General features: G+C 58.0%; 51 protein-coding genes, 1 tRNA gene and 1 riboswitch (1 of these 53 running past the window's edge). Of the genes, 29 read left to right on the forward strand and 23 right to left on the reverse strand.

What is annotated here, in order from left to right:
• The first annotated feature begins 6 nt into the window (after positions 1-6).
• Positions 7-82 (forward strand) — tRNA-Trp (locus tag N5J69_RS17330).
• A gap of 122 nt (positions 83-204) precedes the next feature.
• On the opposite strand, the gene hdfR is transcribed toward N5J69_RS17330, so the two are convergent.
• Positions 205-1038, reverse strand: coding sequence for an HTH-type transcriptional regulator HdfR (gene hdfR, locus N5J69_RS17335; RefSeq protein ID WP_010253571.1), 834 nt, complete (start codon positions 1036-1038; stop codon positions 205-207).
• Positions 1039-1158: 120 nt separating this feature from the next.
• Here hdfR and N5J69_RS17340 point away from each other — a divergent pair, with 120 nt between their 5' ends.
• Complete coding sequence (locus N5J69_RS17340) at positions 1159-1497, forward strand: DUF413 domain-containing protein (RefSeq protein WP_098052058.1); 339 nt, start codon at positions 1159-1161, stop codon at positions 1495-1497.
• A 25-nt stretch (positions 1498-1522) separates the two neighbouring features.
• On the opposite strand, the gene N5J69_RS17345 is transcribed toward N5J69_RS17340, so the two are convergent.
• Entirely contained in the window at positions 1523-3046 is a 1524-nt protein-coding gene (locus tag N5J69_RS17345; protein WP_279771824.1) for a YifB family Mg chelatase-like AAA ATPase, read from the reverse strand.
• A 330-nt stretch (positions 3047-3376) separates the two neighbouring features.
• Between N5J69_RS17345 and ilvL the strand changes: the two genes are divergently transcribed.
• The 6 genes from ilvL (at position 3377) to ilvA (ending at position 9937) form a co-directional block, all read left to right on the forward strand.
• Positions 3377-3475: an ilv operon leader peptide gene (gene ilvL / locus N5J69_RS17350; RefSeq protein WP_072101316.1), complete on the forward strand. Its 99-nt coding sequence runs from the start codon at positions 3377-3379 to the stop codon at positions 3473-3475.
• A 150-nt stretch (positions 3476-3625) separates the two neighbouring features.
• Entirely contained in the window at positions 3626-5272 is a 1647-nt protein-coding gene (gene ilvG, locus N5J69_RS17355) for an acetolactate synthase 2 catalytic subunit (protein ID WP_279771825.1), read from the forward strand.
• A complete protein-coding gene (ilvM, locus tag N5J69_RS17360) occupies positions 5269-5526 on the forward strand; it encodes an acetolactate synthase 2 small subunit (RefSeq protein WP_008926359.1) in 258 nt (85 codons plus the stop codon). Before ilvG ends, ilvM begins: the two co-directional genes overlap by 4 nt.
• Before the next feature lie 18 nt (positions 5527-5544).
• A complete protein-coding gene (locus N5J69_RS17365) occupies positions 5545-6474 on the forward strand; it encodes a branched-chain amino acid transaminase (protein ID WP_150015862.1) in 930 nt (309 codons plus the stop codon).
• Between the two features lie 62 nt (positions 6475-6536).
• Complete coding sequence (ilvD, locus tag N5J69_RS17370; protein ID WP_279771826.1) at positions 6537-8387, forward strand: dihydroxy-acid dehydratase; 1851 nt, start codon at positions 6537-6539, stop codon at positions 8385-8387.
• A gap of 2 nt (positions 8388-8389) precedes the next feature.
• Entirely contained in the window at positions 8390-9937 is a 1548-nt protein-coding gene (ilvA, locus tag N5J69_RS17375; protein ID WP_279771827.1) for a threonine ammonia-lyase, biosynthetic, read from the forward strand.
• Here ilvA and ilvY read toward each other — a convergent pair whose 3' ends face one another.
• Positions 9938-10819 (reverse strand): HTH-type transcriptional activator IlvY, encoded by an 882-nt coding sequence (gene ilvY, locus N5J69_RS17380; protein ID WP_279771828.1) that lies wholly within the window; start codon positions 10817-10819, stop codon positions 9938-9940. It lies immediately after the preceding gene.
• A 162-nt stretch (positions 10820-10981) separates the two neighbouring features.
• Between ilvY and ilvC the strand changes: the two genes are divergently transcribed.
• The gene (ilvC, locus tag N5J69_RS17385) at positions 10982-12457 is read left to right on the forward strand and encodes a ketol-acid reductoisomerase (protein WP_090967030.1); all 1476 of its coding nucleotides are present in this window, start codon (positions 10982-10984) and stop codon (positions 12455-12457) included.
• 647 nt (positions 12458-13104) lie between these two features.
• On the opposite strand, the gene N5J69_RS17390 is transcribed toward ilvC, so the two are convergent.
• The 3 genes from N5J69_RS17390 to N5J69_RS17400 form a co-directional block, all read right to left on the reverse strand.
• Positions 13105-14436, reverse strand: coding sequence for an MFS transporter (locus N5J69_RS17390; protein WP_279771829.1), 1332 nt, complete (start codon positions 14434-14436; stop codon positions 13105-13107).
• A gap of 272 nt (positions 14437-14708) precedes the next feature.
• Complete coding sequence (gene yhjD / locus N5J69_RS17395; RefSeq protein WP_279771830.1) at positions 14709-15728, reverse strand: inner membrane protein YhjD; 1020 nt, start codon at positions 15726-15728, stop codon at positions 14709-14711.
• A 45-nt stretch (positions 15729-15773) separates the two neighbouring features.
• Entirely contained in the window at positions 15774-16673 is a 900-nt protein-coding gene (locus N5J69_RS17400; protein ID WP_279771831.1) for a LysR family transcriptional regulator, read from the reverse strand.
• Between the two features lie 115 nt (positions 16674-16788).
• Here N5J69_RS17400 and N5J69_RS17405 point away from each other — a divergent pair, with 115 nt between their 5' ends.
• Positions 16789-17547: an SDR family oxidoreductase gene (locus tag N5J69_RS17405; protein WP_279771832.1), complete on the forward strand. Its 759-nt coding sequence runs from the start codon at positions 16789-16791 to the stop codon at positions 17545-17547.
• A gap of 45 nt (positions 17548-17592) precedes the next feature.
• Here N5J69_RS17405 and N5J69_RS17410 read toward each other — a convergent pair whose 3' ends face one another.
• Positions 17593-18441, reverse strand: a complete 849-nt coding sequence (locus tag N5J69_RS17410; RefSeq protein ID WP_279771833.1) for a PhzF family phenazine biosynthesis protein — start codon at positions 18439-18441, stop codon at positions 17593-17595.
• Positions 18442-18549: 108 nt separating this feature from the next.
• Between N5J69_RS17410 and N5J69_RS17415 the strand changes: the two genes are divergently transcribed.
• Positions 18550-19173 (forward strand): glutathione S-transferase, encoded by a 624-nt coding sequence (locus N5J69_RS17415; protein WP_279771834.1) that lies wholly within the window; start codon positions 18550-18552, stop codon positions 19171-19173.
• Here N5J69_RS17415 and N5J69_RS17420 read toward each other — a convergent pair.
• Complete coding sequence (locus tag N5J69_RS17420) at positions 19140-20627, reverse strand: PLP-dependent aminotransferase family protein (RefSeq protein ID WP_279771835.1); 1488 nt, start codon at positions 20625-20627, stop codon at positions 19140-19142. The genes N5J69_RS17415 and N5J69_RS17420 overlap by 34 nt on opposite strands.
• 134 nt (positions 20628-20761) lie before the next feature.
• Here N5J69_RS17420 and N5J69_RS17425 point away from each other — a divergent pair, with 134 nt between their 5' ends.
• Positions 20762-21349, forward strand: coding sequence for a LysE family translocator (locus N5J69_RS17425; RefSeq protein ID WP_279771836.1), 588 nt, complete (start codon positions 20762-20764; stop codon positions 21347-21349).
• Here the strand turns inward: N5J69_RS17425 and N5J69_RS17430 are convergent.
• From N5J69_RS17430 to N5J69_RS17440, 3 genes are all read right to left on the reverse strand, one after another.
• The gene (locus N5J69_RS17430) at positions 21346-23730 is read right to left on the reverse strand and encodes a phosphoketolase family protein (protein WP_279771837.1); all 2385 of its coding nucleotides are present in this window, start codon (positions 23728-23730) and stop codon (positions 21346-21348) included. The genes N5J69_RS17425 and N5J69_RS17430 overlap by 4 nt on opposite strands.
• A gap of 126 nt (positions 23731-23856) precedes the next feature.
• Positions 23857-25473 (reverse strand): malate dehydrogenase (quinone), encoded by a 1617-nt coding sequence (mqo, locus tag N5J69_RS17435; protein ID WP_279771838.1) that lies wholly within the window; start codon positions 25471-25473, stop codon positions 23857-23859.
• Between the two features lie 511 nt (positions 25474-25984).
• The gene (locus tag N5J69_RS17440) at positions 25985-26440 is read right to left on the reverse strand and encodes a carboxymuconolactone decarboxylase family protein (RefSeq protein ID WP_279771839.1); all 456 of its coding nucleotides are present in this window, start codon (positions 26438-26440) and stop codon (positions 25985-25987) included.
• A gap of 57 nt (positions 26441-26497) precedes the next feature.
• Between N5J69_RS17440 and N5J69_RS17445 the strand changes: the two genes are divergently transcribed.
• Entirely contained in the window at positions 26498-27934 is a 1437-nt protein-coding gene (locus tag N5J69_RS17445) for a PLP-dependent aminotransferase family protein (RefSeq protein ID WP_279771840.1), read from the forward strand.
• On the opposite strand, the gene N5J69_RS17450 is transcribed toward N5J69_RS17445, so the two are convergent.
• Positions 27924-28166, reverse strand: a complete 243-nt coding sequence (locus N5J69_RS17450; RefSeq protein ID WP_279771841.1) for a DUF1158 domain-containing protein — start codon at positions 28164-28166, stop codon at positions 27924-27926. The two genes, N5J69_RS17445 and N5J69_RS17450, sit on opposite strands and share 11 nt — an antisense overlap.
• A 315-nt stretch (positions 28167-28481) precedes the next feature.
• On the opposite strand from N5J69_RS17450, the gene mntP reads away from it, so the two are divergent.
• Complete coding sequence (gene mntP, locus N5J69_RS17455; RefSeq protein WP_279771842.1) at positions 28482-29057, forward strand: manganese efflux pump MntP; 576 nt, start codon at positions 28482-28484, stop codon at positions 29055-29057.
• Positions 29058-29450: 393 nt separating this feature from the next.
• Here mntP and N5J69_RS17460 read toward each other — a convergent pair whose 3' ends face one another.
• The 3 genes from N5J69_RS17460 to N5J69_RS17470 all read right to left on the reverse strand — a co-directional run bounded on the left by N5J69_RS17460 (position 29451) and on the right by N5J69_RS17470 (position 30643).
• Positions 29451-29741, reverse strand: a complete 291-nt coding sequence (locus N5J69_RS17460) for a hypothetical protein (protein ID WP_279771843.1) — start codon at positions 29739-29741, stop codon at positions 29451-29453.
• Between the two features lie 90 nt (positions 29742-29831).
• Entirely contained in the window at positions 29832-30113 is a 282-nt protein-coding gene (locus N5J69_RS17465; protein ID WP_279771844.1) for a hypothetical protein, read from the reverse strand.
• Between the two features lie 104 nt (positions 30114-30217).
• Positions 30218-30643, reverse strand: a complete 426-nt coding sequence (locus N5J69_RS17470; protein WP_279771845.1) for a hypothetical protein — start codon at positions 30641-30643, stop codon at positions 30218-30220.
• Between the two features lie 1172 nt (positions 30644-31815).
• On the opposite strand from N5J69_RS17470, the gene N5J69_RS17475 reads away from it, so the two are divergent.
• Positions 31816-32727 (forward strand): alpha/beta fold hydrolase, encoded by a 912-nt coding sequence (locus N5J69_RS17475; RefSeq protein ID WP_279771846.1) that lies wholly within the window; start codon positions 31816-31818, stop codon positions 32725-32727.
• Positions 32720-34111, forward strand: a complete 1392-nt coding sequence (locus N5J69_RS17480) for a hypothetical protein (RefSeq protein ID WP_279771847.1) — start codon at positions 32720-32722, stop codon at positions 34109-34111. Before N5J69_RS17475 ends, N5J69_RS17480 begins: the two co-directional genes overlap by 8 nt.
• Before the next feature lie 21 nt (positions 34112-34132).
• On the opposite strand, the gene N5J69_RS17485 is transcribed toward N5J69_RS17480, so the two are convergent.
• Together N5J69_RS17485 and N5J69_RS17490 are read right to left on the reverse strand one after the other, a co-directional pair.
• Positions 34133-35485, reverse strand: coding sequence for an MFS transporter (locus N5J69_RS17485; protein WP_279771848.1), 1353 nt, complete (start codon positions 35483-35485; stop codon positions 34133-34135).
• Between the two features lie 170 nt (positions 35486-35655).
• Entirely contained in the window at positions 35656-36558 is a 903-nt protein-coding gene (locus N5J69_RS17490; protein ID WP_279771849.1) for a GntR family transcriptional regulator, read from the reverse strand.
• A gap of 137 nt (positions 36559-36695) precedes the next feature.
• Between N5J69_RS17490 and N5J69_RS17495 the strand changes: the two genes are divergently transcribed.
• Entirely contained in the window at positions 36696-37724 is a 1029-nt protein-coding gene (locus N5J69_RS17495; protein ID WP_279771850.1) for a zinc-binding alcohol dehydrogenase family protein, read from the forward strand.
• 17 nt (positions 37725-37741) lie between these two features.
• On the opposite strand, the gene N5J69_RS17500 is transcribed toward N5J69_RS17495, so the two are convergent.
• On the reverse strand, positions 37742-38662 hold the full coding sequence (locus tag N5J69_RS17500) for a nucleoside hydrolase (protein ID WP_279771851.1): 921 nt from the start codon (positions 38660-38662) through the stop codon (positions 37742-37744).
• Between the two features lie 117 nt (positions 38663-38779).
• Positions 38780-38855: riboswitch (Fluoride riboswitch) on the forward strand.
• An 89-nt stretch (positions 38856-38944) separates the two neighbouring features.
• Between N5J69_RS17500 and crcB the strand changes: the two genes are divergently transcribed.
• Together crcB and N5J69_RS17510 are read left to right on the forward strand one after the other, a co-directional pair.
• On the forward strand, positions 38945-39322 hold the full coding sequence (crcB, locus tag N5J69_RS17505) for a fluoride efflux transporter CrcB (protein ID WP_279771852.1): 378 nt from the start codon (positions 38945-38947) through the stop codon (positions 39320-39322).
• Positions 39323-39438: 116 nt separating this feature from the next.
• On the forward strand, positions 39439-40254 hold the full coding sequence (locus N5J69_RS17510) for a sugar phosphate isomerase/epimerase family protein (protein ID WP_279771853.1): 816 nt from the start codon (positions 39439-39441) through the stop codon (positions 40252-40254).
• Here the strand turns inward: N5J69_RS17510 and N5J69_RS17515 are convergent.
• From N5J69_RS17515 to N5J69_RS17525, 3 genes are all read right to left on the reverse strand, one after another.
• Positions 40251-40856 carry a prolyl oligopeptidase family serine peptidase gene (locus N5J69_RS17515; RefSeq protein WP_279771854.1) on the reverse strand — a complete coding sequence of 202 codons (606 nt, stop codon included), beginning with the start codon at positions 40854-40856 and terminating at the stop codon, positions 40251-40253. The two genes, N5J69_RS17510 and N5J69_RS17515, sit on opposite strands and share 4 nt — an antisense overlap.
• A gap of 11 nt (positions 40857-40867) precedes the next feature.
• Entirely contained in the window at positions 40868-41809 is a 942-nt protein-coding gene (locus tag N5J69_RS17520) for a glutathione S-transferase family protein (protein ID WP_279771856.1), read from the reverse strand.
• A gap of 99 nt (positions 41810-41908) precedes the next feature.
• On the reverse strand, positions 41909-42808 hold the full coding sequence (locus tag N5J69_RS17525) for a LysR family transcriptional regulator (RefSeq protein WP_279771857.1): 900 nt from the start codon (positions 42806-42808) through the stop codon (positions 41909-41911).
• A gap of 141 nt (positions 42809-42949) precedes the next feature.
• On the opposite strand from N5J69_RS17525, the gene N5J69_RS17530 reads away from it, so the two are divergent.
• Positions 42950-44074, forward strand: a complete 1125-nt coding sequence (locus N5J69_RS17530) for a GNAT family N-acetyltransferase (RefSeq protein WP_279771858.1) — start codon at positions 42950-42952, stop codon at positions 44072-44074.
• Here the strand turns inward: N5J69_RS17530 and N5J69_RS17535 are convergent.
• The gene (locus N5J69_RS17535) at positions 44071-45903 is read right to left on the reverse strand and encodes an ABC transporter ATP-binding protein (protein ID WP_279771859.1); all 1833 of its coding nucleotides are present in this window, start codon (positions 45901-45903) and stop codon (positions 44071-44073) included. The genes N5J69_RS17530 and N5J69_RS17535 overlap by 4 nt on opposite strands.
• Positions 45904-45973: 70 nt before the next feature.
• On the opposite strand from N5J69_RS17535, the gene N5J69_RS17540 reads away from it, so the two are divergent.
• Positions 45974-46474 (forward strand): GNAT family N-acetyltransferase, encoded by a 501-nt coding sequence (locus N5J69_RS17540; protein ID WP_279771861.1) that lies wholly within the window; start codon positions 45974-45976, stop codon positions 46472-46474.
• Between the two features lie 35 nt (positions 46475-46509).
• Here the strand turns inward: N5J69_RS17540 and N5J69_RS17545 are convergent, their stop codons facing one another.
• A complete protein-coding gene (locus N5J69_RS17545) occupies positions 46510-47427 on the reverse strand; it encodes a sugar ABC transporter substrate-binding protein (RefSeq protein ID WP_279771862.1) in 918 nt (305 codons plus the stop codon).
• Positions 47428-47847: 420 nt separating this feature from the next.
• Here N5J69_RS17545 and N5J69_RS17550 point away from each other — a divergent pair, with 420 nt between their 5' ends.
• The 8 genes from N5J69_RS17550 to kdpD all read left to right on the forward strand — a co-directional run.
• Complete coding sequence (locus N5J69_RS17550; protein WP_279771863.1) at positions 47848-49239, forward strand: MFS transporter; 1392 nt, start codon at positions 47848-47850, stop codon at positions 49237-49239.
• Complete coding sequence (locus tag N5J69_RS17555) at positions 49220-50176, forward strand: 2-hydroxyacid dehydrogenase (RefSeq protein WP_279771864.1); 957 nt, start codon at positions 49220-49222, stop codon at positions 50174-50176. The genes N5J69_RS17550 and N5J69_RS17555 overlap by 20 nt, the downstream gene beginning before the upstream one ends.
• 156 nt (positions 50177-50332) lie before the next feature.
• Entirely contained in the window at positions 50333-51499 is a 1167-nt protein-coding gene (locus N5J69_RS17560) for an HD-GYP domain-containing protein (RefSeq protein WP_279771865.1), read from the forward strand.
• A 108-nt stretch (positions 51500-51607) separates the two neighbouring features.
• The gene (gene kdpF / locus N5J69_RS17565) at positions 51608-51697 is read left to right on the forward strand and encodes a K(+)-transporting ATPase subunit F (RefSeq protein ID WP_010253443.1); all 90 of its coding nucleotides are present in this window, start codon (positions 51608-51610) and stop codon (positions 51695-51697) included.
• A complete protein-coding gene (gene kdpA / locus N5J69_RS17570; protein WP_279771866.1) occupies positions 51697-53385 on the forward strand; it encodes a potassium-transporting ATPase subunit KdpA in 1689 nt (562 codons plus the stop codon). Before kdpF ends, kdpA begins: the two co-directional genes overlap by 1 nt.
• The gene (kdpB, locus tag N5J69_RS17575; RefSeq protein WP_279771867.1) at positions 53382-55430 is read left to right on the forward strand and encodes a potassium-transporting ATPase subunit KdpB; all 2049 of its coding nucleotides are present in this window, start codon (positions 53382-53384) and stop codon (positions 55428-55430) included. The genes kdpA and kdpB overlap by 4 nt, the downstream gene beginning before the upstream one ends.
• A gap of 10 nt (positions 55431-55440) precedes the next feature.
• The gene (gene kdpC, locus N5J69_RS17580) at positions 55441-56007 is read left to right on the forward strand and encodes a potassium-transporting ATPase subunit KdpC (protein ID WP_279771869.1); all 567 of its coding nucleotides are present in this window, start codon (positions 55441-55443) and stop codon (positions 56005-56007) included.
• 15 nt (positions 56008-56022) lie between these two features.
• Positions 56023-57671: the 5' portion of a two-component system sensor histidine kinase KdpD gene (kdpD, locus tag N5J69_RS17585; RefSeq protein WP_279771870.1), read on the forward strand. The gene runs 1027 nt beyond the window's last position; only the first 1649 of its 2676 coding nucleotides appear in the window; the start codon lies at positions 56023-56025; its stop codon lies off the right edge, out of view.

The raw sequence follows: 57671 nt of genomic DNA on the forward strand, positions 1-57671 counted from the left end.
CCTATTAGGGGCGTAGTTCAATTGGTAGAGCACCGGTCTCCAAAACCGGGTGTTGGGGGTTCGAGTCCCTCCGCCCCTGCCAGAAAACGATCCTTTGCTTCGGCAAAGGATTTTTTTTTGCCTTAAAAAAGGCAAAAAAGAAGAACCAGCTAAATCTAACTGGCCTCATATCTTCCCTGTTTGTTTCCCTGCCTGCCAATCTCTCTAGCTGTTTTGCCTGACCAGAATCGGGAATTTAAGCAACTGACGGATATGCGCCTGCTGATCGCTGTTCTGCAACCAGACAGCATAGAGCGGACGAACGGCGACGGGCGTATCCGGTATCACCATCAACTCACTGTAAACACTCTGCCAGAAGTCGGGCAGGAACGCGCACGCTCCGGTGGTATGCAGCAGCTCACGGGTGACGTGTGCCGACGTGGTGGTCAGTACTGGCACATCATCAGCCCCGGAAAGGTAGCTCTGATGCTGATGAAAATCTGCTCCCCACTCCAGCTTAATGTAATCATATTTTTCGCGCTTCTCGCTTTGCCGGGCGCAGAACAGCGCCAGTGAGATATGACCAATCTGCTGGCTGGTCAACTCATCCATCTTGGGCGCTTCGGTGGTAATCAACAGATCCAGCTGGCGCTCATGGAGCTGCTTAACCAGCAGATGTCGCTGTGCCACGCGCGCTTCTAAATGCAGGCTCTCCCGATTCTCATACAGCGTCTGTAGCCACGGTGTCAGATAAGCCTCCCATAGCGATGCACTGGCACCGATTGAAAGCTCATGATGCTGCTGCGTGTGAGAAACCTCCTTTTTCGCCATCATCCAGGTGCTCATCAGGCTCTCAGCATAGGGAAGCAGGCGCTCTCCGGCCGCCGTCAGACGTATGTTGTTGCGATGCCGTGTAAAAAGGTTAACGCCAAGCTGATTTTCTAACTGGCGGATGCGAAAACTGACAGCAGATTGCGTGAGGTAAAGTGCTTCTGCAGCACGCCCGAAATGGCGTGTTCTGCTCACTTCCAGGAAAGTTTTCAGTAATTCCGTATCCACAGCGTTCTCCCAAAAAATGTTTGTCGTATAGATTTAAATGTTTTGTTTTACACTCTGTCAAGCCTATCTAATACTCCGCGCCATTAACAGCACGGCATTAGAAAATCAGGAGCGTGTAACATGGCGGAAAGCTTCTCAACAGAGAATCGTTTCTTTGATAACAAACATTACCCGCGTGGTTTCTCACGCCACGGTGACTTTACTATTAAAGAAGCTCAGCTTCTTGAACGCCACGGTTTCGCCTTTAATGAGCTGGATTTATCAAAGCGTGAGCCTGCAACCGAAGAAGAACGTTTGTTTATTGAAGTGTGTCGTGGCGTGCGTGAGCCGCAAACGGAAGCCGAACGTGTATGGTCTAAATATATGACCCGCATCAAGCGTCCTAAGCGTTTTCATACGCTGTCTGGCGGTAAACCGCAGATGGATACCGTTGAAGACTTTTCCGACAGCGACGATTAACAGAGAAGGGGCGAAAGCCCCTTTTTTACTGCAGGCTGTTATGCAGATGAATCATTAATCGATCAATCGTGCGATAACTGACTGCTTCCTGAAGATGATATCGGCGAATCTCTTCATCCCCCGCCAGATCGGCCACGGTGCGCGCCACTTTCAAAATACGCTGCCAGGCACGTACAGATAAACCCAGTTTATCCAGTACTGACTCCAGCCACTCCGCATCTTTTTTAACGGGCTGACACCAGCGCATAATCTCTGCATTGCTTAAATGCGCATTTATTTTACCTGCGCGGGCGAGCTGAATCTCACGCGCCGCGACCACCCGATGACGAACCCGCTCAGACGTTTCTGCTGCAGGGCGTTGACCACTAAGCATTCCACCCGGCAACAGCGGCACCTCCAGCGAAAGATCAAAACGATCAAGAAAAGGGCCGGATAGCTTGCTGAGATAACGCAGCACCTGCTGAGGTGAGCAGCGGTTATGCTGTCCCTGATAATGTCCGGTTGGGCTTGGGTTCATCGCAGCAATCAGCTGAAATCGCGCAGGATAGGTGACTTTTGCGCGGGCACGGGAAATAGCGATGATGCCCGACTCTAAAGGTTCACGCAGAGAGTCCAGCACCTTGCGATCAAATTCCGGTAACTCATCCAGAAACAGCACGCCGTTGTGCGCGAGTGAGATCTCACCAGGCCGTGGCAGCGATCCGCCCCCAATCAACGCATAGAGAGACGCGCTGTGATGAGGTGACCTGAAAGGCCGGGTACGCCACTGTCGGTGCAGGGTACTGCTATTGTTCACCAGGCTGGCGATTGCCGCGCATTCCAGTGCTTCCTGATCGCTTAAAGAAGGCATGATGCCGGGCAGCCGGGTGGCGAGCATAGTTTTGCCCGTGCCAGGCGGCCCAATCAGCAACAGGTTATGCCCGCCAGCCGCCGTAATCTCCAGTGCTCTGCGTCCCTGTTCCTGACCAATGATATCCGCGAGATCATCTGTAGGCGCGTCGCCCTGATGATCGGGGGATTGGGCTGTCCGTAATGTGAGTTCATTGCGCAGAAAGGCGCACACGTCGCTGAGATGAGAAGCAACCAGTGACGATCCCTGACGGATGAGTCCGGCATCCGCCTGATTCTCCGCAGAGAGAACCAGCTGTCGTCCAGCCTGAATGGCTACCATGGCCGCCGGAATCGCGCCCTGTACACCGCACAGTGCGCCGTCGAGAGCCAGTTCACCCAGAAACTCATAATGGGTCAGCTTGTCGGCAGGAAGCTGCTCAGAGGCGACCAGAATGGCAATCGCCATAGGCAAGTCATACCGCCCGCCTTCCTTGGGGAGATCTGCTGGTGCCAGATTGATGGTAACGCGCTTTGCCGGGAAGGTGAAACCGCTGTTGATGATGGCGCTGCGTACCCGTTCACGTGCCTCTTTCACCGTCGTTTCCGGCAGACCGACCAGCGTTAATGCAGGCAGGCCGTTACTGATATGCGCCTCAATAGTCACCAGTGGGGCTTCTACGCCCAATGCTGCCCGGGTCAGAACTTTTGACAATGACATACTCGCTCCTTGTTGCCGTCAGTCTGGTGACAGCGTTCAGGAAAAGCGAGGGCATTATCAGCACGATTCGGGCCATCGCACACACCATCAAATCTTTTTTCATGGCTTTTTAAAACGCTGCGCGACAGCACGCAAATTCATCAAAATATCATTACGTCACTAAAGTGATGAATAATTATCATCATGTAATTATTTCTTGTATTACAAATTGATAGGTTGAGATTTATCGTCACGCGCTCAAAAAAATCTGCAAAAAAAGTTGTGTCATACCCCCTGACTATGATAACTCTGTAGGCATTACTTCGAACACGAAAAAGAATTGAACAACCTATGAAAGCCCTTCTACAAGTGATTAGCCTGGTCGTGATTAGCGTGGTGGTGGTTATTAACCTACCGTGCGGGGCAACGCTTGGAGAAAGAAAGGCTTAAAAATCAAGCCTCGAATCCGAAAAAACCTCCGCACCGAAAGGTCCGGGGGTTTTTTTTCGACCAGAGGAAATATCAGTAAATCCACAAGGAACAAACAATGAACAGTAGCATAAAATTCTGTTGTTCCGGTCAGGACACAGGAGAATAGCGATGACAGGTGCACAGTGGGTAGTTCAGGCTTTACGCGCGCAGGGTGTTGATACCGTATTTGGTTACCCAGGCGGCGCAATCATGCCGGTATACGACGCGCTATACGATGGCGGCGTGGAACACCTACTGTGTCGTCACGAGCAGGGCGCTGTGATGGCGGCTATCGGATATGCACGCTCAACCGGTAAAACCGGCGTCTGCATCGCCACCTCGGGTCCTGGCGCGACGAACCTGATCACGGGTCTGGCAGATGCCATGATGGATTCGGTGCCGGTCGTGGCAGTGACTGGTCAGGTTACCTCTGCCTTCATCGGCACCGATGCATTTCAGGAGATCGACGTACTGGGACTTTCGCTGGCCTGCACCAAGCACAGCTTCCTGGTGACATCGCTGGATGAGCTGCCGGCCATCATGGCGGAGGCTTTTGCGCTGGCGCAGTCAGGCCGTCCGGGTCCGGTCCTGGTTGATATCCCCAAAGACATTCAGATTGCACAAGGTGAACCCACCCCGCATCTGGTCCCGGTAGAAGAGACCCATGCGCTGCCGCATCAGGCGATTCACGCAGCACGAGCACTGATGGCGCAGGCCAGAAAACCGATGCTCTATGTTGGCGGCGGTGTTGGTCTGGCGCAGGCGGTTCCGGCACTGTGGGCGCTGGCAGAAGAAACCGGCATTCCGGCTGTTGCCACCCTGAAGGGGCTGGGCAGTGTGGATCCACACAGCAACGTCTATCTGGGCATGCTGGGGATGCACGGCACCAAAGCTGCTAACCTGGCCGTGCAGGCGTGTGACCTGCTGATCGCAGTGGGAGCCCGTTTTGACGACCGTGTCACCGGCAAGCTGGATACCTTTGCACCGAACGCCAGCGTGATCCATCTTGATATCGATCCTGCTGAGCTGAATAAATTACGCCGCGCTCATGTTTCTCTGCAGGGCGATCTCAACGAACTGCTGCCCGCTCTGAGCCAGCCTTTGTCTATCAGCGCCTGGCGCGATGAGGTGCAGGCACTTAAAGCCAGCCACTCATGGCGCTATGATCACCCGGGCGAGGCGATTTATGCGCCGCTGTTGCTGAAGCAGCTTTCCGATCGCAAACCGGCCAATGCTGTTGTCACCACTGACGTTGGTCAGCACCAGATGTGGGCGGCGCAACACATGGCATTCAGCGCGCCGGAGAACTTCATCACCTCCAGCGGGTTAGGCACCATGGGGTTTGGTTTACCTGCTGCCATTGGCGCACAGGTTGCGCGCCCGGATGATACGGTTATCTGTGTCTCCGGCGATGGCTCCATCATGATGAACATTCAGGAGCTGGGTACCATCAAGCGCGGCAAGCTGCCGGTCAAAATTGTACTGATGGATAACCAGCGTCTGGGCATGGTGCGCCAGTGGCAGCAGCTCTTTTTTGAGGGGCGCTACAGTGAAACCAACCTGTCCGACAATCCCGACTTCCTCACGCTGGCCAGCGCGTTCAACATTCCCGGCCAGCGCATTACCCGAAAAGATCAGGTCGACGCCGCCCTTGATGCTCTGCTGAACAGCGAAGGTCCTTACTTCCTGCATGTTGCAATTGCTGAGCATGAAAACGTCTGGCCACTGGTACCGCCGGGTGCCAGCAATGCAAACATGATGGAGAAAACCGTATGAACCAGCATCAATTGTCTATCGAAGCCCGTTTCCGCCCTGAAATATTAGAGCGCATTTTACGCGTCGTGCGTCATCGCGGTTTTCAGGTCTGTTCTATGAACATGGCCTCAGTCGCCAACGCAGAAAACATTAATATTGAAATGACCGTTGCCAGCCAACGCTCCGTCGATTTACTGTCTTCGCAGTTAAGCAAATTGATCGACGTTGCATGCGTTCAGATTCAACAACAGACAACACAACAAATCCGCGCGTAGCCGCGAGAGGGAATAACAATGAGCACGAAGAAAGCAGACTTTATTTGGTTCAATGGCGAGATGGTTAAGTGGGAAGAGGCGAAGGTCAGCGTCATGTCCCACGCGTTGCACTACGGCACGTCGGTATTTGAAGGCGTCCGCTGCTACGACTCTCACAAAGGACCGGTTGTGTTCCGCCATCGTGAACACATGCAACGTCTGCATGACTCCGCCAAAATCTACCGCTTCCCGATTAAAAGCAGCGTTGATGAGCTGATGGAAGCGTGCCGCGAAGTCATCCGCGTGAATAAACTGAAAAGTGCTTATATCCGTCCGCTGGCCTTTGTTGGCGATGTGGGCCTGGGCGTGAACCCGCCAGACGGCTTCACGACTGACGTGATCATTGCAGCGTTCCCGTGGGGCGCGTACCTGGGCGCTGAAGCGCTGGAAAACGGCATCGATGCGATGGTCTCTTCATGGAACCGCGTTGCGCCAAACACCCTGCCAACCGCTGCTAAAGCTGGTGGTAACTACCTTTCCTCTCTGCTGGTGGGCAGCGAAGCTCGTCGTCATGGCTATCAGGAAGGCATTGCGCTGGACACCAATGGCCTGATCTCTGAAGGTGCGGGCGAAAACCTGTTTGAAGTCAAAGATGGCGTGCTCTTTACTCCGCCATTCACCTCTTCGGCACTGCCGGGCATCACCCGCGATGCCATCATCACGCTGGCGCGTGACATGGGCATTGAAGTGCGTGAGCAGACCCTGTCGCGTGAATCTCTCTATCTGGCCGACGAAGTCTTTATGTCTGGCACCGCCGCAGAAATTACACCGGTGCGCAGCGTTGACCGCATTCAGGTGGGCGAAGGCAAATGTGGCCCGGTCACCAAACGCATCCAGCAGGCCTTCTTTGGTCTGTTCACGGGTGAAACCGAAGACAAATGGGGCTGGTTAGATCCGGTCAACCCATAATCAGATACAGCGCGGGCGTCATCTGACGTCCGCGAGCGAATTCTTACTGGAGTAAATAGAGCATGCCTAAGTACCGTTCCGCCACTACCACCCACGGCCGCAACATGGCGGGTGCCCGTGCCTTATGGCGCGCGACAGGAATGACCGACGACGATTTCGGCAAGCCGATTATCGCTGTGGTTAACTCATTCACCCAATTTGTACCGGGCCACGTTCACCTGCGCGACCTCGGTAAGCTGGTCGCTGAGCAGATCGAAGCGGCTGGTGGTGTGGCTAAAGAGTTCAACACCATTGCGGTGGATGACGGTATTGCCATGGGGCATGGCGGCATGCTCTATTCACTGCCTTCGCGTGAGCTGATTGCTGACTCAGTCGAGTACATGGTTAACGCGCACTGCGCCGACGCCATGGTCTGTATCTCCAACTGCGACAAAATCACCCCGGGGATGCTGATGGCGTCTCTGCGCCTCAATATCCCGGTGATCTTCGTTTCAGGCGGCCCGATGGAAGCCGGTAAAACCAAGCTTTCTGACCAGATCATCAAGCTGGATCTGGTGGATGCGATGATTCAGGGTGCCAACCCGAACGTCAGCGACGCCGACAGCGAGCAGATCGAACGCTCTGCCTGCCCGACCTGCGGCTCCTGCTCCGGTATGTTCACCGCTAACTCGATGAACTGCCTGACTGAAGCTCTCGGTCTGTCGCAGCCTGGCAACGGTTCACTGCTGGCTACCCACGCCGACCGCAAAGAGCTGTTCATCAATGCCGGTAAGCGCATCGTCAGCCTGACCAAACGTTACTACGAGCAGGACGACGTCAACATGCTGCCGCGTAATATCGCGACCAAGGCTGCTTTTGAGAACGCCATGACGCTGGATATTGCGATGGGCGGCTCGACCAACACCGTACTGCACCTGCTGGCGGCAGCCCAGGAAGGCGATATCGACTTTAATATTTCTGATATCGACCGCCTGTCACGCAAAGTCCCTCAGCTCTGTAAAGTCGCGCCAAGTACGCCGAAATACCACATGGAAGATGTGCATCGTGCGGGTGGCGTCTACGCGATTCTCGGCGAGCTGGACCGCGCCGGTCTGTTCGACAGCAGCGCCCGTAACATCCTGCAGCAGACAATGCGTGAAACGCTGGATCAGTACGACATCATGCTGACCAACGATCAGGCGGTAAAAGATATGTTCCGCGCTGGCCCGGCGGGTATCCGCACCACCCAGGCGTTCTCACAGAGTTGCCGCTGGGACACGCTGGATGATGACCGTGCTGAAGGCTGCATCCGCACCCGTGAAAACGCCTACTCGCAGGATGGTGGTCTGGCCGTGCTTTACGGCAATATCGCCGAAGATGGCTGTATCGTTAAAACCGCAGGCGTCGACAAAGAAATCCTGACCTTCACCGGTCCGGCCAAAGTTTATGAAAGCCAGGATGATGCGGTAGAAGCGATTCTGGGCGGCAAAGTGGTGGCAGGCGATGTGGTGGTCATCCGCTACGAAGGGCCAAAAGGCGGGCCGGGCATGCAGGAAATGCTCTATCCGACCACCTATCTGAAATCGATGGGTCTGGGAAAAAGTTGCGCCCTGATCACCGACGGTCGTTTCTCTGGCGGCACCTCCGGCCTCTCTATCGGCCATGCTTCGCCTGAAGCGGCAAACGGCGGCACCATTGCGCTGGTGAAAGATGGCGACACCATTGAGATCGACATCCCTAACCGCGGCATCAGACTCGCTGTGCCGGATAACGAACTGCACGCCCGCCGTGAAGAGCAGCAGGCACGTGGCGATGCGGCATATACGCCGGTCAATCGTCAGCGTGAAGTCTCCTTTGCGCTGCGTGCTTACGCCTCACTCGCGACCAGTGCTGACAAAGGTGCCGTCCGCGATAAGAGCAAGCTGGGAGGCTAAAGATGGCCGAGTCTCAACCGCTACCTGACGCGCCTTGTGGCGCGGAATATCTGCGCGCAGTGTTGCGTTCACCGGTGTATGAAGTCGCACAGGTGACGCCGTTGCAGGTTATGGAAAAAATTTCATCGCGTCTCGGCAACACCATTCTGGTGAAGCGGGAAGATCGCCAGCCGGTGCACAGTTTCAAGCTGCGCGGTGCCTACGCGATGATTGCCGGTCTGAACGAAGAGCAGAAAGCGCGCGGCGTGGTGACGGCGTCAGCCGGTAACCATGCGCAGGGCGTGGCGCTCTCGGCCACGAAGCTGGGCATCAAATCCCTGATTGTGATGCCGCTGGCAACAGCAGACATCAAGGTTGATGCGGTGCGCGCATTTGGCGGTGAGGCGTTTCTGTTTGGTGCCAACTTTGATGAGGCGAAAGCTAAAGCGATAGAGCTCGCTGAACAGCGCGGTTATACCTTCGTGCCACCGTTTGACCATCCTGCCGTGATTGCCGGACAGGGTACGCTGGCGATGGAGCTGCTGCAGCAGGATGCGCATCTCGATCGGGTCTTTGTGCCGGTTGGCGGCGGCGGTCTGGCAGCCGGTGTTGCCGTGCTGATCAAACAGCTGATGCCACAAATCAAAGTGATTGCGGTGGAGTCAGAAGACTCCGCCTGCCTGAAAGCGGCGCTGGACGCCGGTCATCCGGTCGATCTGCCGCGTGTCGGGCTGTTTGCCGAAGGGGTGGCGGTCAAACGGATTGGCAGCGAAACCTTCCGGCTCTGTCAGGCCTACATTGATGACATCATCACCGTTGACAGCGATGCGATTTGCGCTGCGATGAAGGACCTGTTTGAAGATGTCCGTGCGGTGGCGGAGCCCTCTGGCGCACTGGCGCTGGCGGGCATGAAAAAGTATATCCAGCAGCACGAGATCAAAGGTGAGCGGCTGGCGCATGTGTTATCCGGGGCCAACGTCAATTTCCACGGCCTGCGTTACGTCTCTGAACGCTGCGAGCTGGGCGAACAGCGTGAAGCGCTGCTGGCCGTGACGATCCCCGAACAGCAGGGCAGTTTCCTGCGTTTCTGCCAGACGCTGGGCGGACGTTCCATCACCGAGTTCAACTACCGCTACGCCGATGCGGACAAAGCCTGCATCTTTGTCGGCGTCCGTCTGACCCGTGGTGTGGAAGAGCGCAGCGAAATCATCAGCGAGCTCACGCATGGTGGTTATCAGGTGGTGGATCTTTCCGATGATGAGATGGCGAAACTGCACGTGCGTTATATGGTGGGCGGACGCCCCTCTAAGCCGCTGCGTGAACGCCTCTTCAGCTTTGAGTTTCCGGAGGCACCCGGCGCGTTGCTGAAGTTTCTGCAAACGCTGGGCACCCACTGGAATATCTCGCTGTTTCACTACCGCAGTCACGGCACCGATTACGGGCGGGTGCTGGCGGCTTTTGAACTCGGCAGCGATGAACCACGTTTCGAGGAGCATCTCACCGATCTGGGTTACGACTTTCATGACGAAAGCCAGAACCCGGCGTTCCGCTTCTTCCTGTCAGGCCACTGATTACAGCTGGCTCCAGAAAGCACTGATCAGCGGCTCTCCGAGCCGCTTTTTTTGCACGCAGATGCCGAGTTCGAACGGCGCGACCGATTCCACATTCTCCAGCATCAGCACGCGGTTACGCACCGGATCCGGGCTGTTCTCCAGCACGACATCCGGCAACAGGGCAATACCGCATCCCAGCGCCACCATTGAGACAATCGCCTCATGACCCGATACCGTAGCGTAAATCACCGGATTCGGGATGCGCTGGCGGCGGAACCAGAGATCGATACGTCGCCGTGCCGGTCCCTGCACCGGCAGGATAAACGGAATGTTTGACCAGTCGGGCTGTGGCTGTGTGGCCTGGGTGCGAACGGCACAGGGCAGTGCGGGCGCAATCAGCACCAGCGGGATCAGCCCCAGTGGCATAAAATCAATGCTGGCGGGCAGGGTTTCAGGACGTCCGGCAATCGCCAGATCGGCATCACCGGAGTGCACTTTTTCCACCGCATCCGCGGCATCGCCGGTATCCAGTTTGATTTCTACCTGCGGATGTTCAGCGCGAAAGCGGTCGAGAATGGGGGGCAGATGGCTGTACGCCGCCGTCACCGAACAGAACAGGCGCAGCTCGCCGCTGAGCGACGGGCCGTTAAGATCCATGACATGACGCAGTTGCTGGTACTGTAACAGCGTCTGCTGAGCAAACTGGCGCAGCCGTTCGCCCGCTTCCGTCAGCGTCACGGTGCGGTTATCACGCAGAAACAGCGCATGGCCGACATCTTCTTCAAGCCGCTGGATCTGGCGTGACAGCGTGGAAGGGCTGACGTGCATCGCACGCGCAGTGCGCCCGAAATGGCAGCTTTCTGCCAGATGAAGAAACAGTTTCAGATCCCGTAAATCCATGTTCGCGTCGCCTCTGAGTGGTGTTGCATTTATTGCAATGTGACGTTGTTAATATATCAATTTAAGCAACAGAATTCCTGTCATATGATGGGGTCATTCGCGGCGCTGCATGATACGCCGTTCCTGAACAAAAAAAGCAAACACAACCTTACCGGAGTACCCATGGCTAACTATTTCAACACATTGAATCTGCGCAACCAGCTGGCGCAATTAGGCAAATGTCGTTTCATGGCACGTGATGAATTCGCAGAGGGTGCCAGTTTCCTGAAAGGCAAAAAAGTCGTTATCGTTGGCTGTGGCGCACAGGGCCTGAATCAGGGTCTGAACATGCGTGATTCGGGTCTGGATGTCGCCTATGCACTGCGTGCCGAAGCGATTGCGGAAAAACGCCCTTCATGGCGCAAAGCGACCGATAACGGTTTCAAAGTAGGCACCTACGAAGATCTGATCCCTCAGGCTGACCTGGTGGTTAACCTGACGCCAGACAAGCAGCACTCCGCTGTGGTTCAGGCTGTTCAGCCGCTGATGAAAGATGGCGCTGCGCTGGGCTACTCGCACGGTTTCAACATCGTTGAAGTGGGCGAAAGCATCCGTAAAGATATCACCGTAGTGATGGTGGCACCGAAGTGCCCGGGGACTGAAGTGCGTGAAGAGTACAAGCGTGGCTTTGGTGTGCCAACGCTGATCGCGGTTCACCCGGAAAACGATCCAAAAGGCGAAGGCATGGCGATTGCTAAAGCCTGGGCAGCCGCAACCGGCGGCGATCGTGCTGGCGTACTGGAGTCCTCTTTCGTTGCAGAAGTGAAATCTGACCTGATGGGTGAGCAGACCATTCTGTGCGGTATGCTGCAGGCCGGTTCACTGCTGTGCTTCGACAAGCTGGTGGCGGAAGGTACTGACCCGGCTTACGCAGAAAAACTGATCCAGTTCGGCTGGGAAACCATCACTGAATCACTGAAGTTTGGTGGTATCACTCTGATGATGGATCGCCTCTCTAACCCGGCGAAACTGCGTGCTTATGCGCTGTCTGAGCAACTGAAAACCATCATGGCACCGCTGTTCCAGAAGCACATGGATGACATCATCTCCGGCGAATTCTCTTCCGGCATGATGGCTGACTGGGCCAACGATGATAAAAATCTGCTGACCTGGCGTGAAGAGACCGGCCAGACTGCGTTCGAAACTGCCTCTCAGTATGAAGGCAAGATCGAAGAGCAGGAATACTACGACAAAGGCGTGGTGATGGTTGCGATGGTTAAAGCGGGCGTTGAGCTGGCGTTTGAAACCATGGTTGACGCTGGCATCATCGAAGAGTCTGCTTACTACGAATCACTGCATGAGCTGCCGCTGATTGCGAACACCATCGCCCGTAAGCGTCTGTATGAAATGAACGTGGTTATCTCTGATACCGCCGAATACGGTAACTACCTGTTCTCCTTCGCGGCGGTGCCGCTGCTGAAAGAGTTCATGACCACGCTGCAGCCAGGCGATCTGGGTAAAGCGGTTGAGGGCACGCAGGTCGACAACGCGCAGCTGCGTGACGTCAACGAAGCGGTTCGTCAGCACCCGATTGAAACCGTTGGCCGCAAGCTGCGTGGCTACATGACCGACATGAAGCGTATCGCTGTCGCGGGCTAATAACCGGCAACACAGTTTTCAGCAAAACAAACCCCGGCTTGCCGGGGTTTTTTGTCTGTGAACACTGCCTGCACTGCCTGCCTGTATCGCTGTGAGACAGAGCCTGCACAGGCAACACGGTCAGATCGGAAAGGCGCTTAAGCCAATCCCTGGCCGCTCGTCCCGCGCGATTACGCACCTCATCCCTGAGGTGCGCCCGTAAACGGGCCAACGCTTTGCGTTGTTCAAAAACGCTCCCGGCGTTTTTGTCCCAGACGCGGAACGCTTTCCTCTTCTGACCGTGTTCCTTGTGTCCTTAAGCTTCTTCATTGCTGCGAATATCACTAGCCTTTAAACGCGATTCAGCTTTTTTCGAACAGACAACTAATCCACTTAAAGCGATGGGAGCATACGCCTGTAGCAAAGCATCGCGGGCCATGGATGGCCCGCGCTGAGCCCGCCATGGATGGCGTCTTTCGCGTCTTTGCGGAGGGCGTATGCTCCCTGAGCATGCTGGCTAATCTCAAGGCGATTGTTTTTGCCCTTTGGGCAGCACTTCTTCGCCGTTAGGGGCGATGTATATTTCCTGAATAGCCTTAGATTGACTAAACCCAACCCATAAAAAAACCCGGCATCTGCCGGGTTTCACTGACCATCATCCAACTGGATTAAACGTCATACAGCGTCTGGTGACGCGTCTCTTTACAGGCCAGCAACGCAATCAGCGTCAGCACCGCCATCGACGCCAGATACAGCCCCACCGCCTGCAGACCATAATTAGCATTCAGCCAGGTCGCGATGTAAGGCGCAACCGAGGCACCCAGAATCGAGGAGAGATTGTACGAGAACGATGCGCCGGTATAACGCACTTCCGTCGGGAACAGCTCCGGTAATAGCGCGCCCATCGGGCCAAACGTCAGCCCCATAATGCTCAGGCCCAGCAGCAGAAACGCCATGACCAGCGCCTGCGAGCCGGAACCGAGCATTGTCGGGAACAGGAACGAAAACGCGATAATCATCAGCGTAATGGTAATCATCGTCTTGCGACGACCAAAGCGGTCGGCCAGCAAACCGGCAATCGGCACCATCACGCCAAAGCCAATCACCGCCAGCATCAGCATCCACAACATGCTGTTACGCGGAATACCCAGACCCGCTGGCGCTGGCGTGGTGCCGTAGCTCATTGAATAGACGGTCATGATGTAGAACAGCGTATAGGTCGCCAGCATGATAAAGGTGCCGAGAATGGTGGCGGTAAGATGCTTGCCCAGCAGCGCCGCAATCGGCACGCGAACCTGCTTCTTCTCTTTCTGCACTTTGGCAAACACCGGGCTCTCATGCAGCGACACGCGCACATACAGACCAATCAGCACCAGCACGGCAGAGAGAATAAACGGCACGCGCCAGCCCCACTGCATAAACTGCTCGTCGGTCAGCAGCCAGGAGAGCAGCAGAAAAGTCCCGTTCGCGAAGAAAAAGCCAATCGGTGCACCCAACTGAGGGAAGGAGCCGTAAAGTGCACGCTTCTTCGCTGGCGCATTTTCCGTCGCCAGTAGCGCCGCACCACCCCATTCACCACCGAGCCCCAGCCCCTGGCCGAAACGCGCCAGCGCCAGCAGCAGCGGTGCCAGCACGCCGATTGTCTCATAGCCTGGCAGCAGGCCGATCACCACGGTGGAGATCCCCATGGTCAGCAGCGAGGCAACCAGCGTGGCTTTACGGCCCACGCGGTCGCCAAAGTGACCAAACACCGCAGAGCCAATCGGACGCGCAATAAAGGCGATAGCGAAAGTCGCCAGCGACTGAAGTGTGGCGACGGTAGCATCACCCTGCGGGAAGAAAATGTGCGGGAAAACAATCACCGCAGCCGTGGCATAAATATAAAAGTCGAAGAACTCGATGGCCGTGCCGACCAGCGAGGCAATCACCACTTTACTGCGTGAGTTAACCGGCGTGGGATCCTGCTGTTTGTCGAGTGTGTCTGTGAGGGAGGCTTGCATAACTGTTTCTTATTTGTAAATACAGACAAAGAATCTTACGCATCTGCCAGAGCGCATTCAATGATGAAAACCCGCGCCGCGTCTGGCTTCGGCGGGCAAAAAGAGGATAATTTCTGTGGTGCGACGAATGCCGGGTGATACCGGGGTAAAGCGGGCGATATGTGGCGGGATACTCTAAGAAAGGGCTAAATAAAAGTGACCCCTCAGCTATTCATCCTGTTATCTGGTGAAAAAATAGACGAGGGGTGACATTTTCCGCTGTTGTTAACGGATTACGAGGCTTTGTGGCGGGACGCGCTGCCCGCTTCGGGCATCTGTGGGTCATCTTTATATTTAGCCGTGGCAATCCACGCTGCACAGAACAGCGTCAGACGGGCGAAGAAATAGAAAAATGCCATCAGGCCGAGCACGGAACCAAAGGCCGCACCGGAAGGCGAGGTCGCCAGCTTCGGCAGCGTCAGCGTCATCACAAACTTGATCACCTCAAAGCCGATTGCCGCCAGCAGCGTGCCGCGGAACAACGCTTTCTTGCGCGGCTTATGGCGCGGCAGAATCCAGAAAATCCAGAGAAACAGCAGGTAGTTCGCCATAACAGAAATCGAGGTTGCGATAATGGTCAGGGCAGGCCGTAACCAGTCGATGCCATCCAGTCCCAGCGCACTCACGATGGTCGCCTGCGCAGAACCGGCCACTGAGGTCAGCGACAGCGTAATGACCAGCGCCAGCATCAGGCCCGTCAGCGACAGGAAATCGCGGATATAGCGCTTCCAGATCTTCTCTTCGTCATCCGGTTTGCGTTCCCACACGTCGCGTGACTGAGCGCGAATCGCTTCACGCAGGTTACCCATCCAGTTAAGACCGGAATAGAGCGCCAGAAGTAAACCCGTAATACCCACGGTGGCACGCTGCTGGATGGCGGTATTCACCGTATTCTTCAGCGTGGTTGCCAGCGTCGGGTCACTGATGCTGCTGACGATTTTGTTAATGATGTTGGTCAGCAGATCCGGATTCGATGCCAGCACAAAACCCACGGCGGCAAACGACACCATCAGAATGGGGATCAGCGATAAAAATGAGAAATAGGTAATCGCCGCACCAAACTGACTGCCGAGCCGGTCATTAAAGCGGTCCAGAGCGCGAATAAAATGCGCCACCGCCGGAATAGACTGAAACCAGGTGGCGAAGCGCGACACGCGAACAATCGACTCATCCACGGTGTGATTGCCGGTTTTAATATCGATAAGCGGCTTTTGTGGCTGCGTATCCTGCGGATTTTCCTGCTTGTCTGTCATAGACCTTCACTGTCCTGTTTATCATTAAAATCAAAGTATAGCCGCTCAGGTGACGTACTCCTGCAACACCTGACTCAGCCACTCCATAAACACCCTTACGCGACGGGCCACATTGCGCCGGTGCGGATAGAGCAGATGGATTGGCATGGGTCTGGCGGGAAAGCGATGCAGCACTTCCACCAGCTCGCCCCTTTCCAGTAATGTCTGAATCCCGGCGGCTGGCACCTGAATAATCCCCAGCCCCGCCAGGCAGGCGGCGCGGTAGGTTTCAGTGCTGTTTACCGTCACCACGCCGCCGGTATGAACATAGTGGCACTGCCTGCCATCAAAATATTCAAAACCGGGTGAGGCCTGGCCGAGCTGCTGGCTGTAATGCACCATCGCATGCTGCGACAGCTCTTCCAGCCGGATCGGCATACCAAAACGTGAAAGGTAGCCAGGGCTGGCGCAGTTGATCAAGGTATGGGTCCCGATTTTCCGCGCAATCAGCCCCGAATCTTTGAGCTCGCCAACCCGAATGACGCAGTCAAATCCTTCCCGGATCACATCCACCTGACGGTCGCTGCTGCTCAGCTCAATCTCGACGCCCGGGTAGTGCTGCAAAAATTCCGGCAGTCTTGGCAGGATAAAACCGGTGGCCATTGCCACTGACATATCCACCCGGAGTTTACCGCTGAGCGAGGCGGGCTCGTGCTGGAACAGGCTGTCCATATCGTCAATCATCGACAGGAGATCCAGGCAGCGGTCGTAATAGACCAGGCCATCCTGAGTAAGTTGCACCCGGCGCGTGGTGCGATGCAGCAAACGCGTTGCCATTTGATTCTCCAGCGCCTGGATCTGTCGCGATACGCTGCCCTTTGGTACGCCTAAACTCTCTGCTGCACGGGTAAAACTGCCCATTTCGGCCACCCGCACAAACACCTGCATTGCGTGAATTTTGTCCATGTTGTTCACCGATTGTTGTTTTTATTGAAACAGTGATGCGCGTTTAACCCTGTTTATAGATCAATAAATCGCGAATATCCTTAATCTGTGTTCAATTTTTCAACAGGTGTGAGAGATGAATCAGAAAGTAGCGTTAATTACCGGTGGAAACCGTGGTTTAGGCCGCAATGGCGCGTTAAAACTGGCGGCAAGAGGCACAGATATCATCCTGACTTACCGCAGCCATGCCGATGAGGCGCAGGCGGTTGTGAAAGACATTGTGGCGCTGGGAAGGCGTGCCGTCGCGCTGGCGCTGGATGTCGGCGAAACCGGTCAGTTCGATCGCTTTGTTGAAGAGGTAAAAGAAGCCCTGCAACAGCAGTGGCAGCGTGAGCGTTTTGACTATTTAGTGAACAACGCCGGACACGGCCACTACAAGCCGTTTACCGACACCACCGAAGCGGAATTTGATGCGCTGGTGAATGTGCATTTCAAAGGGCCTTACTTCCTGACCCAGAAGCTGCTGCCGCTGATCAACGACGGGGGGCGCATCCTGAATATTTCCAGCGGTCTGACCCGTCTGGTCTATCCCGGTTCCGCAACCTATGCGTCGATGAAAGGGGCGATGGAAGTCCTGACGCGCTATCAGGCGAAAGAGCTGGGTGAACGGCGCATTCGCGTCAATATCCTGGCACCTGGCGCGATAGAGACTGACTTTGGCGGAGGCCGGGTACGGGATACCCGTGAGATCAACGATCAGATTGCCGGACTGACGGCGCTGGGCCGGGTCGGGCTGCCGGATGATATTGGCGATGCCATCAGCGCGATTCTCAGTGATGAAACCGGCTGGATCACCGCGCAGCGTATTGAAGCGTCAGGCGGGCAGGGAATTTAACGGCGGGCGGCGTCACGGTCAGACACGCCGCTGACGCCACTGAATTTACAGCGTAATGGTGCCGTCGATGACGGTCACGGTATTGCCGCCAATCCAGATGGTTTCACCGGCAAAGGTCACATTCACCCGACCCGCACGCTGCAGAGCCGTTCCCTGACGAACGCGATAAGCCGTGGTTTGTCCCGACGCGGCAATGTAACGCGCCAGGCAGGCGTTGGCGCTGCCGGTAACCGGATCTTCGGTCAGGCTGCCATTCTCCACCAGCAGGCCCCGTACTTCATACTGCTCAGGCTCGCCTGCTGGCAGACGGCCAAAGGGCATGATGCCTGAGACACCTGCCTGTTTAATCAGGCGCTGCAATTCACTCACATCGGGCTGCAGCGCCAGCACGGCTTCGGCGCTGATCATCGGCACCAGCAGCCAGCGGATGCCCATATCGACCACCGTCGGGCTTTGTGTCAGATCGAACGCATCGCTGTTTAAGGCGTCTGCCATCAGCGCATCCTGCCAGGATGTCAGGGTGGCAGCGGGTGCCGCAAACGCCAGTTCACCTGCCTCGCCCATCTTCACCGTCACGTTACCGACGCCGCACTCCTGTACGATTTCACCCGGCGTCCGGGTTGGCCAGCCCGCCTCCAGCAGCGCGTGGGCCGTGCCCAGCGTCGGATGACCGGCAAACGGCAGTTCCCCTTCCACGGTAAAAATCCGCACCCGATAGTCTGCCTCCGCATGCTGAGGCGGCAGGACAAAGGTGGTTTCCGACAGGTTAGTCCAGCGGGCAATCGCCGCCAGCTGGCTGTCGCTTAACCCCTGAGCATCCATAATCACCGCCAGCGGGTTGCCGTTAAAGGCTGATGAGGTAAACACATCGACTTGCTTAAACGCGACCTTCATTGTGACTCCTTGCTGATTGGGTTTTGTGTGGCCTTTTCTCTGCCGAATGATTGCTTATAACAGCTAACAGCGTTATCAATAAGTTAAAGATTTTACCGGAGACTGTGAATGCTAACGATCCTGGGGCGCGCCTCCTCAATCAACGTGCGCAAAGTATTATGGCTGTGTGATGAGCTTGACCTTGATTACCAGCGCGAAGAGTGGGGCGATGGTTTCCGCTCAACGCACCTGCCGGAATTTATGGCACTTAACCCGAATGCGATGGTGCCGGTTCTGAAAGATGATGACTTTGTGATGTGGGAATCCAATTCCATTCTGCGCTACCTGGCAAACGCCTATGGCGGCGAGTGGCTCTATCCTCTGCATCCGCAGACGCGTGCGCCTGTCGATCAGTGGATAGACTGGCAGGCCACTGAACTCAATACCTCATGGCGTTACGCCTTTATGTCGCTGGTGCGAAACTCGCCGGCCCATCAGGACCCGCGTCTGCTGGCGGCGGCCAGCAAAGGCTGGGCGCATACCATGAGCATTCTCAACCAGCAGCTGGAAAAAACCGGTCGCTACGTTGCCGGACGCAATTTCACGCTGGCAGACATTCCGATTGGCCTGGCGGTGAACCGCTGGTTTGAAACGCCGCTTGAACATCCCGACTATCCGGCGGTGCGCACCTATTATGAGCGTCTGACGGAACGTCGTGGCTATACCGTCTGGGGCCGCAACGGTACACCCTGAGCTTCACCGGACGGCACGCCCGCCAGTTCACAGGCGACCTCGCCCGCGCGCTGAATCGCCCGGGTGTAGCGCGCATCAAACGGATAGCAGCAGGAGAGACGCAGCGCATGGTTGTAGCGTTCACTCAGCGAATAGAGCGCGCCGGGCGTGACGCAAATCTGCTCCTGCAGCAGCCGATCAAACATCCCGGTGGTGTTCACGCCGCCGGGTAACTCAACCCAGAAAACAAACCCGCCACGCGGCAGCGTTGCGCGGGTTCCCGCCGGGAAGTAGCGTGCGATAAGACCCCGCGCCTCATCCAGATTGGCCGCATAGCGACGACGCAGGGTGCGCAGATGGTGGTCGTAACCGCCGGACGCCAGAAACTCCGCCAGCGTTTCTGAGAGCAGGGCGGATTCGGCCATCGACGACACTGCTTTCAGCCGGGCAATCGCGTCATGAAAACGACCGGCGGCGGTCCAGCCAATACGGAAATCGGGTGCCACGGTTTTGGTGAAGCTGGTGCAGTAAATCACCCAGCCATCGTGATCAAAGGCTTTGACGGGGGGCGAGAGCGGCCAGTCGAACTGCAGTTCGTCATACAGTCCGTCCTCAATCAGTGGAACGTGGTAAGTATTCACTAACCTGGCAAGCCGCTTCTTGTTCTCCAGCGACATGCCACAGCCCAGCGGGTTCTGCACGCTGGGCATCGCAATCAGCGCCTTGATTCGTTGCTCCTGCAACAGCATCTCCAGTGCATCCAGCGACAGGCCATGCTGCGGATCGGTAGGGATTTCCAGCGCCTTCAGGCCCAGTGAAGCCAGCAGCGGGAAGAGGAAGAAGTAAGTGGGCGACTCCAGCCCCACACAGTCGCCGGGCTGCGTCACCGCCCGCAGCGCCAGCTGTAGCGCCTCCATACAGCCGTGGGTCAGGGTGATGTCATCCGCGGTGAGTGTTTGCCCGGCATGCAGCGCCCGTCGCGCAATCTCCTCCCGTAAGCGCTCACTACCGGGCGGAAGCGCATAACACCCGATGATGTTGGGATGACGACGCAGCAGTGAGGCGGTAATCCGGGCGATACGCACCGCCGGAAACAGCTCGCTGTCCTGCGGGCAGGCCAGCGAAATATTGGTGTAGTCAGGATGATTCTGCGCCGCAAACACCTTGTCGATCAGGTCGAGCTTGCCGCTGCCGGGGTCGCGTACCCGGGTCTTATGCTGACCGTGTCGGGTTACGGCGGGCAGCACGCCGCGCACGTAATAGCCCGACTGGGGACGCGCCTCAATCAGCCCGCGATCTTCCAGCAGCTGCCAGGCATTAAGCACCGTATTGACGCTGACCTGATGTGACTGCGCAACGCGGCGAATCGCGGGCAGGCGTTTGCCCGGTTTCAGCGTGCCCTGATGGATGGCCTCAGCGAAGCTGTCTGCCAGCTGCTGATAGAGCGGCTGATCGGACGTGGGAGCAAGGGACACAGTAGCCTCCGGTGTGGATGGGTACAATTTCTGTTAGCGGGAACTGTAACCATAACAATAATGATTGTGTGTCACTGTTACCATCTTTTTCCCCGACGTAGCATAGCCTTCTGTCCACTTTCAGGAGAGCCACTATGCTCGATCCCTCTTTCTTCAGTTACGTTACCGTGATGTCGATTACGCCAGGCCCGAACAACCTGCTGCTGGCGACCTCCGGGGTCAATTTTGGCATGCGGCGTACCCTGCCGATGGTGCTCGGCATTCTGGTGGGCTGTGCGGTGCAGACGGTCATTGCCGGCCTGGCGCTGGAGATATTGCTGCACTGGATGGCGGCAATTCGCCTGCCGCTGACGCTGGCAGGCTGTGCCTATTTGCTGTGGTTATCCTGGAAAATTTTTCGCGCTGCCGCACCGGAAGCGCGCACCCGCCCGCAGCCGATGACGATGGTGGGGGGGGCCTGCTTCCAGGCGATTAACCCCAAAGCCTGGCTGATGGCCACCAACGTCGCGCTGCTCTACAGCGGCAGCAGCGGCGTGCTGACGGTGATGATCGGTTTTATGCTGCTCAATCTGCCCTGCATCCTGATCTGGGCTGCGCTGGGCGACCGCCTGCGCAGCCATCTGCAAATTGCCTGGAAGCGTCAGCTGTTTAACAGCCTGATGGCGCTGTCGCTGGTGGCGACCACCGTCTGGATGCTGACCGACGCCCTGCTGGCCGCTTAATCAGGCACGCCGGGTGCGGTGGCCGACGGCCATTTCCAGTTCTGCACCTCGGGCAAATCTTCGCCATGTTCACGGACATAGCGATGATGTTCCGCCAGACGCTGCTGCAAATCTTCCAGCAGTTCAGGATGAGCGTCGGCCAGGCCCGGCACGCGCAGAATCGCCTCCTGCGCCAGATGATAGCGGTCAAGCTCGTTCAGCACCGTCATATCAAATGGCGTGGTGGTGGTTCCCTCTTCATTGAAACCCCGGACATGGAAGTTACGATGATTGGTGCGCGAATAGGTCAGGCGATGCACCAGCGCCGGATAGCCGTGGAAGGCAAAAATCACCGGCTTGTCCTGGGTAAACAGCGCATCAAAGTCCGCATCCGATTTACCATGCGGATGTTTGTCCTGCGGCTGCAGTGCCAGTAAGTCGACTACGTTCACCACGCGGATGCGCAGTTCAGGCAGCATCCCGCGCAGCAGATCCACCGCCGCCATCGTCTCCATGGTCGGCACATCACCGGCACAGGCCATCACCACATCCGGCTGTTCATTGCCGGGCGTGGTGCCCGCCCAGCGCCATTCGCCCATACCCGCTTCGCAGTGCGCCACGGCGCTGTCCATATCCAGCCACTGCGGCGCAGGCTGCTTGCCCGCAACAATCACATTGATCCGGTTCCAGGTGCGCAGGCAGTGATCGCCAACCCACAGCAGCGTATTGGCATCGGGCGGCAGATAGATGCGCACAATATCCGCTTTCTTGTTGGCAACGTGATCCATAAAGCCCGGATCCTGATGGCTGTAGCCATTGTGGTCCTGTCGCCAGACGTGTGAAGAGAGCAGGTAGTTCAGCGACGAGATCGGCTTACGCCAGCCCAGTTTACGCGACACCTTCAGCCACTTGGCGTGCTGGTTAAACATGGAATCGACGATGTGGATAAAGGCTTCATAGCAGTTAAACAGCCCGTGGCGGCCGGTCAGCAGATAGCCTTCAAGCCAGCCCTGACACTGATGCTCACTGAGAATTTCCATCACCCGGCCATCCCGTGCCAGTTGCTCGTCGTAAGGCTCGGTTCTTTCAAGCCAGGTGCGGCTGGTCACGTCAAAGACCGGCGTCAGACGGTTAGAGGCCGTTTCATCCGGGCCAAACAGGCGAAAATTATCGCGGTTGCGCTGGAACAGCACGCTGAGATAGCGGCCCAGATGCTCAGTAGCCTGCGCCATCGCTTTGCCTGGCTCGCTGACATCGCAGGCAAACTCCGCCAGTGCAGGCGTATCCAGCTCACGACGCAGCAGGCCGCCATTGGCATAAGGCGAAGCCCCCATGCGCTTATCGCCTTCCGGTGCCAGCGCCTGCAGTTCCGTTTTCAGGCGACCCTGTTCATCAAACAGATCATCGGGCTGGTAGCTGCGCATCCACGTCTCCAGGATCTGGCGATGACCGTCGTCTTCGCGGCAGGCCGCGACCGGCACCTGATGCGCCCGCCAGAAATCCTCCACTTTCTTACCGTCCACCGTTTTAGGGCCGGTCCAGCCTTTGGGGCTGCGCAGGATAATCATCGGCCAGCGCGGCACGTCGGTACTGGCGTTGCCTGTACGTGCGTCGCGCTGATACGCGGCGATTTTAGCGAAGGCGCTATCCAGTGCCTCCGCCATCAGCGGATGCATTTTTTCCGGCTCATCTCCGCAGACAAACAGCGGCTCGTAGCCGTAGCCGCTGAAGAGCTGACGCAGATCTTCATCGCTGCTGCGACCCAGCAGCGTCGGGTTGGCAATCTTATAGCCGTTAAGATGCAGAATCGGCAACACCGCGCCGTCACGTTCAGGATTGAGGAATTTGATGCCATGCCAGCTGGAGGCCAGCGGCCCGGTCTCCGCTTCGCCGTCGCCGATGACGCACGGCACAATCAGATCGGGGTGATCGAAAGCGGCACCAAAGGCATGAGAGAGCGAATAACCCAGCTCACCGCCTTCATTAATCGAGCCGGGGGTTTCCGGGGCCGCGTGGCTGGGAATGCCGCCCGGAAAAGAGAACTGCTTAAACAGGCGCTGCATACCTGCCGCATCCTGGGAGATGTGCGGATAGATTTCGCTGTAGCTGCCCTCAAGCCAGGTATTTGCCACCATGCCGGGGCCACCGTGTCCTGGCCCGCAGATGTAGATCATATCCAGGTGCTGTTTGCGGATAATCCGGTTGAGGTGGACATAGATAAAATTCAGCCCTGGCGTGGTGCCCCAGTGGCCCAGCAGACGCGGTTTGATGTGCTCCGGTTTGAGCGGTTCGCGTAAGAGTGGGTTATCCATCAGGTAAATCTGACCGACGGAGAGGTAATTTGCCGCCCGCCAGTAGCGGTCGATCAGCGTGAATTCCGGTGACGCAGGGGAGTAAGGCATGCCGGTTCCTCTTGAGCGTTCAGCTAAAAGATGCCTTAACCCTAATAGAGAATACCCGGTACGACCAGGCAACCGGCCAATAAAAAAGGCCCCGCAATGCGGAGCCTCGTTATCAGCGGCGCTGAATTACTTGCCGACGACGAACGCGGTTTCGCGTCCTTCATCGTTGGCCGCCATCGGGGTGACCGGCGAATAGTCGAGCTGCAGAATACGGCTCGTTTCGGCTAACACTTTCTCTGTCAGCGCCACATCGCCGTTCAGCTTACGTCCCCACGACGGGATCACCGCCCGGATTTTGTTCTGCCATTCCGGCGAAGCCATCTGCTCAGGACAGACCTTGTGCAGCAGCTCCAGCATGATCGGGGCCGCAGTAGACGCGCCCGGCGAGGCACCCAGCAGGGCTGAAATCGTGCCATCCTGTGAAGCGACCACTTCGGTGCCCAGACGCAGCACGGCACCCTCTTTTTCATCTTTCTTGATGATCTGCACACGCTGACCGGCCGTCACTAAACGCCAGTCCTCCTGCTTCGCCTGCGGCACATAGGCGCGCAGGGCGTCCATCCGGTCGCGATCGCTTTGCAGTACCTGATCCATCAGGTATTTCACCAGGTCAAAACTTTTCAGCCCCACTTTTACCATCGGCAGCATATTGCTGCTGTTCAGTGAGGTGAACATATCCATCAGCGAGCCCTGCTTCAGGAACTTGGTCGAGAAGGTGGCAAACGGGCCAAACAGCAGCACCTGCTTGCCATCCAGCACGCGGGTGTCAACATGCGGCACTGACATCGGCGGCGCACCGACGCTGGCTTTACCGTAGACCTTGGCCATGTGCTGCGCGACGACCTGCGGATTTTCTGTCACCAGGAAAGAACCGCCCACCGGGAAACCGGCGTAACCGTTGGCTTCCGGGATACCTGCCTTCTGCAGCAGCGGTAGTGCCGCGCCGCCCGCGCCAATAAAGATTTTGCCCGCGGTCAGTGTGCGACGCGTGCCGCTGCTCAGACACTGCAGCGTGACCTGCCAGCGACCGTCAGCGAGCTGCTTCAGCTCGCGCACTTCCTGACGCAGACGCAGCTGGAAATTCGCTTTCTTCTCTAACGCGGCGATCAGCTGACGGGTGATTTCACCGAAGTTCACATCGGTGCCCATCTCCGTCCAGGTCGCGGCCACTTTCTGGTTGCGGTCACGGCCATTCATGACCAGCGGGATCCAGCGGGCAATCTGCTGCGGATCTTCGGAATAGGCCATGCCACGGAACAGCGTGCTTTTCTGCAGCGCCCTGAAGCGCTTGCGCAGGAAGTCGACATTGTCGTCACCCCAGACAAAGCTCATGTGTGGCGTGCTGTGAATAAAGCTTTTCGGGTTGCGCAGGTTGCCTTTCTGAACCTGATAAGCCCAGAACTGGCGGGAAATCTGGAACGATTCGTTGATCGTTACTGCTTTAGAGATGTCGATGCTGCCATCCGCCTGCTGAGGCGTATAGTTCAGCTCCGCCAGCGCCGCATGACCGGTGCCCGCGTTGTTCCAGCCGTTGGACGACTCTTCGGCCACGCTATCGAGCCGCTCCACCATTTCGATGGACCAGTCCGGCTCTAAATCCTGCAGCCATGCACCGAGGGTAGCGCTCATCACACCTGCGCCAATCAGCAGCACGTCAACGTCTTTGCGCTCCTGCGCGGTAGTAGTGGTGTCCTTTGCCATGGCACTCATCGCGAGCGCAAGGTTTACAGCTGAATTGCACATGAGGCGACATCTCCTCTTCTGTTGACCTGAAGCCCAACAGTTTCGCAGGCGAAATAGTCACGCTTCTTGCGAGCGCGTTGCGCTATTTCTCAAAGGTTAAGTCTCAGGTATAAGGTGAAAGCGGTGATAACGCGTTAACTGCACGTTATGCTTTGTCATCCGAATATAACATTCTCGCATCTGAATTAAACATTTGTTTATTTTTTAAATGCAGAAATGATTCAGCATAAGAATTAATCATCATGCGCCGTGGCGTATTAGCGCTTTTTTAGAGTGAAGTCAGTGAGTTAAACGAAAAAGTATGTTGCGGAAAAGCCCCATGCTGGTGCAGTGGCAGAACAGGTGCAAACGGTGCGGAATTATTTAATTAGCTGAAATTTAGCGATTTATTATGCAGTAAGGAATAACGAGAATCGGGGACGGAAGGCCTGATCGAGGTCTCGTGTAAAAATAATGTTACATTTTTGTGAGTCTGAAAATGCGTGCACGCGGGCGCACGCATCGGATTCACTTATGACGGCTTCACACTGGCAGGCAGCTTTTTCAGACTTATCGCCATGCGGTTATAGGTGTTCATCAGGCCAATCGCGATGTTCAGATCGACAATCTCTTTTTCACTGAAGTGCTCGGTCAGTGTGGTAAAGCAGGCGTCTGGCGCACCCTGCTGAGCAATCAGCGTCAGGCATTCAGCCCAGTGCAGGGCCGCCTTCTCCTTATCACTGAACAGTGCGCCGGATTCATGCCAGACCGACGTCAGCACGATCTTATCCCAGCCCATGCCCGCTTTATTCAGCGCTTTGGTATGCAGATCAATGCAGTAGGCGCAGCCGTTAATCTGCGATATGCGCAGGAACAGCAGTTCCAGTAAAGTGAGCGGCAGATCGCTTTGTGCCAGATAACTGTATACGCCGCCCAGCGCTTTCATGCCTGCCGGTGCCGCACTGTGAAAATCGATACGTTCGCTCATTTTGTTGCCTCCTGTGATTGATGAGGCCATTTTCAGACTTTCAATGGAGCAGATAAAGTGCCAAAAAACAGCAGTCTGACTGGCCCATCGCCGCTTTCTATGCTGACATTGCAGCGCGGTGCGTCACGTGGCCTTAGCGAACAACTGCGTCAGCAAATCGAACAGGCCATTGGTGAAGGGCGCTTGCCGCCCGGTGCCCGTCTGCCATCCTGTCGCGATCTGGCGGCACAGCTCGGCGTGGCGCGCGGTACCGTTCGCGCCAGCTATGACATGCTGGTTGATGGTCAGTTTCTGCAGACGAGAGGCGCAGCGGGCACGTTCGTCAGTTCATTACCGCCGTTAAAACCGGTCAGCGCCCGTTCTGAACGTCAGCGACTGGAGGGCACAGAAGAGTATGAAGCGCCCCCGCTGACCTTTCAGATGGGCATTCCTGCCAGTGATGCGTTCCCGGCCAAAGTCTGGCTGCGTATTCTCCAGCGTCAGACGCGGATGCAGGTCAGCAGACCGGCCAGCTATCCCGATCCACGCGGCAGCTTAGCGCTGCGGCAGGCGCTGGTGGCCTATCTGGCTGTGGCACGCGGGCTGCGCTGTCAGGCGGATCAGATCATCATTACCAGCGGCTATGCGGGCGCGATGGGACTGATTGGCCTGGCCATGGATTTTCAGGGCAAAACGGCCTGGCTGGAAGATCCCGGATTCTGGGTGGCACGCCGTGCAATAGAAGCGCTGCGCGTCACGCCGGTTGCCGTGCCGGTTGATGCCGAAGGGTTGCAGGTAGAGGCCGGGATTGCCCGCGCACCGGATGCCGCTTTTGCGCTGGTCACGCCGGGACAGCAGGCACCGCTTGGCATGACGATGAGTCTGGCGCGTCGCCATGCGTTGCTGAACTGGGCCAGCCGCGGGCAGCGCTGGATTATCGAAGATGACTACCTCGGTGAGCTCCAGCCCGGTAATCGTGCGGCACCGGCACTGGCAGCGCTCGACAGCGAAGGGCGGGTATTGCACATCGGCACCTTCAGCAAGACGCTGACGCCGCAACTGCGGCTGGGTTTTATGGTGGTTCCACCCGCGCTGACGGCGCGCTTTGGTGAGGTGTGCGCACTGCTTTCACCGGCGTCTTCGGGATTACTGCACAATGCGGTGGCGGCGTTTCTGCGGGAGGGGCACTTCATGCGGCATCTGCGTCGCATGAAGCGTGTCTATCATGAGCGGCTGGAGCAGATGATCGCGGCGCTCCAGCCCCGCTTTCCAGACCTGCAGCGCGCCGGGCTGGCAGTGATTGTCCGCTTACCCGACGGCTTTCCGGATCAGGTTATTGCACAGCAGGCGGTGGAGTGGGGCATGGCACCGTCTCCGCTGTCGATCTGGTATCAGCAGGCCGATCAGCGCAGTGCGGGACTGGTGCTGGGGGCGGCCCATCTGCCGCGTGAGGGTTATACGCGCAGCGCCGAACGGCTAAAAGCGCTGGTCGATGCGCAGGCGGTCAGGCCCTGAACCAGCGACGCCAGACAAAGCGGATCACAAAAAATTCCAGTGCGCCCAGCAGCAAAAACCAGACGCAAAACACAACTGTGTAGAGCTGATTCAGATCCTGCAAATGGAACATCTGCAACAGATGCTGCGCCACCGTCACGCTAAAGGCGGGTGCGGGCAGCAGCAGCGCCGAGAGAAAGCCGAGCAGCAAAATGCCACCCGGCACGATCAATGTCTCAAAAGGGTTATTCATAACCGGTTTCCCTGTTTATCAGACCGGCATTTTCCGGTAATCGGCGACACGGTTCAATGATGATGTGCGGCAATGCGCGTGTCCGGGGCGTTAACTGACCAGAAAGATGGTCAGAAAATGCTTTGCTACCATCGACTTAGCGCCATTCATAGCGAATGATAAGAGTTATAGCCTTTGCTATACTTAAATCCATGATTTTACTGTCTTTTTATCCTAAGGTTTGCGTGGTAGACTGCGCCCACTTTTTCATAACTGAACACTTTGTGTGGTGAATTCAGCGTGAATTGCCGCTTTTTCGCCCCAGGTGAATAAATCATGACCTTTATTGCCACTTTAATTCTTGCGCTGGGTATGTCGATGGACGCGTTTGCTGCTGCACTGGGCAAAGGGGCCACGCTGCATCGTCCCGGTTTTAAAGAAGCGCTGCGTACTGGTCTGATCTTCGGCTCTATTGAAGCGCTGACCCCGCTGATTGGCTGGGCGCTTGGCCTGGCTGCCAGCCGTTACATTATGGCGTGGGATCACTGGGTTGCCTTCAGCCTGCTGGCGTTCCTCGGTGGCCGTATGATGATGGAGGGTTTCCGTCAGACGGCCGTCGCAGAACCCTGCGAAGCCCCGAAAAGCCACGGCTTTGTGGTACTGGCAACCACTGCGGTCGCCACCAGTCTGGATGCACTGGCGGTTGGCGTGGGTCTGGCTTTCCTGCAGGTCAATATCATCACCACCGCGCTCACCATTGGTGCCGCCACTACCGTAATGGCGACGACCGGTGTTCTGGTCGGGCGCTTTATTGGTCCGGTACTGGGCAAATGGGCCGAAGTTCTGGGTGGCCTGGTGCTAATCGCCGTTGGTTCGACCATTCTGCTGCAACATCTCGGCTACACCGCTTAGGGCTTTTGCCTGTAAAACCGGCATTTTTGTGATCTGGTTCAAATTTATTTGCTGTGAAAACGCACAGCGGCTATACTTTTTCAGTATATCTTCAACTAAATTTGAATCAGGTATTCCATGAAACGCATTCTTAAACACGTATTCCGCGCATACGTTGAGACGTTCAAACACGTCCCGCCGGGTGCCATGTACTAAGCACGCCGCAAGAAACCCTCGATAATCGCGGTCAGGGATCGACCTGTGATTATCACCTTCTGTTTTTACCTCCTCTGATTTAAGCCTTCTCCGGACTCAGGTTCGCCCCCTGAACGTTCAGGAGAAAAACGCCTGACTCCCGGCTAATCATCACGTTATCTTGCTGGCAACCCGGTTACTTTGATGCCCTGGCACCACTCATGCCCGGGGACCCATCGTGGCCTCCATCACTGCCTCCACTCCCGCCCATACCGCCTGCGCCACCTGGTCCCGCATCGCCACCATTGCGACCGTTACCCGAACCGTCGCCATTGCCGCCATTACCCCCGTTTCCTCCGTCCTGACCGCCATTACCGCCATCGCCGCCGTTTCCATTGCTGCCCGCACCTGCATTTCCTCCGTCCCCTCCGTTACCGTCCCCGCTGCCGTCTCCGCCATCGCCGCCGTCACCGTCAGCCCATGCAGACGCGCTGACAAGACCCGTAACAACAGCAGACGTTACCGTGAAAACGGTAACGACCGGTCTGAGCAAAGCGGATGTGAAAATAATAAAGAAAACACCTTTGCGCATAATCTGTTTCATCGGATATCGTCCTCTCCTCTTTGATCTTCAGGGTTACATATCACCACCGTCACCACCGTCACCACCGTCACCACCGTCGCCGCCGTCGCCGCCTGACGAATTGTCGCCACTGCCTCCATCGCCACCGTTCCCGCCGTCAGCGCCGTTGGTGCCGCCGTTTCCACCCTTACCGCCATCAGAATTATTTCCTGTGCCGGCATCGCCGCCATTTCCGCCATTACCACCGGACGCACCCGGACCACCATCACCGCCATTGCCACCGTTTGCGATCGGGACAAATGCGGTTGCCGATCTCTGCGCGAAATGGAGGGGAGTGGCACAGGCTGCGTGTGTGAGAATCGTTAGTGCGCATACACTAAGCTTCACTACTCTGATGCTGCGTCTACAGGGATTCAGACTGATCATTACTGCCTCCGTTTCCTCCATTGCCTCCTGCTGAGTTATCCGCTGCACCGCCGTCGCCGCCATTTCCGCCATTAGCGCCCGGGCTCATATTTTTATGATGCTTGTGATGTTTATGGTGAGCCCCCGGCTCTGCTCCGGCACCATTGCCACCGTTGCCGCCATTCCCTCCATTTGGCGCGCCATTTCCTCCGTTGCCGCCATTAAGGCAATCAGTCCCCGGAACGCCGTTTTTACCATTCTGACCATCAGGCGAATTTATTTGCCCGTCCTGGCCATTCTGGCTCTCACAGGCAGCGAGTTGCGGGGCAGCGACTGTTTGTGTATCCGCTAAAACCTGCAGGGAAAATATCCCGAGAGATAAAGAGAGCAGGGTGAATAAATGACGTTTCCTGAACATAATCATTTCAACCTCTTAATGAGTAGCTGCCACACTATGTGGCAGCCGTAGCAGGATGTTCCGATCGGTTAATTAAGCACCGCCGCCATCACCCCCATCACCGCCACCGTTTCCGTCCCCGGAGCCATTACCGTCTCCTGAGCCATTTCCTGTTCCGTTATCATTACCGCTCCCGTTGCCATTACCGCTGCCACTGTTATTACCCCCGTCACCCCCATCACCTCCCGGGGAGTTGGCACCGGAACCGCCATTACCCCCATCACCACCATTGGCATCACCGATTAAGACGAAGGACTGTGCGGAATGAGATGCAACGGGCAAACTGTGCAGAGGCGCGGCGACAGATAGACGGGCTGTCGCAACCAGTAAAAAGCTTAAAGCAAGCGTGATTTTATTAAGTCTCATAATCCATCCTTAACGTAATAAATACATGAGAGAAAAACACATTGCTGATAAACCCGCATAGGGGGCTGCTTCAGTTAATTAAAAAAGCCTGTAAAAGGAAAGTAAGACAGGTGTAATGAGAAGTATCTGTGGATGAGCTGATATGTGTAAAAACGAAAAAGATTTGATGGATTATAAACGCCTGTTTCTGGCCGGGGCTGATGAATCAGCTCTGCTCATAAAGTGAGAAGCACGTCACAGTCACATAGTTTACAGCCTGAAACGCATTACATTTTTATTAATGCATCACCTTTCTGTTTAACAGCAGTGTGAGGTTTTTATTAAAAAAGGCATTTCTGAAAATAAATCTGTCTGTTATTCCGGAAATTAAAATCCCATAAAAATAAATATGATTATCTGAACCAGATGAGGTGCAGTAATCAGCAAGGGTATCGGCTGGAAAACGCTAACTCTCCCACGTTAAATCTGGTGATTCTGTCTGGCGCAATGAGCCCGGAATTCGCTCTTTTTTCGTTTGTCAGGTTCCGGACGGACGGCGTTATCTGTTGCTGCAGGCAGGGGGTTTGGTGCCTCTGGTTTTGCTGTTATAGCGTTAGCAGGCTTTCACACCATACTGGCTCTGCGCCCATCATTTTATACAGGACCTGACGTTGCAGTCGCTTGCTCTCTTTGAGGGCTGACGTTGACGATGTTTCCCCCCAACCCTCCATTAACCCGCCGCCCCTCCGATCCCGTCCTACACTGAATTATTCTCCCCAAATCAGGAGCAGCGGATGATCCAGAAGCATCGACGAAAACAGGCAGCGATTGTGGCAGGCGTGGGATTAGGTGTGGCAGCGACGCTTTGGGGCATGAAACGCTGGCAGCAACTGAAGCAGACGCCGCCGGTGTCGCCGCGCAGTCATCACGCCGGGCTGGCGGGTTACTTCCAGCAGGTGGGCGACTGGCGCATGTTTACCCGCGTCACGCCCAATGAAGATCGGGGATTGCCGGTGGTGCTGGTTCACGGTCTGGTGATGTCGGGCCGGGCGATGGAGCCGCTGGCGCTGGCGCTGGGGCGCGACTATCACGTGCTGGTGCCGGATCTGCCCGGTTTTGGTGCCAGTGCGCTGCCTGCGTCTGCGCCGATCATGTCTGTGGATGAGCAGGCTGATGCGCTCTGGCTCTGGCTGCAGCATAACGGATTCCAGCGTGCCATCTGGGTAGGTAACTCGTTTGGTTGTCAGATTCTGGCGGCGCTGGCGGTGAGATATCCGCAGGCGGTGGCGGGACTGGTGCTGCAGGGGCCGACAGTTGATCGTCATGCGCGCAGCCTGCCGCGTCAGCTGTGGCGCAGCTGGCGTAACGGGCAGCTGGAAAAGCGTCGGCCACCGGGGCCGCTGGCCCGCATCGACTACGCCAAAGCGGGTCTGTGGCGCGCCTTTGGTACGATGCGTGCCATGATGCGTGACCGCATCGAACATCGTCTGACTTACATTACCGCACCGACGCTGCTGCTGCGCGGTTCCCGCGATCCCATCTGTCGGGCGCGCTGGCTGGGTGAGCTGGCTGCCCTGATGCCGCACAGCGAAACGCTGACCCTGCGCGACGGCACCCACACGCTGCACTACGTCTATCCGTGGAGTTTCTGCAACGCCATTCGCCCCTTCCTGGCGCGTATTCAGCAGGAGAATCAGCATGAGTAAACCGCCCAAGGGCATCGCCCGTTTTGACTCTGCCGCCGCCATGCTGCTGGCGCTGGCCAATGCGCTTCACGATCGTCCCTTTGCCAGTCCGAGCCAGTCACCGACGCTTGACCGCCTGCTGCCCTCGCTGAACCGTCTGCCCACCGGGCTGCGTGAATGGGGTTATGCGCTGGGCGGGATGGCAGAAGGCATCAGCCTGCGTCAGGCGGGCGAGCTGGATGTGGAAGGCATCGCTGAATGGATGGTCAGTGAGTACCCGCAGCAGGAATATCCGGCGGCGTTTATCGGCTCGTCAAACGGTGCGCTGGTGCATCTGGCGTCGGCGATGGGCGTGCCCTGGCTGCCGCAGACCTTTCTCTGCCCGGTGCGGGCGACCCACAGCGATCCTGATGATGCGATGGCGAGCTTTGAGCAGGGCAAAGAGATCGCTGCCGCACTGCTGGCCGCCTGGCCCAGGCTGGCGGTTCACCACATGCATGACCCGAATCAGGATCGGCTGATGCTCGACCAGATGCGCTATTTCCGGCTGAAACTGCGCGAACTGCCGCTGGCCTTTAATGAATTCCTGATGGGCAGTCTGCCCGCCGGATCAACGTTGTTTATCAACCACTGCACCCGCCAGTGGCCGGTAACACGCACCAGCGATCGCTCATTCTTTCAGTTTGGCGCGCTGGGTGGCGCAACTGAAAAAGAGTATCTACAGGGAGGCCCGAGGGTAGCGGAATATCTGGCACGTTACGGCATTGACCGGGAACGCTGGACGCCGCCTGAGATTACCGACCACGTGCCGGAAGCGGAGTGGGGCCTCGATGGCTACCTGATCTCACCCCTGAAAAAGCTGGCAGAGGCTCAGAGCCTGAAGCTGATGGAGATTCGTTACGAAGACCCGGAAGCGATGAGTTACGTGGTGGCCGAAATTTACCGCGACTGGTATCTGGCGGCAGGCATCTTACCGACCCGGCTGACGGTGGACAGTTTCCTGCTGATGGATCCCTGGTGTACCCAGCAGCAGCAGGCGATTCCGTTCTGGCTGGTGTTCTGCACCGAACCGTCCGCAACAGCACTGCAACGCTTCCTGGAAAAACAGCCGCCGTTCCGCAACATCGACATGATGCTCTTTTCTCACGGCACAGACAGTATCGGGCTGGCAGAAATTGATCGCTGGCGGGCGCTGTTATCCCATGCGCGTGATGAGGGCGTATTGATTGGCGTGGATGAAGAGCGCTTCCCGCGTGATTTCGCAACGTTTGCCCGCTTCGACTCGGCGCTGCGTGAACGGGCACCGCTGTTGCCACCCCCACCGCCACTCAGTACCGTGAAGGTGATGGAGGGGATTAAGCGTTACGGTGCGAAATATGGCGTCACCCTGACGGCGCTGACGTAGTCGCCGCGCCGTCAGCGGGAATTATTCGCCGTCGGTAATCGGCTGGCGTACCAGCAGCAGGTAAGCAAGTGCGCCCACCAGCGTTACGCAGGCACAAATCATCAGCGCCAGGCTGAATGATTGGGTGGTGTCGAGCACCCAGCCGGTGATGACGGGCGCGAACGAGGCGAAGATAAAGCTGGCGAAGTTCTGGATGCTGCCGACCGAGGCGGTCATGCGGGCGGTGACGTTGGCGTGGATCAGCCCCCAGCATGACGTTCCGGCAAAGTGGATACAGAACAGCGCCATCCCGATCAGCGTCACGGCGCTGGTGGTGTCGGTTGCGCGGGTCACCACGGCGGTAAACCCGGCGGACAGCAGCATCCCGCTGACGATGCAGACTTTACGGGTTTTCACCGCATTAAAGCCGCGACGCACCAGCGAGTCAACCACATAGCCATTCAGCAGCATACCTGCCGCACCAAACAGGAACGGAATCGCCGCCAGCAGACCGGTACTTTTCAGATCGAGGTGATAAGTGGACTGCAGATAGCCCGGCAGCCAGGCGATATAGAGCCACGCCGTGTAGTTAATGCCGCTAAAGCCAATCATCATGCCCCACATGGTGCGCTGCTTAAACAGGCCGCGCCACTCTCTGAAGCTGATCGGCTCTTTACGCGACGCCACACTGCCCGCCTGCAGATAGTGGATCTCTTCGGCGCTCAGGGTGTTGTTGTCGCGGTCGCGATAAATCATATACCAGCCGATCGCGAGGAACATGCCGAGGATACCGATGGTGACAAACATGCCACGCCAGCCCATCACCAGCATCATCGCCGCCAGAATCGGCGGTGCCACCGACAGCCCAATCATCGACGCGGCGTTGAACATGCCCATCGGCATACCGCGATCTTTAATGTTGAACCAGTCATTGATCACTTTCACGCCACAGGGGTTCATCGGCGCTTCGCCAATACCGAGGCCGATGCGCACCAGCACGAACTGGGTGAAGTTATGCACCAGACCCGAAGCCGCCTGGAACAGCGACCAGATGAACATGCCGATACCGAGCATAATGCGCGGGCCTTTACGGTCCAGCAGCGCACCGCACGGCAGCTGCGCCAGGCCATACGCCAATGAAAAGGCGGAGAGCAGCACGCCGATTTCGGTCGCGCTCAGCCCCATCTCGTCGCGGATGGTCATATTGGCTACCGACAGCGAGCTGCGATCCAGATAGTTGATGATGGCCGCAAACAGCAACAGCAGCATGGCCGTGATCTGCACTTTGCGGATGCGCGGTGAACGCACCACGTCGCTGCGCATCGGCACGAAATCCTGGTCTGATGTCGTGTCGCCAGTCGCACTGTCGCGGCCGGTTACTGAGGTCTTTTCCATTGCACTCTCCCGAAACTGGGTACTTATCGTTATGGTGAGAAGGGGTTTGCGCGCAGCGGCAAAAGGCCACCGTGACGTTACCGTCGAGACTAAGAGCAAAGGGAAAAGGATGTTGCAAAGATGTTTCTGAATCGTGCGGGAGCTAATGCTTTGTGGTTTTTAATCGGTTTTTAATTGTACTGGCCGATGGAGCGCACCATCGAGGTTTTGGCGGTCGCCAGATGGTTATGCAAGGCACAGAGCGCGTCGACATCCTGATGGCTAATCAGCGCGGTCAGAATCGCCATATGCTCCTCCAGCGCCACGATATTTCGCTGTTTTAGATCGCTTTCATCCCACTGATAATGCGAATGAAAGATCACCGAGATAATCTCCAGCGACTGATTGAAAAACGGGTTGTTTGCGGCGGATAGAATCAGCGAATGCATCTCGCGGTCCAGCGCGGCAAAGTGGCGATAGTTGCTGGCGATGGTATCGCGCATCGATCGGTGTCGATCCAGCAGATCCCGCGCCTGCACCCAGCGCTCATCGCTGGCGGGCAAATTCAGGAAGCGGCTCAGGGCATGGGTTTCCAGCATCTCGCGCAGTTCGAACAGCTTCCCGGCGTAATCCTGAGTGAATTTTTTCATGCGCCACTGGCCCCGTTTCACCGGTTCCAGCAGGTCATAGCGCATAAAGCGCAGCAGGAACTCGCGCACCACCACCGGACTGACCCTGGCCTGCTGTGCCAGTTGCAGCTCGCTGAACACATCACCGGGCACCAGCTGCCGCTGATTAATCATATTAAAAAACAGCTGCTCAAAGTGGCTGGCCTGCTGCTCAATGGGCGGCGTCAGGGCGCTAAAACTGTCCTCTTCACGGGGTTCGCGCACGATAACGTAAGTCTGATCGACTTTGTCGAGCACGCCGCACTGATGCAGATAGTGCAGGGTATGACGCACCGTCGTGCGGCTGATATTGAACATCTCTGCCAGTGCCGCCTGCGGTGGCAGAGGTGAACGAATATGGCGCTGCGCAATACTCTCCAGCATCTGGTTGATGACGTTCTGACGCAAATTCTGGCTGCGGCTCATCTCGCTCTCCTGTTTTTTATGCATTAAAAACCATTCAAAGCCCAAAAAAATCGCCGTGCTTCACAGTTCCCGCAAACGAACGCCGCGCTGCGGGCAGGATTCGCCATAACTGCCTGCAGGACAACCGGAGAATCACCATGATAACAATGAAAGCACTGGTCATCGCTGAACCACGTAAGATGGTCTGGGCCACCCGCAGTACACCCGTGCCTGCCGCTGGCGAGGCGCTGATTAAAATCCTCACCGCCGGGATCTGCGGCACTGACATCCACGCCTGGTCCGGCAATCAGCCATTCTTCAGCTATCCCCGCGTGCTGGGCCATGAAATCTGTGCGGAAGTGGTGGCGCTGGGCAGTGGCGCACAAGGTTTTCAGCCGGGCCAGCGGGTAGCGTTAATGCCCTACATCTCCTGTCTGCGCTGCGACGCCTGCCAGAGCGGCAAGACCAACTGCTGTGAGCAGATCTCGGTGATTGGCGTGCATCAGGATGGCGGCTTCTGCGATTACCTGAGCGTGCCGGTCAGCACGCTGCTGGCGGTGGATGAGGTGGCACCGGAAGCGGCCGCGCTGATTGAGCCGTTTGCCATCAGCGCCCATGCGGTGCGGCGTGCCGGGATTGTAGCGGATGAGCAGGTGCTGGTGGTGGGTGCCGGACCCATTGGTCTGGGCGTTGCGGCTATTGCGGCCGCCAGCGGTGCGCAGGTGGTGGTGGCGGATACCAGCGAATTTCGCCGTCAGCATGTTGCTGACCAGCTTGGGCTGGCGGCACTGAATCCGGCTGATGCGGCGTTTCACAGCGCACTGCGCGAGCAGTTTGGCGGCCGTCTGGCGCTGAAAGTGATCGACGCCACCGGCAGCCCGGCGGCGATGAACAATGCGGTTAACCTGATGCGGCACGGCGGCACGATCGTCTATGTCGGCCTGCACAAAGGCGATCTGGTCATCCCCGACAGTGAATTCCACAAAAAAGAGACCACGCTGATGGGCAGTCGCAACGCCACCCGCGAAGATTTCGACCGGGTGCGTGCGCTGATGGCCAGCGGCCAGCTGCGTGCCGACATGATGCTGAATCACCATCTGGCCTTTTCTACGCTGGATGAAACCTTCGAATCGCAAATCATCAACAACCGCGAACTGATCAAAGGCGTGATTCACTTCGACCGATAACGCGGCCAGCCAGCGCTTCAGGGGGCGATCAGGGTCTCAAAGAAGTGCGCCCGCACCGCGTCCGCGTCCACGCCGAGCGCAATACGCTGTGCGGGCAGACCGGCAAACGGATCGGCTCGTGATGCCAGCGCGCTCAGTTTACGCACCGTCTGACCGCAGGCGATGCCCTCAGTGATAACCCGCAGCGGGCTTTCAGTGAGGGTAAAGGCCTGCGGCAGAGTAAGCCACGCCACCGCCAGGGTGTCGTGCAGTGCCATACCCTCGAATCCCTCTTTCTCCAGACTGTAAGCCAGGTAAGGACGACAGATGGCGCTCAGCACCGGCTGATTCAGACGCTGCACCTCATCGCCGCTGATCAGCACCTTGTGGGTGACATCCAGCGGGATGACCACCACGTTCAGCGCCGAGGCGAGCACCTGATCGGCGGCGTGCGGATCTTTCCAGATATTAAATTCGCTGAAGGGCGTCACGTTGCCGCTGTGGCCGTCGGTGCCAAACGCACCGCCCATGATCACCAGCTCTTTCACCAGCGGAATAATATCCGGTGCCTGATTAATGGCCGTGGCGATATTGGTCAGCGGCCCTATCGCCACCAGCGTGATCTGATGCGGCTGCGCCCGCACGCTGTCGATAATAAACTGCACCGCACCGGGCGCCTGATCGCTACAGGTATTCTCAAACGCATCGCCCAGTCCGTCTTCGCCGTGCAGCCTGGCAGGCGCAGAGGGTGCCAGCGCCAGCGGCCGTGAACAGCCGCGCCAGACCTCCGCGTTAATCGCCATTTTGGCGCAGAACAGCCGGGCATTTTTCACCGCCTGGCCGACCGCCACGTTGCCAAAAACCGTGGTAATCCCCAGCAGATGCTGCGTCCGCGCCGCGTACGCCAGCGCAAAGGCGTCGTCCACGCCAATATCTGTATCAAAAATCAGGGTTCGCATAAGGTCTCCGCAACAGGCTGTAAACCCTCAGCATTACCCTGCCAGCCGCACAGACGTCAAGCGATTCAGCCGCCATGCGCACCCGCTTGCCAGCCTGAAACGGGCGTCGTATTATCACCGGCTCAAGGTGATGGCGTGCCACCTTTCCCAACCGCCGGTGGGCTTAACACCGGCTGATGACGCCTGACACTCAATCCTTTCGCGGGAGCTGAGGCGTCAGGCGCAGTTTATCTCTGCCTTTCCCCCCTCAGCCCGGCATCACTCTGAATTCAGGAGCAAGACATGTTTAAACCGTTACTGGCTGTGATGATCGGCGGTTCTGCAGGCTGTGTACTGCGCTGGCTGTTCGCGATGCGCTTTAATGCGCTGTTTCCCAATCTGCCGCCTGGCACGCTGCTGGTGAATCTGATCGGCGGTCTGGTGATCGGCGGGGCAATGGCCTGGTTTGTCCGCCATCCCGACATCGACCCGATCTGGAAACTGCTGATCGTCACCGGGCTCTGCGGCGGGCTGACGACCTTCTCCTCTTTCACGGCAGAATTAATGGGATTGCTACAATCAGGGAAGTATCTCTGGGCGATGGCCAGTGCGCTGGTGCATGTGATTGGCTCGCTGCTGATGGCGTTTGCCGGTTTCGCGCTGGTCACGCTGCTGGGCTGACCCGGCACGCGGCCTGCCGCTTAAGCGGGATACTGTTTTCGGGTGTCCGCGTCGCATAATGCGCAACGCGGGCGCTGACCCTCACCGATTATTCCGGACGATTAAGGAGCCGAGCAATGCGAACCAACCCCACATTCCTTAACCTGGTGCTGTTAAGCGGTGAACCCGACCAGAAGCTGCAGGCGGCGCGTGACGCCGGTTTCGATCAGGTGGAGATCTGGCGCGAGGATGTCGAGGCGTATAAAGGCGGTGCGGCGGCACTGGCTGCGATCAGCGCACGACAGGGACCTGGCTTTACCAATCTGCAGGTGCTGCGTGATTTCACCGGCGCACCCAGCGCGCTGCGATCTCAGAAGCGAGAAGAGCTGCGCCAGTTTATACAGATTGCCCAGGCGCTGGGCTGTGACACTCTTCAGGCTCCGGCCAGCACCCGTGAGGATTGCTGCGCCGATCAGATTGATGATGACCTGCGCTGGATGGCCTCTGAAGCTGCGCGCTACAACATGCGCATTATGTATGAGCCGATGGCCTGGTGCAGCGTGGACAACACCCTGCCGCTGGCGTGGCAGCGATTGCAGCGTCTGGATCAGCCCAATATCGGGCTGGTGGTGGATCTGTTCCATATCTGCGCACTGGGTGGCGATGCCTCCCATCTGGATGGCATTCCTGCCGATCGCATCTATGAAGTGCAGCTGTGTGATATGGCCGCCGTTCCCGCGCAGGATAAGCAGAGCCTGATGGCGATGGCGAAGCACCAGCGCCTGCTGCCCGGCGATGGGATTATCGACGTTAAACGCTTTGTCGATAAGCTTAAAAGCGCGGGCTATCAGGGGCCGGTGGGTATCGAAGTCTTTAACGATGCGCTGAAACGTCTGCCGCCCGACGTGGCTGCCCGCCATGCCCGGGAGGCGTTAACGCGCTGCTGGGGTTAATCCTGTAAGCACTGCCCGATAAACGCGGCGGCGTGCATCGCACCCTGAGCCGAAATGGTGTGGCCGGTGGCGGGTTCAAAACGCACGTCGACCGGCACCCCGGCTGCCCGGAGTCGTGCGGCAGCAGATTCGCTCTCCTGCCACGGGATCACTTCATCAGCCTGACCGTGGATGAGCAGCGCGGGCACATGAGCCTGCGGAGTGAATTCACCGTCCACCGCCAGACGACCGGAAAAGGCGACCACACCCGCCAGCGGATAACGGCCAGAGGCCAGCGCATCCAGCGCCATGATCGACCCCTGTGAAAAGCCGACCAGCACCACATCCTGCCAGCGATCGGCAAAGCCGTGCTGCGTAACGATGTCGTTAAGGATCGCATCAAACGCGGCCCGCGCGGCCCGTACCCGACCCGGCCGGTTCTCTGGCGTCACGTCTGCCAGGCTGAACCACTGCCAGCCAAAACCGGCGGGAAAACGTTCAGGCGCATTGGGCGAGGCAAAAACCACATCCGGCAACAGCGTCGCCCAGTGACGGCCAATGGGTGCCAGATCGTCGCCGTTACTGCCCACGCCATGCAGAAAAATCACCAGTGCTTTTGCCATCATTGCTCCTGTTATAAACCGTATTCACTCAGATCCGGCCCGGCCGGCACGATGCCGTTCGGGTTTAGCGCCTTGATCGAGTAGTAACCCTGTTTGATATGGTCAATGTTGACCGTTTCACGTATGCCAGAGACCGACAACATGCTCTTAAGATAGCGATTCAGCAGCGTATAGTCGCGAATCCGGCGCAGGTTGCATTTGAACAGGCCATGATAGGCAGCGTCAAAGCGAATCAGGGTCACGAACAGGCGAATATCGGTTTCCGTCAGCCGTTCACCCAGCAGGAAAGTACGGCCATCGCTGAGCAGCGCCTCCAGTTCATCCAGCTGGCTGAAGACGTCATGGAATGCCTGCTGGTAGCTGACAGAGGTGGTGGCGAAGCCCGCACGATAAACACCGTTATTCAGACGCGGATAGAGGCTCTCATTCAGCGCATCAATTTCTGCACGCAGCGCAGCGGGATAAAGGTCGATGCGGTTATCGGCCAGATCGCCAAAGCCGCTGTTAAACATGCGCACAATGTCTGCGGACTCGTTGCTGACGATGGTGCCGGTTTTCTTGTCCCACAGCACCGGCACGGTTGCCCGGCCCGTATAATCGGGCGCGACGCGGGTATAGATTTCGTGCAGGTATTGCGCGTTGTTCAGCGGGTCCGCCTGCGCGCCGGGAAAATTGCCGAAGCGCCAGCCCTGGGCACCCAGCTGCGGCTCCACCACCGTCACGCTGATCAGCGACGCCAGCCCCTTGAGTTTGCGGGCGATCAGCGCACGTGACGCCCACGGACAGATCAGCGCCACATAAAGATGATAGCGATCGGGTTCAGCGGCAAATTCAGTGGAGCCGTCGCTGCTGATAAAATGCCGGAAACCGGACGTCTGACGGACAAACCCGCCCTGGTTATCGGTAGCCTGCACCGGATGCCAGTCACTACTCCATTTGCCTTCTACTAACATCGTGCGACTCCTCTCTTTGTTTGAGAAGCAGCTTAACTGATGACTAAACGGCTGATAATCCGGTCACAAAGACAATCATTTCTTCCATTATGGAAGCAATCACGCGGGCGGAACGTGGGTGAAGTGGGTCACCAGGAAGTCGATGAGCAGGCGCGCCCGGTGTGCCAGATGGCGGGCGGGCGGGTAAACCACAAACAGCCCCAGCGGTGGCGTGTCGAAGTTATCCAGCAGGCGGACTATGTCACCGCGTTGCAGCGCCGGTGCGGCGATAAAACCGGGCAGACGCGCAATACCTAATCCGGCCACCGCCGCCTGCAGGCAGGCTTCAGTGTTGGCGAAGCGCAGACGACCGCGTATCGGCACGGTCACGATCTCACTGCCGGAACCGGAAAACGGCCAGTGCCAGGGATCGCGGAAATTGGTGTCGATAATGCACTGATGATGGGCTATCTCACGCCAGTGCTGTGGTGTGCCGAACTGCTCAAGATAGACGGGTGACGCGGCGATGCGCACATGCACTTCACCCAGCTTGCGTGCTACCAGGCTGCTGTCGCTGAGGTTGCCGATGCGGATCGCCATATCAAATCCCTCATCGACGATGTTCACGGCCCGGTCCGAAAAGCTGACATCCAGCTCAATCAGCGGATAGCGCCGGGCAAAGGCCACCAGCACCTGGGAGAGCACCGCTGTGCCAAAGGAGCCGGGCGCGCTGATTTTCAGCCTGCCGGTGGGCGTGGTGGCGCTTTCACGTACGCTCGCATCCAGCGTCTCAAACGCATCGAGCAGGTTTTTTACCCGCTCATAATAGGTGCGGCCAACGTCGGTGGGTGACAGGGCGCGCGTGCTGCGCTTAAACAGCTGGACGCCGAGCTGCTGCTCCAGCTTTGAAACCCGTTTAGAAGCCTGACTGCTGCTGGTGCCGAGGCGTAACGCCGCCGCTGAAAAGCTGCCGGTTTCCAGCACCGTGACAAACATCCGGTCACATTCGAGTCGATCCATGGCGAAGTCCTGTGGAGGTAAAGTCGCAGTATAGAAGCTGCGGCCAGGCGTTGCAGCCTTCACTTTGCGTGCCCTGACCCTTTCGCTGGCGCGGAAAACCTGCTTGACTGACGCTCTGCCCGACGTTCTCTGGAGTAATTCATGTCGCTGATTCACCTGACGTCACTGGCGGCGATCCCGGCCGCCGAGTGGGATGCGCTGTTGCCGGATGACCAGCCGTTTTTACGCCACGCTTTTCTGCTCACCTTAGAAGAGAGCGGCAGCGTGCGGCCTGCATCGGGCTGGCAGCCTGATCATCTGCTGTGGCGGGAAAATGGCGTGACCCGCGCCGCGCTGCCGGGCTACCGCAAACGCCATTCCCAGGGGGAGTATGTCTTTGATCACGCCTGGGCCGATGCCAGCCAGCGCGCCGGGATCCGCTACTACCCGAAATGGCTGGGTGCCATTCCCTTTAGTCCGGTCGGCGGCGCACGCCTGCTGGGTGAACCCTCTGCTGCCGCACAGCTGCTGTCGGCTCTGCCGGCGCACCTGTTGGAGCACGGCTTAAGCGGCGCGCACATCAACTTCACCCATGATCAGGCCAATACCCTGCTGGCCGATCAGCCCGACTGGCTCTCCCGGCTCGGCTGTCAGTATCACTGGCATAACCGGGGCTACCGCGATTTTCAGGATTTCCTGGATACGCTGATGTCGCGCAAGCGCAAACAGCTGCGTAAAGAGCGCGAACAGGTGGCGCAGAGTGGCTTTGTGTTTGATCGCTATCGCGGTGATCAGCTGCGCGAAGATCAGTGGGATTTTGTCTACACCTGTTACGCCAACACCTACGCGGTGCGCGGCCAGCGGCCCTACCTGACGCGTGACTTCTTCAGCCTGCTGGCGGAGCGGATGCCGCAGAATATTGTGGTGGTGATTGCCCGCTTACAGCAGCAACCGGCGGCGATGGCCTTTTATCTGCGCGACAGCCACGCGCTCTATGGCCGCTACTGGGGCTGTCTGGCGGAGTTTGACCGTCTGCACTTTGAAACCTGTTTCTATCAGGGGATGGATATAGCGCTTGATGAGGGGCTGACGCGGTTTGATGCGGGGGCGCAGGGCGAACACAAGCTGATACGCGGCTTTGAGCCGCAGATTACCCACTCCTGGCACTATCTGCTGCATCCCGGCCTGCGCGATGCCGTGGCAGACTTTCTGGTGCAGGAGCGGGAAGGCGTGCGCGGCTGGGCGGAAGAAGCGCGCGACGCCTTACCCTATCGACGCGGCGATTAATCGACGCCGACAAACCCGCCGGTCTGATGCTGCCACAGCCGGGCATACAGACCGTTCTGTGCCAGCAGCTCCTGATGGCTGCCCATCTCGGCAATCCCGCCTTTATCCAGCACCACCAGTCGATCCATCTTCGCGATGGTCGACAAACGGTGCGCAATCGCGATAACGGTTTTGCCCTGCATTAAGGACTCCAGGCTCTCCTGAATAGCCGCTTCCACTTCAGAGTCGAGCGCGGAGGTCGCCTCATCCATGATCAGAATCGGCGCATCCTTCAGCAGCACGCGGGCAATGGCCACACGCTGACGCTGACCGCCTGACAGTTTCACGCCGCGCTCGCCGACGTGCGCGTCCAGCCCGGTGCGCCCCAGCGAGTCGGAGAGCAGCGGGATAAACTCATCGGCGCGGGCGCGGTGAATGGCCAGTTGCAGCGCCTCTTCGGTGGCGTCGGGACGGCCATAGAGCAGGTTTTCACGGATTGAGCGATGCAGCAGTGAAGTGTCCTGGGTGATCATGCCAATCTGGCTGCGCAGGCTCTCCTGCGTTACGGCGGCGATATCCTGTTCGTCGATCGCAATCCGGCCACCGTTCAGGTCATAAAGACGCAGCAGCAGGTTCACCAGCGTGGATTTACCGGCACCTGAGGGACCAATCAGGCCAATCTTCTCGCCGGGTCTGATGTCGAGGTTAAAGCCGTTAATCACCTGGCGACCGCCGCCATAATCGAAGCGCACATCTTCAAAACGGATGTTGCCACGCGTTACCTTCAGCTGCTTCGCCTGCGGCGCATCCTGCACGCTCAGCGGCTGCGCAATGGTGTTCAGGCCATCCTGCACCATGCCGATATTTTCGAAGATGCCGTTAACCACCCACATGATCCAGCCGGACATATTCACCAGGCGGATCACCAGACCGGTTGCCAGCGCAATCGCCCCGACGCTGATCAGTGACTGGCTCCACAGCCACAACGCCAGGCCCGAGGTGGAGACAATCAGCAGGCCGTTCAGCGCCGACAGCGTCAGATCCATGCTGGTGACCATGCGGCTGGCGTGCTGAGTTTTGTCGGTCTGCTCCTGAATCGCCTCACGCGCGTACTGACGTTCCAGATCGCTGTGGGCGAACAGCTTAATGGTGGCGATATTGGTGTAGCCGTCAACAATGGTGCCCATCAGCTTCGAGCGCGCTTCCGAGGAGACCACCGAACGGGCTTTGACGCGCGGTACAAAGAAACGCAGCGAGGCGCTGTAGGCCACCATCCAGATAATCAGCGGGATCATCAGCCGCCAGTCGGCACCGGCAAACAGCACCAGTGAGGTGACGGCGTAGATCAGCACGTGCCAGATGGCGTCCACCAGCTGCACCACGGAGTCACGCAGTGAACTGCCGGTCTGCATAATGCGCTGGGCAATACGCCCGGCGAAATCGCTCTGGAAGAAGTTAAGGCTCTGGCGCAGCACGTAGTTGTGATGCTGCCAGCGGATCAGGCTGGTCATGCTGGGGCTGATGCTCTGGTGAACCAGCATGTCGTGCAGGGCAATAAAAATCGGCCGCAGAATCAGCGCCACCGCCCCCATCCACAGCAATATCGGCCAGTTATCCCGGAACAGGGTGGCGGGCGTGGAGTGATTGACCATATCGATAATGCGGCTCAGATAGCTGAACAGCGACACTTCAATCAGCGCTGACGCCAGGCCCACCACCAGCAGTGCCGCAAAACTGGGCCAGACCTGCCGCAGGTAATATAAGTAAAACGACCAGACCGTTGAGGGGGGCGAATCGGTGGGCGCGTCCTGAAATATATTGATAAAACGCTCAAAACGACGATACAACATAGCGATACTCTTTGTCCGGTAAAGAGCTACAGCTTAGTGCATGAACCCCATTCGGCTAACAGGAGAAAATATGGAAATCACGATACGGGCACGGGAACCACAGGATGCTGCCGCTTACCAGCGGCTCTACAGTCACCCCGATGTTTACCCCTGGACGCTGCAACTGCCGTTTCCCAGTGTCGCGACCTGGGAGAAGAAATTCGCCAGAATGGATGCAGAAGGGTTTATTGCGTTTGTGGCGGAAATCGACGGCGTGCTGGCGGGTGAGCTGACGCTGTTTGTCGATAACAAGCCGCGCACCCGCCACGCCATCAGCTTTGGGCTGGGGGTGCATCCCGATTTCGCCGGTCGCGGCGTCGGTGAACGTCTGATCCGCACCGCGCTGGACTATGCCCGCAACTGGCTGGGCATTACCCGCATGGCGCTGGAAGTGTTTCACGACAACGACAGGGCGCTGCGGCTCTATGAGCGGCTGGGTTTTGAGCGGGAAGGGGTAATGCGCCAGGCGGCACTGCGCGACGGCCAGCTGCGCGATGTGGTGATGATGGCGAAGCTGCTGCACGAGGCGTAATAAACGGCGCGGCAGCACTGCCGCGCCCTGTTGCACTACGGATTTTTAGTGCTGTATTGCTGCATGTTCTGCTGCGTCACCAGCTCAAACGGGATCCACTGGTGGGAATCGACCTTCTGTCCTTTGATCATCTGCTGCGCCACCTCAACCGATTTTTTGCCCTGACCCACGGCATCCTGGAACACCGTCACCGCCAGTTTGCCGCTGGCCAGCGCTTTCAGGCCATCCGGCGTGGCATCAATGCCGCCCACCAGAATGGTTTTCTTTGGTTTTGCCTGGGCAACCGCCATGGTTGCGCCAATTGCCATTTCGTCGTTGTTGGCGGCAACAATATCAATCTCTTCTCCGTTTGAGAGCCAGTTGAGCATTAAATCCATCCCCTCATTGCGCGCATAGTTGGCGGTCTGCTTCAGCACCACTTTCATGTCGGGATACTTTGCCACCACCTGCTCCACATCTTTCGTGCGCTGCAGCGCGCCCGCATCGCTGAGGTTACCGATCATAATGGCGACGTTGCCACGGTAACCGGCCTGTTTCGCCAGCGCTTCCATCTGCAATGTGCCGGACTCGCGTTCGTCAGATCCAACAAACACCACGCCCGGCGGCAGGGTTTTATCGCCCGGCGTACGGTTAACGTAAACCAGCGGAATGTGCGCCTGCTGCGCCAGTTTTGTCAGGGCAGGCGTACTGGCAGAGTCAACCGGATCGACAATAATCGCGTCCACCCCGGCGCTGATAAAGCTCTGGACCTGATCGGTCTGACGGCCCACATCGCCACGCGCATCTTCGAACTGCGCATCCAGCTGGCGCGCTTTGGCCTCTTTGGCGATCGCCTGGCGAATAATCGTCAGGAAGTTCTGGTCGAAATAGGCCATCGAGACGCCGATTTTTTCTGCCAGCGCCGATGTGGAAAGAGAGAGCAGACAGAGTAATGCCCATGCGCGTGTTTTCATTGCGGACTCCCGGGGTCAGCCTGATGGAATGTATTTTTCATTTATTGCAAAAATGGATAAAGAAGATCATTTGCAGCTTAGAAACTGCCGTCAGGTTTGACAACCCGCCTTTTTCACACTTGCTAACGCCGCCACACTTTGTCGTGAAATCGCCGCGTCATAGCTGTCAGCGCCGGTGAAATCCTCGACCTGGTGCACACTCTGCGGCAGAAGGCCGCAGCTTTTTGCGCTTTTGTGCAGCGCCGCACGGGCGGTTGTGGGGGTTGTCAGAAAACCGCGCAATCGGGCCTGACAATCTCAACATCCGCACAATGACCAATAGTTAGCCGCCTATCTATATTTCCTGAAGCGGGAAATTCCAGCGTTATTCCTGAAAAAAACCTCGTGGCGCACTCTGCCGCTTTTTAAGGAATTCAGCTCATGCCAAAAGACCCAACGCGTCAACGGACAAGCCATGTCCGCATCCTGATCCTCTGCCTGATCCTGTTTCTGTCGGTCGTGGCTTACGCCGACCGTTCGATCCTCTCGATCTCCGGATCGGCGATCAAAGAGGCGTTCGGCCTGTCGGCGATCCAGCTGGGGCTGATCCTCTCTGCCTTCAGCTGGGCCTACGTTATCGGTCAGATCCCCGGCGGACTGTTTCTTGACCGCTTCGGGGCCAAGAAAGTGTATGGCGTCACGCTGGCACTCTGGTCTGTCTCGACCCTGGCGATGGGATTTGTGGGGGAGTTCTCCAGCGGCATGACCGGCGCGCTGATGCTGATGTTTGGTCTGCGCTTTCTGCTGGGATTGATTGAGGCACCCAGCTTTCCCGCCAATGCGCGTGTGGTGATTATGTGGTTCCCCCGTTCAGAGCGGGGGCGGGCGTCATCGCTGTTCAGCTCGGCACAATATTTTGCCGTCGCCATCTTCTCGCCGCTTTCTGGCTGGCTGGTGTCGCGCTTTGGCTGGGAATGGCCGTTCTTTGTGCTGGGTGGCATCGGCCTGCTGGCGGTGTTTGTCTGGGCGACCTGGATGCGCGAGCCGCGCCACCATCCCGGCGTGTCGGAAAGTGAACTGCGCCACATCATTGATGGCGGTGCGCTGGTGGATATTGATGCGGCGCAGACGCTGAAAGCCCGCCCACCGGTCAGCAAAGCGATGTTCAGAAAGCTGCTCACCAGTCGCATGCTGTGGTGCGCCTATCTGGGTCAGTACTGCATCATCGCGCTCAGCTACTTCTTCATTACCTGGTTTCCGATCTATCTGGTGCAGGCGCGCGGCATGAACATCATGGAGGCGGGTTTTGCCACCATAGCCCCGGCGCTGTTTGGCTTTCTCGGCGGGATCAGCGGGGGTTACCTGTCAGACAAGTTAATCGCCCGGGGCTGGAGCGTTTCCTGGGCGCGTAAAACGCCCTATATCGCTGGCATGCTGATGGCATCGAGCCTGGTGCTGGCGGCGATTATTCCCGGGAACAGCGGCATCATCGCCATCATGTCCTTTGCCTTTTTCGGCAAAGGCATCGCGGCGGGCGCAGGCACCTGGACGGTGATCAGCGACACCGCCCCGAAAGAGGCGGTCGGTCTGGCAGGGTCCATTTTTAACGGCATCGGCAATATTGCCGGTTTCACCACGCCGCTGCTGTTCGGCATCATCGTCGGGCTGACCGGCAGCTACAGCATCGGGCTGGCGTTTGTGGCGGCGCACTGCGTGGTTGCGGCGCTGCTGTTCCTGCTGGTGATGGGACCGATTGAACGCGTGGGTGAAGAGACCGATCGCCCGGCATCCTCTCACAGTCAGGAGAAAGAAGATGGCATTAAAGCAATGTAATGTGCTGATCAAAGGGAAATTTCTGCCACCGCAGCTGATAGCGAAGATTGAAAGCACGTTTACCACCTTCCGGCTGTGGGAAGCGGAAGATGAGGCGGCTTTTCTGGCTGAACAGGGGGCTGCCATCGATATCCTGGTCACCAGCGGCAACGCGGTAATGGGCGCACCCGCCGCGCTGATCGCCGCGCTGCCCAATCTGAAAGCGATCTGCAGTAACGGCGTCGGTTATGACAGCATTGATACGGAAGCCGCCCGGTCGCGTGGCATTGTGGTGACTAACACGCCAGAGGTGCTGAATGATTGCGTTGCCGATCTGGGGATGGGGCTGCTGCTGGATGTGGCGCGCCGCATCAGTGAAGCCGATCGCTTTACACGTGCCGGGCACTGGTCGCAGGGCCGCTTTCCGCTGAGCAGCAAAATCGGTGGCAAGGTGTGCGGGATCGTCGGGCTGGGCAATATCGGCCAGGCGGTGGCAAGGCGTGCGCAGGCGTTTGAGATGGCGATTCACTACTACAACCCCCGTTCACGTCCCGACGTCCCCTATACCCGTCATGACAGTCTGGTGGCGCTGGCGCAGCAGGCCGATTTTCTGGTGCTGACGCTGCCGGGTGGGCCTGCCACGCGCCATATTATCAATGCCGGGGTACTGCAGGCGCTTGGCCCGCAGGGTTTTCTGATCAACATCGCACGCGGCAGCGTGGTGGATCAGCAGGCGCTGGTGGCGGCGCTGGAAACCGGGCAGATCGCCGGTGCCGGGCTGGATGTGTTTGAACAGGAGCCGCAGATCCCTGACACCCTGCGCCAGCGCGACAATGTGGTGGTGACGCCGCATATTGCCAGCAGCACCCGCGAAACCATGGCGGCGATGGCCAACCTGGTGTTTGAGAACATGCTGGCGTTTGCCCGTGGAGAGCCGGTGCTCACCCGCGTAGTGTAACGGCAACAAACACTTACAATGCCGAACGAAGCGTGCGGCAGGATGGCTCTCCTCTGACCACTTGCCCGCGCCCTGCCGCCGCACAAAACAGCCTGAAGAATATTTGTCCAGCTGCCGATATCACCTTACCACCCTCTGTTACTAAGGAGTGATAGCGTGATAAAGCTGATGACGATTGATGAACTGCGCCCGGGGATGTTTATCCACAAGCTGGAAGTGTGGTGGATAAAAGACCAGCGTATTCATAATCAGATGCTGATCACCGATCCACGACAAATTGCCACGTTACGCAGTGAAGGGATCCGCCAGCTCTGGATCGACCTCGATCGATCCGTGCAGGCACCGATTGCCTCCCCGGTCGCAAAGCGAACCATTGGCCGCACCCCGTTTTTTCAGGAGCTCGATCAGGCACAGCTGATCTTTCAGCAGGGCAAACCGAAAGTCCTGGCGATGTTCAACGAAGCGCGGCTGGGCAACGGCCTGAAGCTCGATTATATGATGGACCTGGTGGATGAAATCGCCGGATCGATCACGCGTGAACCCTCAGCAATGCTCAGCGTGGCACGGCTGAAAAATCATGATGATTACACCTATCTGCACTCGATGGCGGTCTGCGGGCTGATGATTGCGCTGGGTAAAAAACTTGGGCTGGATGAGCAGCAGCTGCGCCGGGTAGGGATGGGCGGTTTACTGCATGATGTCGGCAAAGCGGCCGTGCCGCTGGCGATCCTCAACAAAGCGGGCAAGCTCACAGAAGAGGAGTTCAGCGTAATGCGTGAGCATCCGGTGGTGGGCACGCAGATGCTGATAGAAGCCGACGCCGATGACGATCTGCTCGATATCGCCCTGCATCATCATGAAAAATATGATGGCAGCGGCTATCCGCATCGCCTGAAGGGCGAGGCGATCTCGCTCTACGCCCGTATGGCGGCGGTGTGCGATGTCTATGATGCCGTTACCTCAACCCGCTCCTATCGCAACGGCTGGACACCGGCAGAGGCGATGCACCAGATGCTGAGCTGGCGCGGCCATTTCGACCCAGGCCTGCTGCACACCTTCGTGCGGACCATTGGCATCTATCCGGTGGGCTCGCTGGTGCGTCTGGCGTCCGGCCGGGTGGCGCTGGTGGTAAAAGCGGGCGAAAAATCGCTGATGCGTCCCTGCGTGCATGTCTTCTGGTCGCTGCACGCCCAGCGCGAAGTGAAACCGGAGGAGCTCGATCTCGGCGACAGTTTCTGCACTGACAGCATTGTGGGCGCAGAGGACAGTACGCTATGGGGTAACGTCGATCTGAATCGTATCTGGGCGCTGGAAGTCGCCTGATTTTTCGCCATTTTTACACTATTTTTACGCCCGCCCGCTGCATTTTAACCCCTTCTTTATACGCCTCCGCGCAAGCTAAGCCATAAATCCAATCCTCTGGAGGTTCCTGTGAGCGTGGGCGTAATAACCGGCATTGTGCTGGTGGTGTTGTTGCTGGGCTATCTGATCTATGCCCTGTTAAATGCGGAGGCCTTCTGATGGCGGCCAATGCTTTTTTACTCATCGCATTTTATCTGGTGCTGCTGATGGTACTGGCGCAGCCGCTTGGCCGGGGTCTGGCCTCGTTAGTGGCTGACAAGCCCGTGTTTGCCCGCCTGGAAGCGCCGCTGTGGCGACTGCTGGGCGCACAGGATTCGGCTATGCGCTGGCCGCATTACCTGCTGGCGATTCTGCTGTTCAACGCGCTGGGTTTTGTGGTGCTGCTGGTCATCCTGCTGATGCAGGGATCGCTGCCGCTTAATCCACAGCAGCTGCCCGGCCTGAGCTGGCATCTGGCGCTGAACACCGCCGTGAGCTTCGTGACCAACACCAACTGGCAGTCCTACAGCGGAGAAAGCACCCTGAGCTATTTCAGTCAGATGGTGGGCCTGACGGTGCAGAACTTCCTCTCTGCCGCGACCGGTATCGCCGTCGCGTTTGCGCTTATCCGTGGCTTCGCCAGTCGCAGCGTGGCGACGCTGGGTAACGCCTGGCGTGACCTGACGCGCATCACGCTTTATGTCTTACTGCCTGTCAGCCTGCTGATGGCGCTGTTCTTTGTCAGCCAGGGCAGCATTCAGAACGTTGAGCCTTACCACAGCTTCTCCACGCTGGAAGGCGTACAGCAGACGCTCTCAATGGGACCGGTGGCGTCGCAGGAGGCGATCAAAATGCTGGGCACCAACGGTGGCGGTTTCTTTAACGCCAACTCTGCCCATCCGTTTGAAAACCCTAACGCGCTGACTAACCTGGTGCAGATGCTGAGCATCTTCCTGATCCCGGCGGCGCTCTGCTTCGCGTTTGGCGAAAGCGTGCGTGACCGTCGTCAGGGCCACATGCTGCTGTGGGCGATGACGCTGATGTTTGTCGCGGCGGTCACGGTGGTGATGTGGGCCGAACTGCAGGGCAATCCGCATTTCCTCCAGCTGGGGGCCGACAGCGCCGTCAACATGGAAGGCAAAGAGACGCGCTTTGGCATCCTTAACAGCAGCCTGTTTGCGGTCATCACCACTGCCGCCTCCTGCGGCGCGGTGAATGCCATGCACGACTCCTTTACCGCGCTGGGCGGCATGGTGCCGATGTGGCTGATGCAGCTGGGCGAAGTGGTCTTCGGCGGCGTCGGTGCCGGTCTTTACGGCATGCTGCTGTTTGTACTGCTGGCGGTGTTTATTGCCGGACTGATGATTGGCCGTACCCCGGAGTTCCTGGGTAAAAAAGTCGATGTCTGGGAGATGAAAATGACCGCACTGGCGATTCTGGTCACCCCGGCGCTGGTGCTGATCGGCACCGCACTGGCAATGATGACCGACGCCGGACGCAGCGCAATGGCGAACCCGGGCATTCACGGCTTCAGCGAAGTGCTTTACGCGGTCTCGTCAGCGGCCAACAACAACGGCAGCGCCTTTGCCGGACTGAGTGCTAACACACCGTTCTGGAACCTGTTGCTGGCGGTCTGCATGCTGCTGGGCCGTTTTGGCATCATCATTCCGGTGATGGCAATTGCCGGTGCGATGGCGGTGAAAAAAGTGCAGCCGGTGGGTAACGGCACGCTGCCCACCCACGGCCCGCTGTTTATTGCACTGCTGATTGGCACGGTGCTGCTGGTGGGCGCACTGACCTTTATTCCTGCTCTGGCGCTGGGCCCGGTGGCTGAGCATCTGCAACTTGTTCAGGGACAATCCTCATGAGTCGTCAACAACAGGCGTTATTTGACGCAGCCCTGCTGCGTACCTCGGCCTGGGATGCGGTGAAAAAGCTCGATCCTCGGGTGCAGTTCCGTAACCCGGTGATGTTTGTGGTCTGGCTCGGCAGCGTGCTGACCACGCTGCTGGCGCTGGCGATGCTGACCGGCCGGATCAGCGGCAGCGCCAGCTTTACCGGTGCGATTGCGCTCTGGCTCTGGTTCACCGTGCTGTTTGCCAACCTGGCGGAAGCGCTGGCAGAAGGGCGCAGTAAAGCCCAGGCCAGCAGCCTGAAAGGGGTGAAAAAGACCAGCTTTGCCAAAAAACTGTCAGCGGCACGCTATGGCGCGGAGTGGCAGCAGGTCGGTGCCGACCAGCTGCGCAAAGGCGACGCGGTACTGGTGGAAGCGGGCGATATCATCCCCTGCGACGGTGAAGTGATGGAAGGGGGAGCCTCAGTGGATGAGAGTGCCATTACCGGCGAATCTGCACCGGTCATCCGTGAGTCGGGGGGTGACTTCGCCTCTGTGACCGGCGGTACGCGCATTCTCTCTGACTGGCTGGTGATCACCTGCAGCGCCAACCCGGGCGAAACCTTCCTTGACCGGATGATCGCCATGGTGGAAGGGGCGAAACGCCGTAAAACTCCGAATGAGATCGCCCTGACTATCCTGCTGGTGTCACTGACCATTGTATTCCTGCTGGCGACCGTCACGCTCTGGCCGTTCTCGGCCTGGGGCGGCACGCCGGTCAGCATCACGGTGCTGGTGGCGCTGCTGGTCTGTCTGATCCCGACAACCATCGGTGGCCTGCTGTCGGCGATTGGTGTCGCGGGGATGAGCCGGATGCTGGGTGCGAATGTCATTGCGACCAGCGGTCGTGCGGTGGAAGCCGCAGGCGACGTGGATGTGCTGATGCTCGATAAAACCGGCACCATCACGCTGGGTAATCGTCAGGCGACCCAGTTCCTGCCCGCACCGGGCGTCAGCGAAGAGCAGCTGGCCGACGCCGCACAGCTCGCCTCGCTGGCCGATGAGACGCCAGAAGGCCGCAGCATCGTGGTGCTGGCGAAACAGCGATTTAATCTGCGCGAGCGCGATCTCAGCAGCATGGGGGCCAGCTTTATTCCGTTCTCAGCCCAGACCCGCATGAGTGGCGTGAACGTGCAGGACCGGCTGATCCGTAAAGGCGCGGTCGATGCGGTACGCCGCCATATCGAAGCGAACCACGGCCGTTTTCCTGCTGAGGTCAATGCGCAGGTGGAAGAGGTGGCACGCAGTGGCGGCACGCCGCTGGTGGTGTCAGAGGGCGCAAACGTGCTGGGCGTGGTGGCTCTGAAAGATATCGTGAAAGGCGGCATTAAAGAGCGCTTTGCCGAACTGCGCAAAATGGGCATTAAAACGGTGATGATCACCGGTGATAACCCGCTGACCGCGGCGGCGATTGCAGCGGAAGCTGGCGTGGATGACTTCCTGTCAGAGGCCACGCCGGAAGCCAAGCTGGCGCTAATCCGCCAGTATCAGGCAGAAGGGCGCTTAGTGGCGATGACCGGTGACGGCACCAACGATGCCCCTGCACTGGCGCAGGCGGATGTGGCGGTGGCGATGAACTCCGGTACGCAGGCGGCGAAAGAGGCGGGCAACATGGTCGATCTCGACTCGAACCCGACCAAGCTGCTGGAAGTGGTACACATCGGTAAACAGATGCTGATGACACGCGGTTCGCTGACCACCTTCAGTATCGCCAACGACGTGGCGAAATATTTCGCCATCATTCCGGCGGCGTTTGCGGCGACTTATCCGCAGCTCAACATGCTCAACGTGATGCAGCTGCACTCGCCCGCCAGCGCGATTCTGTCGGCGGTGATCTTCAACGCCCTGGTGATTATTTTCCTGATCCCGCTGGCCCTGAAAGGCGTCAGCTACCGCCCACTGAGCGCCGCTGCGCTGCTGCGTCGCAACCTGCTGATTTACGGTCTGGGTGGCCTGCTGGTGCCGTTTGTGGGCATCAAAGCAATCGATCTGCTGTTAGTGCTTTCAGGCATGGCCTGAGGAGAAAAAAATGAGTCAGTTACGTCCGGCAATTTTACTGTTGTTGCTGCTTACGCTTGTTACCGGCGTGGTTTATCCTTTCCTCACCACCGGTCTGGCGCAGTGGCTGTTTCCGGCCCAGGCCAACGGCTCGCTGCTGGAGGAGGAGGGAGTGGTGCACGGGTCCGCGCTGATTGGGCAGAACTTTACCCAGCCCGGCTATTTCTGGGGTCGTCCTTCAGCCACCAGTGATAAACCCTACAACCCGCTCTCTTCAGGGGGCAGCAATCTGGCCGCCAGCAACCCGGCGCTGGACAAAGCGGTAGCCGACCGCGTTGCTGCGCTGCGGGCCGCCAATCCGCAGGCACCTGGCGCGGTGCCGGTTGAGCTGGTCACCGCCTCAGCCAGCGGGCTGGATCCGGATATTTCGCCACAGGCCGCCCTCTGGCAGGCCCCGCGTATTGCCGCCAGCCGCAGGGTGCCGGTGGCACAGGTCGAGGCGCTGATTGAAAAGATGACGCATCGTCCGCTGATGCCCTTCCTCGGCACGCCGACCCTGAATGTGCTGCAGCTGAATATGGCGCTCAACGAACTGTAAGGTGTTAAGGAAGCGATGAACCACGAACCCCAGCGTCCCGATCCCGACGCGCTGCTGCAGGCTAACCGTGAAACGCATCGCGGTCAGCTGAAAATCTACTTTGGTGCCTGTGCCGGTGTGGGCAAAACCTACGCCATGCTGCAGGAGGCACAGCGGCTGCGTGCGCAGGGTCTGGATGTGCTGATCGGCGTGGTGGAAACCCATGAACGGCCGGAAACCGCGCAGCTGCTGACAGGTTTAACCCTGCTGCCGCGTCGTGCAACCGGCCGCTCGCGTCATGCGGAGTTCGATCTCGATGCCGCGCTGGCGCGCCATCCGGCGGTGATCCTGATGGATGAGCTGGCGCACACCAACGTGCAGGGCTCGCGCCATCCCAAGCGCTGGCAGGATATTGAAGAGCTGCTGGAGGCGGGCATTGACGTTCTCACCACCGTCAACGTGCAGCATCTTGAAAGCCTGAACGATGTGGTCGGCGGCGTCACCGGCATTCAGGTGCGCGAAACCGTGCCCGATCCTTTTTTCGACAGCGCCGACGAGGTGGTGCTGGTCGATCTGCCGCCCGACGATCTGCGGCAGCGGCTGAAAGAGGGCAAGGTTTATATTGGCGACCGCGCTGAGCGCGCCATCGAAAACTTTTTCCGCAAAGGTAACCTCTTTGCCCTGCGTGAGCTGGCCCTGCGTCGCACTGCCGACCGGGTGGACGATCAGATGCGCGTCTGGCGCGATCAGCAGGGACGGGATCGCGTCTGGCACACCCGTGACGCCATTCTGCTCTGCATTGGCGACGACAGCGGCAGTGAAAAACTGGTCCGAACGGCTGCCCGACTCGCCGCACGACTCGGCAGTGAATGGCACGCGGTCTATGTCGAAACGCCCCGGCTTAACCGGCTGCCGGAAGCGCGGCGACGGGCGATTCTGCGCACCCTACAGCTGGCGCAGGAACTGGGTGCAGAAACCGCCACGCTCTCTGAACCGGATGAAGCGGAAGCGGTGCTGGGCTACGCCCGCGAACACAACCTGGGCAAAATTGTAACCGGCCGTCGCCCGCTGCGGCGCTGGCGGCGTGACAGTTTTGCCGAACGGCTGGGCCAGCTCGGGCCGGATCTCGACCTGCTGGTGGTGGCGCTGGATGAGCCGCTGAAAGATGCGCCGCATCCGCTGCCGGATGGCCGCGTCACCAGTGAGAAATGGCGGATTCAGCTACGCGGCGTGATGATGGCGCTGGTGCTCTGCATCGCTGTCACCGCCGCCGGTCAGTCGGTACTGATCAATTTCGATCCCGCCAACTGTGTGATGATCTACCTGCTGGCCGTGGTGATCGTGGCACTGCGCTATGGTCGCTGGCCATCGGTGATCGCGACGGTGATGAATATCGTCGCCTTTGACCTCTTCTTTGTTGCCCCCACCGGCACGGTGGCGGTTTCCGACCTGCAATATCTGGTGACCTTTGGCGTCATGCTGGCCGTGGGCGTCATTGTCGGCAATCTCACCGCCGGGGTGCGCTATCAGGCGCGGGTGGCACGCTACCGTGAGCAGCGGGCGCGGCAGCTCTATGAGATGGCAAAATCGCTGGGCAGTGCGCTGACGCCGCAGGATATCGCCGCCACCAGCCAGCGGGTGCTGGATGCCACCTTGCAGGCGCGTTGCCTGCTGCTGCTGCCGGA

The sequence above is a fragment of the Pantoea sp. GD03673 genome (genome assembly GCF_029844725.1).
Classification (GTDB): domain Bacteria; phylum Pseudomonadota; class Gammaproteobacteria; order Enterobacterales; family Enterobacteriaceae; genus Pantoea.

Bases quoted from the DNA above. Each gene is read 5' to 3' on its own strand.
- N5J69_RS17340 (WP_098052058.1), top strand. From the start codon at position 1,159: ATGGCGGAAAGCTTCTCAACAGAGAATCGTTTCTTTGATAACAAACAT.
- N5J69_RS17345 (WP_279771824.1), bottom strand. From the start codon at position 3,046: ATGTCATTGTCAAAAGTTCTGACCCGGGCAGCATTGGGCGTAGAAGCC.
- ilvL (WP_072101316.1), top strand. From the start codon at position 3,377: ATGAAAGCCCTTCTACAAGTGATTAGCCTGGTCGTGATTAGCGTGGTG.
- ilvG (WP_279771825.1), top strand. From the start codon at position 3,626: ATGACAGGTGCACAGTGGGTAGTTCAGGCTTTACGCGCGCAGGGTGTT.
- ilvM (WP_008926359.1), top strand. From the start codon at position 5,269: ATGAACCAGCATCAATTGTCTATCGAAGCCCGTTTCCGCCCTGAAATA.
- N5J69_RS17365 (WP_150015862.1), top strand. From the start codon at position 5,545: ATGAGCACGAAGAAAGCAGACTTTATTTGGTTCAATGGCGAGATGGTT.
- ilvD (WP_279771826.1), top strand. From the start codon at position 6,537: ATGCCTAAGTACCGTTCCGCCACTACCACCCACGGCCGCAACATGGCG.
- ilvA (WP_279771827.1), top strand. From the start codon at position 8,390: ATGGCCGAGTCTCAACCGCTACCTGACGCGCCTTGTGGCGCGGAATAT.
- ilvY (WP_279771828.1), bottom strand. From the start codon at position 10,819: ATGGATTTACGGGATCTGAAACTGTTTCTTCATCTGGCAGAAAGCTGC.
- ilvC (WP_090967030.1), top strand. From the start codon at position 10,982: ATGGCTAACTATTTCAACACATTGAATCTGCGCAACCAGCTGGCGCAA.
- N5J69_RS17390 (WP_279771829.1), bottom strand. From the start codon at position 14,436: ATGCAAGCCTCCCTCACAGACACACTCGACAAACAGCAGGATCCCACG.
- yhjD (WP_279771830.1), bottom strand. From the start codon at position 15,728: ATGACAGACAAGCAGGAAAATCCGCAGGATACGCAGCCACAAAAGCCG.
- N5J69_RS17400 (WP_279771831.1), bottom strand. From the start codon at position 16,673: ATGGACAAAATTCACGCAATGCAGGTGTTTGTGCGGGTGGCCGAAATG.
- N5J69_RS17405 (WP_279771832.1), top strand. From the start codon at position 16,789: ATGAATCAGAAAGTAGCGTTAATTACCGGTGGAAACCGTGGTTTAGGC.
- N5J69_RS17410 (WP_279771833.1), bottom strand. From the start codon at position 18,441: ATGAAGGTCGCGTTTAAGCAAGTCGATGTGTTTACCTCATCAGCCTTT.
- N5J69_RS17415 (WP_279771834.1), top strand. From the start codon at position 18,550: ATGCTAACGATCCTGGGGCGCGCCTCCTCAATCAACGTGCGCAAAGTA.
- N5J69_RS17425 (WP_279771836.1), top strand. From the start codon at position 20,762: ATGCTCGATCCCTCTTTCTTCAGTTACGTTACCGTGATGTCGATTACG.
- N5J69_RS17430 (WP_279771837.1), bottom strand. From the start codon at position 23,730: ATGCCTTACTCCCCTGCGTCACCGGAATTCACGCTGATCGACCGCTAC.
- mqo (WP_279771838.1), bottom strand. From the start codon at position 25,473: ATGTGCAATTCAGCTGTAAACCTTGCGCTCGCGATGAGTGCCATGGCA.
- N5J69_RS17440 (WP_279771839.1), bottom strand. From the start codon at position 26,440: ATGAGCGAACGTATCGATTTTCACAGTGCGGCACCGGCAGGCATGAAA.
- N5J69_RS17450 (WP_279771841.1), bottom strand. From the start codon at position 28,166: ATGAATAACCCTTTTGAGACATTGATCGTGCCGGGTGGCATTTTGCTG.
- mntP (WP_279771842.1), top strand. From the start codon at position 28,482: ATGACCTTTATTGCCACTTTAATTCTTGCGCTGGGTATGTCGATGGAC.
- N5J69_RS17470 (WP_279771845.1), bottom strand. From the start codon at position 30,643: ATGATTATGTTCAGGAAACGTCATTTATTCACCCTGCTCTCTTTATCT.
- N5J69_RS17475 (WP_279771846.1), top strand. From the start codon at position 31,816: ATGATCCAGAAGCATCGACGAAAACAGGCAGCGATTGTGGCAGGCGTG.
- N5J69_RS17480 (WP_279771847.1), top strand. From the start codon at position 32,720: ATGAGTAAACCGCCCAAGGGCATCGCCCGTTTTGACTCTGCCGCCGCC.
- N5J69_RS17485 (WP_279771848.1), bottom strand. From the start codon at position 35,485: ATGGAAAAGACCTCAGTAACCGGCCGCGACAGTGCGACTGGCGACACG.
- N5J69_RS17490 (WP_279771849.1), bottom strand. From the start codon at position 36,558: ATGAGCCGCAGCCAGAATTTGCGTCAGAACGTCATCAACCAGATGCTG.
- N5J69_RS17495 (WP_279771850.1), top strand. From the start codon at position 36,696: ATGATAACAATGAAAGCACTGGTCATCGCTGAACCACGTAAGATGGTC.
- N5J69_RS17500 (WP_279771851.1), bottom strand. From the start codon at position 38,662: ATGCGAACCCTGATTTTTGATACAGATATTGGCGTGGACGACGCCTTT.
- crcB (WP_279771852.1), top strand. From the start codon at position 38,945: ATGTTTAAACCGTTACTGGCTGTGATGATCGGCGGTTCTGCAGGCTGT.
- N5J69_RS17510 (WP_279771853.1), top strand. From the start codon at position 39,439: ATGCGAACCAACCCCACATTCCTTAACCTGGTGCTGTTAAGCGGTGAA.
- N5J69_RS17515 (WP_279771854.1), bottom strand. From the start codon at position 40,856: ATGGCAAAAGCACTGGTGATTTTTCTGCATGGCGTGGGCAGTAACGGC.
- N5J69_RS17520 (WP_279771856.1), bottom strand. From the start codon at position 41,809: ATGTTAGTAGAAGGCAAATGGAGTAGTGACTGGCATCCGGTGCAGGCT.
- N5J69_RS17525 (WP_279771857.1), bottom strand. From the start codon at position 42,808: ATGGATCGACTCGAATGTGACCGGATGTTTGTCACGGTGCTGGAAACC.
- N5J69_RS17530 (WP_279771858.1), top strand. From the start codon at position 42,950: ATGTCGCTGATTCACCTGACGTCACTGGCGGCGATCCCGGCCGCCGAG.
- N5J69_RS17535 (WP_279771859.1), bottom strand. From the start codon at position 45,903: ATGTTGTATCGTCGTTTTGAGCGTTTTATCAATATATTTCAGGACGCG.
- N5J69_RS17540 (WP_279771861.1), top strand. From the start codon at position 45,974: ATGGAAATCACGATACGGGCACGGGAACCACAGGATGCTGCCGCTTAC.
- N5J69_RS17545 (WP_279771862.1), bottom strand. From the start codon at position 47,427: ATGAAAACACGCGCATGGGCATTACTCTGTCTGCTCTCTCTTTCCACA.
- N5J69_RS17550 (WP_279771863.1), top strand. From the start codon at position 47,848: ATGCCAAAAGACCCAACGCGTCAACGGACAAGCCATGTCCGCATCCTG.
- N5J69_RS17555 (WP_279771864.1), top strand. From the start codon at position 49,220: ATGGCATTAAAGCAATGTAATGTGCTGATCAAAGGGAAATTTCTGCCA.
- kdpA (WP_279771866.1), top strand. From the start codon at position 51,697: ATGGCGGCCAATGCTTTTTTACTCATCGCATTTTATCTGGTGCTGCTG.
- kdpB (WP_279771867.1), top strand. From the start codon at position 53,382: ATGAGTCGTCAACAACAGGCGTTATTTGACGCAGCCCTGCTGCGTACC.
- kdpC (WP_279771869.1), top strand. From the start codon at position 55,441: ATGAGTCAGTTACGTCCGGCAATTTTACTGTTGTTGCTGCTTACGCTT.